Source organism: Flavobacterium sp. J49 (genome assembly GCF_011742145.1).
In the GTDB taxonomy this organism is placed as follows: Bacteria; Bacteroidota; Bacteroidia; order Flavobacteriales; family Flavobacteriaceae; genus Flavobacterium.
Genome location: NZ_JAAQQU010000099.1, coordinates 230,685 through 282,954 on the forward strand (window position 1 = coordinate 230,685; position 52,270 = coordinate 282,954).

40 protein-coding genes and 1 pseudogene (1 of these 41 running past the window's edge) are annotated in these 52,270 nt (G+C 37.7%); 30 read left to right on the plus strand and 11 right to left on the minus strand.

The annotated features are described in order from the left end of the window. The 3 genes from rocD to HA632_RS05375 form a co-directional block, all read right to left on the minus strand. On the minus strand, window positions 1-430 hold the start of the coding sequence (rocD, locus tag HA632_RS05365) for an ornithine--oxo-acid transaminase (protein ID WP_176306183.1). Its footprint begins 851 nt before the window's first position; only the first 430 of its 1,281 coding nucleotides appear in the window; it begins with the start codon at window positions 428-430; its stop codon lies off the left edge, out of view. 167 nt (window positions 431-597) lie between these two features. Continuing rightward, window positions 598-1,299: a DUF1003 domain-containing protein gene (locus HA632_RS05370; RefSeq protein WP_176306184.1), complete on the minus strand. Its 702-nt coding sequence runs from the start codon at window positions 1,297-1,299 to the stop codon at window positions 598-600. Window positions 1,300-1,344: 45 nt separating this feature from the next. Next, the gene (locus HA632_RS05375; protein WP_176306185.1) at window positions 1,345-1,890 is read right to left on the minus strand and encodes a DUF1697 domain-containing protein; all 546 of its coding nucleotides are present in this window, start codon (window positions 1,888-1,890) and stop codon (window positions 1,345-1,347) included. 76 nt (window positions 1,891-1,966) lie between these two features. On the opposite strand from HA632_RS05375, the gene rlmD reads away from it, so the two are divergent. Genes rlmD through HA632_RS05395 form a run of 4 tightly spaced genes read left to right on the plus strand, consistent with a single transcriptional unit; the run spans window position 1,967 to window position 5,059 of the window. Further along, complete coding sequence (gene rlmD, locus HA632_RS05380) at window positions 1,967-3,379, plus strand: 23S rRNA (uracil(1939)-C(5))-methyltransferase RlmD (protein ID WP_176306186.1); 1,413 nt, start codon at window positions 1,967-1,969, stop codon at window positions 3,377-3,379. 41 nt (window positions 3,380-3,420) lie between these two features. Further along, window positions 3,421-3,813 (plus strand): hypothetical protein, encoded by a 393-nt coding sequence (locus HA632_RS05385; protein ID WP_176306187.1) that lies wholly within the window; start codon window positions 3,421-3,423, stop codon window positions 3,811-3,813. A 3-nt stretch (window positions 3,814-3,816) separates the two neighbouring features. Further along, entirely contained in the window at window positions 3,817-4,320 is a 504-nt protein-coding gene (locus HA632_RS05390; RefSeq protein ID WP_176306188.1) for a DUF6452 family protein, read from the plus strand. Continuing rightward, entirely contained in the window at window positions 4,292-5,059 is a 768-nt protein-coding gene (locus HA632_RS05395; protein ID WP_176306189.1) for a DUF6048 family protein, read from the plus strand. The genes HA632_RS05390 and HA632_RS05395 overlap by 29 nt, the downstream gene beginning before the upstream one ends. Here HA632_RS05395 and HA632_RS05400 read toward each other — a convergent pair whose 3' ends face one another. Next, on the minus strand, window positions 5,060-5,290 hold the full coding sequence (locus tag HA632_RS05400) for a hypothetical protein (protein WP_176306190.1): 231 nt from the start codon (window positions 5,288-5,290) through the stop codon (window positions 5,060-5,062). A 128-nt stretch (window positions 5,291-5,418) separates the two neighbouring features. Here HA632_RS05400 and HA632_RS05405 point away from each other — a divergent pair, with 128 nt between their 5' ends. The 5 genes from HA632_RS05405 (at window position 5,419) to HA632_RS05425 (ending at window position 8,712) form a co-directional block, all read left to right on the plus strand. Next, window positions 5,419-5,631, plus strand: a complete 213-nt coding sequence (locus HA632_RS05405) for a hypothetical protein (protein WP_176306191.1) — start codon at window positions 5,419-5,421, stop codon at window positions 5,629-5,631. A 151-nt stretch (window positions 5,632-5,782) separates the two neighbouring features. Further along, window positions 5,783-6,139, plus strand: a complete 357-nt coding sequence (locus HA632_RS05410; protein WP_176306192.1) for a hypothetical protein — start codon at window positions 5,783-5,785, stop codon at window positions 6,137-6,139. A 147-nt stretch (window positions 6,140-6,286) separates the two neighbouring features. Next, complete coding sequence (locus HA632_RS05415; RefSeq protein WP_176306193.1) at window positions 6,287-7,798, plus strand: redoxin domain-containing protein; 1,512 nt, start codon at window positions 6,287-6,289, stop codon at window positions 7,796-7,798. Window positions 7,799-7,834: 36 nt separating this feature from the next. After that, the gene (locus HA632_RS05420) at window positions 7,835-8,083 is read left to right on the plus strand and encodes a hypothetical protein (protein ID WP_176306194.1); all 249 of its coding nucleotides are present in this window, start codon (window positions 7,835-7,837) and stop codon (window positions 8,081-8,083) included. A 17-nt stretch (window positions 8,084-8,100) separates the two neighbouring features. Further along, window positions 8,101-8,712: a porin family protein gene (locus tag HA632_RS05425; protein WP_176306195.1), complete on the plus strand. Its 612-nt coding sequence runs from the start codon at window positions 8,101-8,103 to the stop codon at window positions 8,710-8,712. Here the strand turns inward: HA632_RS05425 and HA632_RS05430 are convergent, their stop codons facing one another. After that, a complete protein-coding gene (locus HA632_RS05430; protein ID WP_176306196.1) occupies window positions 8,713-9,879 on the minus strand; it encodes a class I SAM-dependent RNA methyltransferase in 1,167 nt (388 codons plus the stop codon). Between the two features lie 175 nt (window positions 9,880-10,054). Here HA632_RS05430 and HA632_RS05435 point away from each other — a divergent pair, with 175 nt between their 5' ends. The 10 genes and pseudogenes from HA632_RS05435 to HA632_RS05480 all read left to right on the plus strand — a co-directional run bounded on the left by HA632_RS05435 (window position 10,055) and on the right by HA632_RS05480 (window position 17,467). Further along, the gene (locus HA632_RS05435; RefSeq protein WP_176306197.1) at window positions 10,055-10,798 is read left to right on the plus strand and encodes a bifunctional 2-polyprenyl-6-hydroxyphenol methylase/3-demethylubiquinol 3-O-methyltransferase UbiG; all 744 of its coding nucleotides are present in this window, start codon (window positions 10,055-10,057) and stop codon (window positions 10,796-10,798) included. Between the two features lie 79 nt (window positions 10,799-10,877). After that, window positions 10,878-11,546: a ZIP family metal transporter gene (locus HA632_RS05440; RefSeq protein ID WP_176306198.1), complete on the plus strand. Its 669-nt coding sequence runs from the start codon at window positions 10,878-10,880 to the stop codon at window positions 11,544-11,546. Window positions 11,547-11,593: 47 nt separating this feature from the next. Then, window positions 11,594-12,412 (plus strand): annotated as a pseudogene (murQ, locus tag HA632_RS05445) (N-acetylmuramic acid 6-phosphate etherase); the annotation flags it as partial. Between the two features lies 1 nt (window position 12,413). Continuing rightward, on the plus strand, window positions 12,414-13,100 hold the full coding sequence (locus tag HA632_RS05450) for a hypothetical protein (protein ID WP_176306200.1): 687 nt from the start codon (window positions 12,414-12,416) through the stop codon (window positions 13,098-13,100). 15 nt (window positions 13,101-13,115) lie between these two features. Next, window positions 13,116-13,583 carry a hypothetical protein gene (locus HA632_RS05455; RefSeq protein ID WP_176306201.1) on the plus strand — a complete coding sequence of 156 codons (468 nt, stop codon included), beginning with the start codon at window positions 13,116-13,118 and terminating at the stop codon, window positions 13,581-13,583. A 3-nt stretch (window positions 13,584-13,586) separates the two neighbouring features. After that, window positions 13,587-13,817, plus strand: coding sequence for a DUF6095 family protein (locus HA632_RS05460; RefSeq protein ID WP_176306202.1), 231 nt, complete (start codon window positions 13,587-13,589; stop codon window positions 13,815-13,817). Then, window positions 13,789-14,376, plus strand: coding sequence for a DUF1572 family protein (locus HA632_RS05465; protein ID WP_176306203.1), 588 nt, complete (start codon window positions 13,789-13,791; stop codon window positions 14,374-14,376). The genes HA632_RS05460 and HA632_RS05465 overlap by 29 nt, the downstream gene beginning before the upstream one ends. Window positions 14,377-14,443: 67 nt before the next feature. After that, on the plus strand, window positions 14,444-14,815 hold the full coding sequence (locus tag HA632_RS05470; protein WP_176306204.1) for a DNA topoisomerase IV: 372 nt from the start codon (window positions 14,444-14,446) through the stop codon (window positions 14,813-14,815). A gap of 33 nt (window positions 14,816-14,848) precedes the next feature. Beyond that, window positions 14,849-15,622 (plus strand): TerC family protein, encoded by a 774-nt coding sequence (locus HA632_RS05475; RefSeq protein ID WP_176306205.1) that lies wholly within the window; start codon window positions 14,849-14,851, stop codon window positions 15,620-15,622. Between the two features lie 201 nt (window positions 15,623-15,823). Beyond that, window positions 15,824-17,467, plus strand: coding sequence for a PAS domain-containing protein (locus tag HA632_RS05480; protein ID WP_176306206.1), 1,644 nt, complete (start codon window positions 15,824-15,826; stop codon window positions 17,465-17,467). 74 nt (window positions 17,468-17,541) lie between these two features. On the opposite strand, the gene HA632_RS05485 is transcribed toward HA632_RS05480, so the two are convergent. The 4 genes from HA632_RS05485 to HA632_RS05500 all read right to left on the minus strand — a co-directional run bounded on the left by HA632_RS05485 (window position 17,542) and on the right by HA632_RS05500 (window position 24,827). Next, window positions 17,542-20,265: a DNA gyrase/topoisomerase IV subunit A gene (locus HA632_RS05485; RefSeq protein WP_176306207.1), complete on the minus strand. Its 2,724-nt coding sequence runs from the start codon at window positions 20,263-20,265 to the stop codon at window positions 17,542-17,544. Window positions 20,266-20,419: 154 nt separating this feature from the next. Further along, window positions 20,420-22,273 (minus strand): DNA topoisomerase IV subunit B, encoded by a 1,854-nt coding sequence (locus HA632_RS05490; protein ID WP_176306208.1) that lies wholly within the window; start codon window positions 22,271-22,273, stop codon window positions 20,420-20,422. 209 nt (window positions 22,274-22,482) lie between these two features. After that, on the minus strand, window positions 22,483-23,577 hold the full coding sequence (ychF, locus tag HA632_RS05495; RefSeq protein ID WP_176306209.1) for a redox-regulated ATPase YchF: 1,095 nt from the start codon (window positions 23,575-23,577) through the stop codon (window positions 22,483-22,485). 83 nt (window positions 23,578-23,660) lie between these two features. Beyond that, a complete protein-coding gene (locus HA632_RS05500; protein WP_176306210.1) occupies window positions 23,661-24,827 on the minus strand; it encodes a hypothetical protein in 1,167 nt (388 codons plus the stop codon). A 158-nt stretch (window positions 24,828-24,985) separates the two neighbouring features. Between HA632_RS05500 and HA632_RS05505 the strand changes: the two genes are divergently transcribed. Then, on the plus strand, window positions 24,986-27,478 hold the full coding sequence (locus HA632_RS05505; RefSeq protein ID WP_176306211.1) for a TonB-dependent siderophore receptor: 2,493 nt from the start codon (window positions 24,986-24,988) through the stop codon (window positions 27,476-27,478). A 147-nt stretch (window positions 27,479-27,625) separates the two neighbouring features. Continuing rightward, window positions 27,626-28,165 (plus strand): hypothetical protein, encoded by a 540-nt coding sequence (locus HA632_RS05510; RefSeq protein ID WP_176306212.1) that lies wholly within the window; start codon window positions 27,626-27,628, stop codon window positions 28,163-28,165. 95 nt (window positions 28,166-28,260) lie between these two features. Here the strand turns inward: HA632_RS05510 and HA632_RS05515 are convergent, their stop codons facing one another. Beyond that, a complete protein-coding gene (locus tag HA632_RS05515) occupies window positions 28,261-28,611 on the minus strand; it encodes a 4Fe-4S dicluster domain-containing protein (RefSeq protein ID WP_176306213.1) in 351 nt (116 codons plus the stop codon). 151 nt (window positions 28,612-28,762) lie between these two features. Between HA632_RS05515 and HA632_RS05520 the strand changes: the two genes are divergently transcribed. The 5 genes from HA632_RS05520 (at window position 28,763) to HA632_RS05540 (ending at window position 33,037) form a co-directional block, all read left to right on the plus strand. After that, entirely contained in the window at window positions 28,763-29,821 is a 1,059-nt protein-coding gene (locus HA632_RS05520) for an acyl-CoA reductase (RefSeq protein WP_176306214.1), read from the plus strand. 132 nt (window positions 29,822-29,953) lie between these two features. After that, window positions 29,954-31,048: a 3-phosphoserine/phosphohydroxythreonine transaminase gene (gene serC / locus HA632_RS05525; RefSeq protein ID WP_176306215.1), complete on the plus strand. Its 1,095-nt coding sequence runs from the start codon at window positions 29,954-29,956 to the stop codon at window positions 31,046-31,048. Window positions 31,049-31,183: 135 nt separating this feature from the next. Then, complete coding sequence (locus HA632_RS05530) at window positions 31,184-32,146, plus strand: D-2-hydroxyacid dehydrogenase (RefSeq protein WP_176306216.1); 963 nt, start codon at window positions 31,184-31,186, stop codon at window positions 32,144-32,146. 111 nt (window positions 32,147-32,257) lie between these two features. Beyond that, window positions 32,258-32,689: a DUF6146 family protein gene (locus tag HA632_RS05535; protein ID WP_176306217.1), complete on the plus strand. Its 432-nt coding sequence runs from the start codon at window positions 32,258-32,260 to the stop codon at window positions 32,687-32,689. A 27-nt stretch (window positions 32,690-32,716) separates the two neighbouring features. Then, a complete protein-coding gene (locus HA632_RS05540) occupies window positions 32,717-33,037 on the plus strand; it encodes a DUF6787 family protein (RefSeq protein ID WP_176306218.1) in 321 nt (106 codons plus the stop codon). A gap of 47 nt (window positions 33,038-33,084) precedes the next feature. Here the strand turns inward: HA632_RS05540 and folE are convergent, their stop codons facing one another. Continuing rightward, complete coding sequence (folE, locus tag HA632_RS05545) at window positions 33,085-33,753, minus strand: GTP cyclohydrolase I FolE (protein ID WP_176306219.1); 669 nt, start codon at window positions 33,751-33,753, stop codon at window positions 33,085-33,087. A 151-nt stretch (window positions 33,754-33,904) separates the two neighbouring features. On the opposite strand from folE, the gene HA632_RS05550 reads away from it, so the two are divergent. The 4 genes from HA632_RS05550 to HA632_RS05565 all read left to right on the plus strand — a co-directional run. Next, window positions 33,905-34,564: an ABC transporter ATP-binding protein gene (locus tag HA632_RS05550; RefSeq protein ID WP_176306220.1), complete on the plus strand. Its 660-nt coding sequence runs from the start codon at window positions 33,905-33,907 to the stop codon at window positions 34,562-34,564. Window positions 34,565-34,568: 4 nt separating this feature from the next. Further along, window positions 34,569-36,269 (plus strand): hypothetical protein, encoded by a 1,701-nt coding sequence (locus tag HA632_RS05555; protein WP_176306221.1) that lies wholly within the window; start codon window positions 34,569-34,571, stop codon window positions 36,267-36,269. Then, a complete protein-coding gene (locus HA632_RS05560; RefSeq protein ID WP_176306222.1) occupies window positions 36,262-37,032 on the plus strand; it encodes a TIGR02757 family protein in 771 nt (256 codons plus the stop codon). Before HA632_RS05555 ends, HA632_RS05560 begins: the two co-directional genes overlap by 8 nt. A 362-nt stretch (window positions 37,033-37,394) precedes the next feature. Further along, the coding region (locus HA632_RS05565) for a BNR-repeat neuraminidase N-terminal domain-containing protein (RefSeq protein WP_176306223.1) at window positions 37,395-52,270 on the plus strand (14,876 nt) is incomplete at its 3' end.

Genomic DNA, 52,270 nt, shown 5'->3' on the forward strand with positions numbered 1-52,270 from the left:
CGTCGCAAACAATGATTTGGGCTTCATTTTCGGGAATGCCTTTTTTCTCATAAGCCCATTTTCTACAGATTTTCAAAGCGGTTTCTACGGCTTCGGCACCGGTGTTCATAGGCAACACTTTATCAAAACCAAAATATTTGGTAATGTACTCTTCGTAAACACCTAATTTATCGTTGTAAAAAGCGCGTGAAGTTAGGGTTAAAGTTTGGGCCTGTTCTATCATTGCTCCGACAATTTTCGGGTGACAATGGCCTTGGTTCACGGCTGAATAAGCCGAAAGAAAATCATAATACTTCTTCCCTTCTACGTCCCAAACATACACTCCATCACCTCTATTCAGCACTACCGGTAACGGATGGTAATTGTGGGCTCCGTATTTGTCTTCTAAGGTAATCGCATCGGCTGAAGTTAATTTTTCTAAAACTGACATTGTAATTCGAATTTTAATCTGCTCTCACTATACAGATTAATTATTAAAACGTTATTCCTTCTTTTGGAGAGAAATCATCCATATCTTCGGTAAAAGTATAAAAAGATTGTTAGATTTTTAGAAAGTTAGACTACTTAGATTTTCACCAAACAACTCCTAACTTATTACTATTTCTTAATTCTTTCCAATATATCATTCATCATTTCAATTTGTACTTTCTGTATTTCAATCAATTCTTGCTGTTGGTGCTGGATTAAATGGTCTAATTTGTCATCAATAAGTCTGATTTCTAATTCTGATTTCAGATTAATCATATAGTCTTTCTTGGCTCTCGCACGGTCTTTTTCCTCCTGACGGTTTTGGCTCATCATGATAATCGGAGCTTGTAGGGCGGCCAGACAAGAGAGAATCAAGTTTAATAAAATAAACGGATAAGGATCAAAACCTTTATTGAGTAAAATATACACGTTGGAACCAATCCAAATCAAAATAAAGATGAAAAATGAAATAATAAACGTCCAGCTTCCACCAAAATCAGCTACTTTATCGGCTATCTTTTGCCCAAAAGTTCGATTGTCTTTCTCGTATTCAACTTTGCTTACCAAAGATTTTCCATTGGATAATGATTTCAAGACATTTTGCTGCAGTTCAGACAATTCGCCTACTTCGGTTTGGAGGTATTTTGAAATGTATTTTTCTCGGTAAATGTTTAATTCACTATTCGAGATACAATCATTATGTTTAAAATCCGGATGGTCTTTTTGGATTAGGTTTAAAACCGTTTGCCTAATTTGGTGTCCGTACACCCTTTCTTTCTCCGGAAAGTCTACTCCCGAAATAGCGCTTTTAAAACTGACTTTTGAACCCATGACAATGCTTTAAATTTTACTCCTTTCCAACAAATTTAAACAATGTTAATGACCATTAAACATTTCCAACAGTTTATTTACGGTATTCCAATTGCGCGTTGTAGAAACCACATTCATACTCTTCTCTATCCATTTGTTATCGAGTCTGGTTTTGGCCGGTGAAACGTCATATTTCAAGTAAATTCTTTTACCGTCGAGTTGAATTTCATCGGGCTTGATAAAGTTTAAGTTGAGTTGGGTAATCATATTCTCCGGCAATTCTGAAGAAATAAAGGAAACGTAGAGTTTCTTTAAATCAACGCCTTCATCGTTGAGAAATAAGTTTCGGTCCAAACACGCTTGTAAATCTTCTTTACCAATGACAATCACGGGAACATCATGACCAAATTCTTTGAAAATTTCCTGCTTAATTAGGAAACCAACTTTCCCCGGACTTTCTTCTTCGGTATCTACAAACACATTCCCCGATTGGATGTAAGTAACCACATTGGTAAACCCAATGCCTTCTAGCGCTTTTTTCAGAGCGACCATGTTAATCATTTTGTGACCGGAGACATTGATGCCTCGGAGTAAAGCCAAATGGGTATGCATGTTGATAATTTTCTACTAATTTATATTTTTTTCTTAAATGTCTATTCAGTTTTGCCCAATAGTTTATTTTTGCGCTATGGGAAGAAAACAAACCAACAAAGTCATTTTTGAAAAGATTACTGTTTTAGATGCCGGTGCCAAAGGCGTATCGGTGGCCAAAGCTCCGGAAGGTCAAGTCATTTTTATACCCAATGTCGTTCCCGGCGATGTGGTAGATGTGCAAACGCTTAAAAAACGCAAAGCCTATTTTGAAGGCAAAGCCATTAAATTTCATGAATATTCTTCGGATAGAGTTGAGCCGGTTTGCCAACACTTTGGTGCTTGTGGCGGTTGCAAATGGCAGAATATGAACTATGAAAAACAGTTGTTTTATAAAAACCAAGAAGTGTTTAATAACCTGAAACGTATTGGGAAAATTGAGTTGCCTGATTTTGAACCAATATTAGGTTCGGAAAAACAATTCTTTTACAGAAACAAAATGGAGTTTGGATTCTCCGACACGCGTTGGATGACCGATGCTGAAATCCAATCCGGAGTTGAATTTGACAATAAAAATGCTTTGGGTTTTCATATTCCACGCATGTGGGACAAAATATTAGACATCGAGAAATGTCATTTACAAGAAGATCCATCCAATGCAATTCGAAACGAAATCAAGCGTTTTGCTACTGAAAATGAATTGGAATTCTTCAATGCCAGAAATCATACCGGTTTGTTGCGAACCTTGATGATTCGCACCGCTTCTACCGGAGAAATTATGGTGTTGATTCAATTCTACAAAGAAGACAAAGCGCAACGTGAATTGTTGTTGAATCACATTTTTGAAACATTCCCACAAATTACGTCGCTACAATATGTGATCAACGGCAAAGCCAATGATACTTTGTATGACCAAGACATTAAATTGTTTAAAGGCAGAGATTACATTTTGGAAGAAATGGAAGGCTTACACTTTAGTATCAATGCCAAATCGTTTTACCAGACTAATTCAGACCAAGCTTACGAATTGTACAAAATCACCCGAGAATTTGCAGGGTTAACCGGCAATGAAGTAGTTTACGATTTATACACCGGAACCGGAACTATTGCCCAATTCGTTTCTAAAAAAGCGAAAAAAGTAATTGGCGTAGAAGCCGTTCCCGAAGCTATTTTTGATGCCAAAGAAAATGCCAAACGAAATAGTATTACCAACTGTGAGTTCTTCGTTGGCGATATGAAAAACGTATTCAACGATGACTTCATTGCTCAACACGGACAACCGGATGTTATCATCACTGATCCGCCAAGAGACGGCATGCACAAAGACGTTGTAGAACAAATCCTTAAAATCGCTCCTGAAAAAGTAGTGTATGTCAGTTGTAACTCGGCTACACAAGCACGAGACTTGGCTTTGATGGATGAAACATACAAAGTAACACGCGTTCGTCCGGTAGATATGTTTCCGCAAACCCATCACGTGGAAAATGTTGTACTTTTGGAGAGAAGATAAAAGAATTACGAATTAGTAATTACGAATTACGATTTGCTGCTATGAAAAAAATACTTTTCCTGTTACTACTAACCCTTTCCTTCTCAGGTTGTGAGAATGATGACACTGATTACATTGTTGGAGAATGGAAAGTCGAAAAGGTATTAGTTGACAATACCTTCACCTCGGACGGTCTAATAGAATGCGACTTGAATACAATATATATATTTAGAAGTGATAAAAAATTTCTGATAAGTGGACCTCAAGTAACCAATGATGGATATTTATGTATGCTTTTAGGTGCTGATCAATGGCGAAAAACTGATAATGGTTATAGTATTTTAAACGATACCTATTCACGTTCTGAGATAATAAAAGTCAGCAAGGATACCATAGTCATGCAAAATATAGATGGTTATCCAACCAATTTCAAAAAAATGTTAGTTAGACAATAAAACATGAAAAAAATACTTGTCCTTTTACTACTTACCCTTTCCTTTTCCGGTTGTGAAAAAGATGATATTTGTGTAGATGAAACCACGCCGCGATTGGTTTTAGAATTTTACGATGATGCCAATCCGGTGAACACTAAAAATGTTACCAATCTGAAAATTAAAGGCGAAGGTGCCGTCAATGACTTAAACTTAGGAACTTTTAATGGTGTAAGCAAAATTTATTTGCCACTTAAAAATACCGAAGACATGACCAAGTACAGTTTGATTTTAAACAGCACCAGTACAACGGGAACAGATAACGAAGACTTTTTGCAGTTTGATTACACCCGTCAAAACGTTTATGTTTCCAGAGCTTGCGGATACAAAACAATATATGAATTGGATTCTCCCAATGGTGTTATTCGTACCGATGCCGCTACACCTGATCAATTTTGGATAAGAAACATCAACATACAAACCAATAACATTGAAACCGAAAATGAAGTACATATCAAAATTTACTTTTAGTATAGCCTTGGTATTGCTTTCGTTGACAGGCAATGCACAAGAAAAGACCACAGCTAAAAAAGACAGCATTCCGCCTAAAATGGAACGTTATGGGTTGCGTCTTGGCGTAGATTTATTCAAACTAACGCGTTCGTTTTACGAAAAAGACTATCGCGGTTTGGAACTCGTAGGTGATTACCGTTTGACACGAAAACATTATTTAGCGGCAGAAATTGGTAATGAAGACAAAACCGTTGACGACGAGCAATTGAATTTCACCACCAAAGGTACTTATCTTAAAGTGGGTTTTGATTACAACAGTTATCAGAATTGGCTCGATATGGAAAATATCATTTCGATAGGTTTGCGTTATGGAGTGAGTAGTTTTAGCCAGACTTTGAATAGTTACCAACTTTATGATCCCAACAACCAATATTTCGGAGAAGCACCAACCATTTATCCGACGAATAATGAATTCAACGGGTTATCAGCACAATGGATTGAAGTGGTGGCCGGTATGAAAGCAGAAGTGTTCAATAACGTTTTTGTGGGTTTCAGTTTCAGATTGAATCGATTGGTAACTCAAAAGCAACCCAATAACTTTGAAAACCTATACATTCCCGGATTTAATCGAACGTATAACGGTGATTTTGGGGTTGGATTTAACTACACGGTTTCCTATTTTATTCCTTTATACAAATCAACCGTAAAGGCAAAAGAAAAAGCCGATAAGAAGTCAAAAACTGCCCAAAAGAAATAGCTAAAGCTGCTTAATTCCTTTGATAAAAATCCATTTCATATAAACCTTTTCGCCTTCATGGGTCTTAACGGCTTGGAATTTTGGAGCTAAAATTGTTCCCACAATAAATGCGGTTATCGGCAACCAAAGACCTGTTAAACCCGTGTAAAGATCCAGAATAAAACGAACCAGTATAAAAATTGCGGCGAAACAAATCAGATTATAGAGTAAAGCTTTTGTTTTGTTAGTCATGTTTTTGGTTTTGTGCGTCAAAGATACTCAAATAATCAAATTCCCAAATCCGTAAAAATTAGTATTTTTATAGTAACAATTCATTTTAAGGAGAAGCAACTGATTTCCTAACTTAATCGTTATTGACTATGAAAACTATTAATCAAATCATGCAGGATATCATCCGGTTAACTACTGAAATTGAAACCAACTATCCCGAACTGTACAAGTATTTGAATGAAACACCCTTGTACTTGAGCGAAACGACTTCCAAAAAAGTACACACCACAGAACTCAAACAATACCTCGAAACTTTAAAGTCACAGTTAAGGCATCATATTGAAAATCATGTAAATAAGTAAGAATAAGCCATATTTAATCCTACTTTTCACTCATAAACCCACCAGTATTCCAATATTAGTCGGTATGTTTTTGTTAATTAACATTTGTTTTCAAACAGAATTGCTATTTTTGCGATACCCAAATTTACTTAAATTTAAAACTGCCTTAACTATGAGCAATGTTTATAACTACACTATTGACTTAAAAAATGAGAAGAAGACTACCAATACGGTTGTGCTTAAACAAGTCTCTCTCAACAATCTCGAAATTAACAAATTTGAATTTCCAAGTAATGACATTGATGTTATCATTGATGCACTTCATAAATCAAAACGAAATTTGGTTGGCCAATATGGTTATCAACCAAACCACAATGAGGAAATAAACCCGGTAATTTTAGATACTTTGGTGGAATTGTTTTTTTCAGGCATTTCCATTGCAGATTTGTCTACGCAATACAACTTGCCTGTACTTTTAATCAAAAACAATCTTGAAAGAAAAGGCATTGTCCTTTTTGATGAGTTTTAATCCTTTGAAATACAAGTCAAAATAAACCACAACAACACCCAAAATAAGGGTGTTTTTGTTTTTTAAGGAAACTTTAAAAAACGGACTGCTTTTTATTTGAAAAATACATTATTTTTGAATATCAAATAAACTACAAAGCGTTTGTCTATGAAGAAATTTCTGGCTGCATTTATTTTTTACTGCTCTTCATTTTATGCTACAGCCCAAACCGGCTATGAAATCACCATCGATTTAAAAAATTGCAATGATACTTTGGCTTACTTAACGTTTTATCGATTTGACAAAACCTTAATCAAAGACACCTGCACCACCATAAAAAACGGACGCATTGTCTTTAATGGTAAAAACAAATTGGATACCGGTATCTATTCATTGGTGAGCCAACAAAAAACCATTCTTTTCGATTTTTTTATAGATGATGACACTCAAAAACTCCAATTAAAAAGTGAAGCCGGAAGCAATATCAACAAGGAGTTAACCGCGCTCAATTCTGACCGACAAAATGAATTCTTTAATTATCTCAAATTTTTAGGCGAACAAAACAAAGCCTTTTTTGAATACAAGCAACAGCATGTTTTGACAACTAAAAACGACACCTTGGCTCTCAATAAAAAACAGTTGGAATTGGAACAAAACATCGCTAACTACGAAGAAAATTTTATTGCCAAACACCAAGGAAGTTACATTGCCTCAGTGTTAAATCTAAAAATGGAGAAAACGCTCAAAAATGTGCCCAACGCTTCAAACGGCAGACCTGACAGCACCGCTGTTTACAATTATTATAAAAGTAATTTTTGGAGAAACGTTGATTTTAAAGACGATGCCGTCATGCGCAATCCTTTTTTGTTCAGCAAATTAAAAACCTATTTTGATAAAGTTGTTATCACACATCCCGATTCGGTCAGTGTAGAAATAGACCGACTTCTGCTAAAGATGAAACCCGAAAGTTTGCTTTTCAAATTGGTTTTAGCCCATTTAACTTATACTTACGAATCCTCAAAAATAATGGGGTTTGATAAAGTTTTTGTCCATCTTTCCGATAAGTATTTCAAAACCGGAAAAGCCAACGGCATTTACGATGATGCCGATGTTGTGCAAAGAATCATCAAACGCGCTGACAAATTAAAACCTCTTTTGGTTGGCGCCAAAGCCATGGATTTGTCAATGATTCGGGCGGAGGATTTTCATAAAATGAAAGCCATGGGATTTGAAGACGCCAAAAACAGCGACGAAATGACCAAAGTCTTTTATAAAAATATAAACGAAGTCAATAAAATGTGGGTCAAGCTCAGTGAAGTCAAAGCCGATTACACCATACTGGTTTTTTGGGATGTCGATTGCGGACACTGCCAAAAAGAAATTCCGGTATTGGTAAAAGCTTATAACGAATTGATTCTGGAAAAGAAAAATGTAAAAGTTTTTAGTGTTTATATGCAACATGAAGGTGACAAATACTTGAAATACATCGCCGATAACAAATTGCCGTTTATAAATGTTTACGACGGTGCACATTACAATAATGCCATTGAAAAATATGACGTCTACTCTACTCCGGTGATTTATATTTTGGATAAAAACAAAGTCATCAAAGCCAAGCGCATTGAAGCCGAAAAAGTAAAAGGCATCATCAAAACATTAGAAACTACCCCTAATCCATAAGGCGAACTGAGTTTAGCTAAACCAAAAAATTAAGTCATGAAAAAAGAAACCGATCTTTCAACATTAACTACAGAAGAGCTTGAAAAAAGAGCTAAAAACACGAAAACAGCTTCTGTAATGTTGGCGGTAATCATTGCTATCCAATTTGGAATAGGCCTATTTTTAACGGTGAGCAAAGGTTTTAATGTCTTCACTTTTATTCCGCTGGCGTTTTTACCCATGCTGATTGTCAACTTCACCAACATTAAAAAAATCAAGGAGGAAATCGCTAAGAGGAATTCTTAAATACTAAATCTCATTTCATGAAAAAAATCACGCTGTTTGCAGCCGTATTTACTTGTTGTATTTCTTTTGGCCAAAATAAACTCGGCGCTTTTACAGGACTGAATTACTCCTATTTCACAGATACTCCGGGCGGACAAGTGTTGGCAGAAGAATCATTCGGATTACAATTGGGAATTGTTTATGAAAAGGAAATCGCCCCTAAAGTGCATTTCAGACCGAAGTTGATGTTTTCCCAACAAGGAGACAGAACCAAAACACCTGCAACAATCAACTTTGACCCTATGGTGATTGGCAACGGTTTTGAAATGGACCAAATTGATAAAAAATTGACTTATATCAATATTCCTTTAGAATTTAAATTTTGGAACAAAATCTACTTGCTTGCCGGACCACAACTAGGCTTTTTAATCAATGAAAAAGCAATGAGCAGCTTTAGTCAAGACGCTAAGTCTGATATAGACTTCGGATTCAATCTTGGCACCGGATTTACAGTAAACAAACTCTTTTTTGAAGTTGGGATTTACCAAGGTTTAACAACAATCTACAGTTATAACTATTACGCAACCGGCAGTTCAGTCAAAGCCAATAACGGTTACGCCCGATTTACCGTTGGTTATCTTTTCAAGTAGTTATTCTTCAGTGTTTTGTTGGAATTTGGTACGCTTGCTGCCTTCATACATTTCGTATTTCACCAAACGCGCTTCCAAACTTCCGTTGAAAAGTTTGATTTTACGAGAAGGTCTTAAACCAACAAACTTCAAGGCTTCCAAATTACCTGTGATAAACCAAGCATTGGTATTGGGATAGTTATTCTTCAAAGTATCGCCTAATTCGCGGTAAAAACGCTCCAATTCAATATCCAAACGTTCACCATATGGCGGATTGAAAACCATATGCAATGGTCCGGTCGTTTCTTTTTTGGTATCAAAGAAATTCGCCTGACTAATCGTTACATAATCGTCTAAATTGGCATTGATAATATTGTCTTTCGCTTTCTGAACCGCACTCGGCGCTTTGTCGTAACCAATAATATTGTGGTGGAATTCTTTGGTGCGCTTCATCAAGGCATCTATAATTTGGTCAAACAAATCATTGTCCCAATCGTTCCATTTTTCGAAAGCAAATTCCTTGCGATTGATATTCGCCGGAATATTACAGGCTATCATGGCAGCTTCTGCTAAAATCGTTCCCGAACCACACATCGGATCGAGAAAATCGGAACTTCCGTCCCAACCTGAAAGCAACAACATTCCCGCCGCCAACACTTCGTTAATCGGAGCGATATTCGTCGCGGTTCTGTAACCTCTGTGGTGCAATGAAGCTCCGGAAGTATCCAGTGCAACTGAACATTGGTCACGGTCGATGTGAATATTGATTCTTAAATCGGGAAAGTCTTTGTCAATACTTGGTCGCTGTCCGAATTTATCGCGAAATTGATCTACAATCGCGTCTTTTGCTTTTTGGGAAACAAATTGAGAGTGCTTGAAATGATCCGAATGAATGGTAGTGTCAATTACAAAAGTCTGATTGGCATTCATATACTTGCTCCAATCAATTCCCTGAATGCCTTTGTACAAACTTTGGTCGTTAAAAGCCCTGAAATGGTAAATAGGTTTTAAGATTTTTAAAGCCGTTCGCAAAGACAAATTAGCTTTGTACATAAAGCCTTTATCGCCTTTGAAACTCACGGCACGCGTACCAATTTCGACCTCTTGTGCACCTAATTGCTGTAATTCTTCAACCAATATTTCTTCAAAACCAAAAAAGGTTTTGGCTACCATTTTAAAATTCTCCATTTTCAATTATAATTTTTACCACAAAAGACACAAAAGTTAAATTCCTTTGTCTCTTTTGTTTTTCTTGTGTGCCTTTGTAGTTAAACAAGTCACAAAAGGAAATCGGAAAGGTTTTCACTTTCTTCGGCAAAAATACACTAATTTTGCGGGTGAAGAATTCATTTGAAAAGAATAAATGTCAGATACTACAAATTGTAAATCCGAAAATTGGTACGCTTCCTGGTTTGATACACCGTATTACCACATTTTATACAAAGACCGAAATTACCGTGAAGCACAAATCTTCATGGACAATCTTACCCATTATTTAAACTTACCGGAGAAAGCCAAAGTCCTTGATTTAGCTTGCGGAAAAGGCCGACATTCAATCTATCTGAACCAATTGGGTTACGATGTTATGGGTGCTGATTTATCTGAAAACAGCATCAATGAAGCCAACAAAAATGCCAATGAAACACTGCACTTTGTAGTGCATGATAAACGAGAACCTTTTGAACAGAAGTTTGATGCTATCTTTAATCTGTTTACCAGTTTTGGCTACTTTGAAAACGAAGAAGACAATTTGCAAACCTTGATTGCCATCAAAGAAAGTCTCTCGGAATATGGTTTTGCTGTAATTGATTTTATGAATGTTTACACGGTTTTAGAAAATTTAATTCCGGAAGAAACCAAAGAAGTCGATGGTATTACTTTTAACATCAAACGCTATGAAGCCAATCATTTTATCATCAAGGAAATAGATTTTGAAGCTGACGGTCAAAAATTCCACTTTGTAGAAAAAGTAAAAGCCTATACTTTAGAAGATTTTCAACGCATGATGGACCAAGCGGGGATCTATTTATTGGATACTTTTGGTGATTATAAATTGAAAAAATTCCACAAGAATACGAGCGAAAGATTAATAATGATATTTAAATAGTTTATGCGGTTATTTGGTGATTCGGTTATTTGTTTTTTACAAATCACCAAATTGACAAATCAACAAATCAACAACAAAAATGAATTACATACTTCCTTTACTTTCAGTACTTTTAGGTTATGCAATTGCATTGATTATTAAACCTAAAAAGAAGAACAATCTAAAACTGTTATTGGCCTTTAGCGGTTCGTTTTTGTTGTCAATCACTGTAATGGATTTGCTCCCGGAAGTATATGAAAGTCACAACCACAATGTGGGTGTTTTTATCATGGTGGGAATTTTGTTCCAAATTATTTTGGAATTTTTCTCCAAAGGTGCGGAACACGGACACGTTCACGGTCATGATAAAATCAAGCAAATGCCGTGGTTGTTGTTCATCAGTTTATGCATCCACGCTTTTTTAGAAGGCTTTCCCGTTGGACATCACCACGATTTGGCTTACGGAATTGCCATTCACCACTTGCCTATTGCCATTATCTTAACGACATTTTTCCTCAATGCCGAGTTGAATAAAACAGCTTTGTTTGTTTTTATGATTTCGTTTGCTTTCATGACGCCTTTAGGAACATTCGTTTCCGATTCAGCGCCGTCAATAACCCAATACTATACCGAAATCACAGCGGTTGTCATTGGAATTCTGTTCCACATCTCTTCGACAATTATATTTGAAAGCAGCGAAGGACATAAATTTAATATCGCCAAAATTTCGATGATTATTTTCGGGATATTGTTGGCTTGTTTTGTTTAAAAATTTAAACGAAACTTAGTAACTTAGCCACTCAGAACCTTAGTCAATCAAACATGTCCTTCACCAAAACCACCGAACAATCCTCACACTACGAAAGTCTCGAACAAATGTCGGTTCTCGACTTGTTAACCAACATCAACAACGAAGATAAAACCGTGCCTTTGGCTGTGGAAAAAGCTTTGCCGCAAATTGAAACTTTGGTTACCCAAATTGTAGCCAAAATGAAACTTGGCGGGAGATTGTTTTACATTGGTGCCGGAACTTCAGGAAGATTAGGTATTGTAGATGCGTCTGAATGTCCGCCAACGTTTGGTGTGCCATTCGATTTGGTCAACGGAATCATTGCCGGTGGTGACAAAGCCATTCGCAAAGCAGTTGAATTTGCTGAAGATGACAGAGACCAAGCTTGGAAAGATTTGGTTGCCGAAAATATCTCTTCAAATGACATTGTTATTGGCATCGCTGCTTCGGGAACAACGCCTTATGTGATTGGCGGTTTGGAAAAATGTCATGAGAATAATATCATCACCGGTTGTATTACTTGCAATGAAGGAAGTCCGTTAGCCTTGACTGCTCAATTTCCGGTAGTCGTTGTGGTTGGTCCCGAATTCGTAACCGGAAGTTCTCGAATGAAAGCCGGAACCGCACAGAAATTGGTTTTGAATATGATTTCTACCGCAACTATGATTCAATTGGGTCGCGTAAAAGGCAATAAAATGGTCGATATGCAATTGAGCAACGTTAAACTCGTTGACCGAGGTGTTCGCATGATTATGGGAGAAATTCCGGTAAGTTATGAAGAAGCATCAGCTTTGCTGGAAAAACACGGAAGCGTTAGAAAAGCCGTTGAAGCTTACCAAAGTTAGGATGAAAAAAGCGATCAAAATAATACTCTTTTTAATTTTTGCGACTGCAATCGGTATTTATGCCTATCGCAATTCCGTAAGGGCTTCTGTGGTTGAATACCAATCGGAATTAAATCCGGATGATTATCCTAAAACTTTAGACAGTATCAGACAAATCAGAAGCCAATTGAAAGGAAAAAGCACAGCTGAAATAGGAAAATCATTCACCAACCAACTGACGGATAAAATATTTCCCTATTGGTATGGCACCGATTGGAATTTCAATGGCACCAGTCAAAAACCCAACGAAGGTAGCATTGCTTGCGGGTATTTTGTGACCACTACTTTAAGAGACATTGGTGTTGATATCAACCGAGTAAAATTGGCACAATGCGCTTCTGAGGAAATGATTAAAAAGCTGGTTTCAGAAGACAATATTTATCGTTTTTCCAACAAAAATATCCAAGAATTTGAAAAGACTTTAAAAGAAAAAGGGAACGGCATTTACGTAGTCGGATTAGACAATCACACCGGTTTCTTATATTTATCCGATGAAGGCAACTTTTTTATCCATTCCAGCGGTGCGCGTCCGTTTAAAGTGGTTAAAGAAAAATTTATGGAATCCACATTATTGATAAAATCAAAATACCGAGTGGCGGGCAAATTGTCTTCAGACAAACAATTGCTTTCCAATTGGATCCAATTATAATCAGCTAAATCAACTATGAAAAAAAACATCACCTTAGCCCTATTGTTCGTCTCAATGCTTTCTTATTGTCAACAAATGACCATGGAAAAAGGACGATTCTATCTCGGAGGCAACCGAATTGACAGCCGAGAAGCCCGAAACTTATTTGCTACCAATGTCAAAGCTGCTGCGCTTTACAAACAAGCCAAATCAAAAGAAGCATTAGGCGGATTTTTATTGGGCTTTGGTATCGGACTGACTGTTGGCGATTTGGCCATTGGTTTGTTTTCGGATAAAGAATATCCAACGGCCATGACTTATGTTGGGGTTGGCTCAATAGTCATTTCGGTACCGGTACTTTCCGGCAGAAAAAAGCGTTATGAAGAAGCGGTTTCTATTTACAATTCAGAACACAAAGAATTAAAATTAGGTGCCACCAACACTACCGTAAATCTCAACGCTATTGCCAATCAAAATGGCATTGGCTTCCAATTAAAATTTTAAATCATGTCTGTTAAGAAACAACTTCTCGACAAAGGAATTAAATTGATGCTTTACGCCTTACCTTTGATGTTTATTGGGCCGAGTGTGATTTACAATGCCTTTATCAACAAGCAGAATGTTTGGCATTGGCTGGTTTTGGCTGTGGGACTTTTTTTAAGCGGATTGGCCGTATATTTTATGTTTAAAGGAATAAAAACCTTAACTGATGCGCTCTTCGACCATGATAGAAAATAATTATTTAGTAAGCATACAAAAGCAGTTTCTGTATTACAAAGCGATAGCAGAAAAAGCCATTGACCAACTCGAGCCGGAACAATTGTTTGCCACAGTAAATGAAGACACCAATTCGATTGCGATGATTATCCAACATCTGGCCGGCAATATGCTTTCTCGCTTTACAGAGTTCTTGACCAGCGATGGCGAAAAAGATTGGAGAAACCGTGACCGTGAATTTGAAGAAATGATTTCTAATAAAACGGAATTGATGGCTTTGTGGCAAAAAGGTTGGGATTGTTTTTTTAATGCCATTAATACTTTAACGCCTGAACAATTAGCAACCATTGTTTATATTCGAAATGAAGGACATACCGTGGTGGAAGCTATTAATCGTCAATTGGCCCATTACCCATATCACATTGGGCAAATTGTATTTTATGCCAAAATGCTAAAAAATACCGAATGGAATTCGCTCTCCATTCCTAAAAACAAATCTAACGCTTATAATGCCGACAAATTTGCGCAAGACAAAAGCATCAAGAACTTTACGGATGACGAATTGAATCGATTAAAATAAAACCCTAGCCCGGATTGCAGCTGGCTACCCTGTAGCGCGAAAAGCCGGAAATAGCTCCTGATAAAAAATGAAAAAAACAACACTACTTATACTCGCTTTAACCCTCTTTTCTTGTTCCCAAAAAGAGCGCAAGTGTCAAGATTTTAAGACCGGTACTTTTGAATTTACACAAGAGATCAACGGAAAGAAAGTCACCTCTACTTTTACCCGTACAGAAACATTGCAAATTGAAACTTTCAATGGTAAAACTGATACCGCTTCAGTTCGTTGGGTGAATGACTGCGAATTTGTGTTGCAAAAACTGCATCCCAAAACCATGAACGAAAGAAAAGCCATCAGCATGACTATTTTGGCTACTGACGAGAATAGTTATACTTTTGACTACTCTTTTGTAGGCGATGCCAAAAAACAACGCGGCACTGTAACAAAAATGAAATAATCCCGTTTAACCGATACAAACTTAATTTAACCCATGGAAGTATTTTTAAATCCCGATGCTTGGATAGCGCTTTTAACTTTAACATTTTTAGAAATTGTTCTCGGAATTGACAACATCATATTCATTTCAATCGTAACCGGAAAATTGCCCGAAGAGAAACGCAAAAAAGCCACCCAAATTGGTTTGTTCTTGGCCATGTTTATGCGTATCGGTTTATTATTCGGAATTACCCTTTTGATTGCCATGAAAAAACCGCTTTTCAGTTTTGATTGGGGTTGGTTTAGCGCTAATTTCACAGGACAAGCCTTGATTTTATTATTGGGTGGAATATTTCTGATCTATAAAAGCACTAAAGAAATACACGAAAAAGTCGACCATAAAGGCGAAGAGGAAAAAGATTTAAAAACTTCGGCCGCCAAATCATTCAGCAATGTAATTGTGCAAATACTTTTAATTGATTTGATATTCTCTGTCGATAGTATTTTAACTGCTGTAGGAATGACTAGCGGCGTTGAAGGTGCACTAATTATAATGATTACCGCTGTAGTAATTTCAGTTGGGGTAATGATGTTGTTTGCCGTTCCGGTTGGAAATTTTGTCAATGCCAATCCTTCTATTCAAGTACTGGGTTTAGCATTTTTAATCTTAATCGGATTCATGCTTATCACAGAAAGTATGCATTTATCCGAGGCTTCATTAGCCGGACAACACGTTGGAACTGTTCCGAAGGGTTATTTGTACTTTGCCATTGCCTTCTCTTTAGCAGTAGAATTTATCAACATGAAAATGCGCAAAAAAAAGCATTAACAAATATTATTCTACCGAAAAAAACTTTTAAATTTCAAACTCCTAATAATCGCTTAGGAGTTCTTTGCGTAAGAAATATCCTTAAAATACATACTTGTCTCTAATCAAATGATTTTATGATGAATATCATGCTTTTTTAACTCAATTAAAATTACTTTTACCTAAGTTGTGAGGTATGACTTTAGTAAATTGGATATAATTATGGAAAAAAAAATAAGATTATTACGCAAATTCTCCTCTTTTAAAATTGTTTTGGTTTATGCCATTGTTAGTGCCTTTTATATCTTCACTTCAGATTTTTTTTTGGAAGTCTTTGTATCTGATGCCTTTTTGATATCCAAACTGCAAACGGTAAAAGGATTGGCCTTTATCCTCATCACAGCTGTTCTACTTCACTTATTGGTCAAAAGAAATATTGAACGATTATCGACTTATTACCAGCAAATAATTCATGTAAAACAACAATCCGAGATTCGTTCCAAGCAATCTAAAGAAGAATACATTTCTTTATTTAACCACAGTCCATTACCCATGTGGATTTTTGATATTGAAACACTACAGTATTTGCATGTCAATGAAATGGCTTGTACACATTATGGTTTTTCACAAGAGGAATATTTGGCAATGACCTTAAGGGATATCCGTCCTCCGGAAGACATTCCGCAAATGGAAGCATTGCTGCATAAATCATTAGAGAACGAAAACACTTCTTTTTCAGGGGTTATGAGACATCGAAAAAAGAATGGTGACATCATACAGGTAAAAATTAAAACTTCTCATGTTACTTTTGAAGGAAAAAAAGGGATTTTGGTTTCTGCAGTAGATATCACAGCGGAAATAGAAATTCAAAACAAACTGATAGAGACCAACTCCAGGCTCCAGTTAGCTAGTGAATTGGCCAATCTGGGCTATTGGACCAATGATTTGACAAAATCAAAAATTGTTTGGACTGATGAAATCTATAAAATATTTGAAGTCGATCCACAAGACTTTGAACTAACCATGGATAATATTCAGACCTATTTTCATCCCGAGGATCGAATGTATTTTGACCCTGAGGTTTTTTACAATTTTGATGAGAAAATGATCTTTGAGAACGAACTTAGGATTACTGTTGGTTCAGGCAAGTTAAAGTGGATATTAGTTCGAATCCATCTGATCAGAGACAACGATGGCAATCCTATTCAATTAGAGGGTATTGTATTAGACATTACCAAAAGAAAAATGCACGAACAGGAGATATTGGAAAGCAATGAACGGTTTAAGACACTTACCAAAGCAACTGCTGAAGCCATTTTAGATTGGGATGTTATTAACGACAAGGTTTTTTGGGGTGAAGGTTTTAACACCATATTTGGTTATGATATAAGCAATAGCGACAATTATTTATGGGTCAAAAACATTCATCCTGATGACAGTCAAAAGATACTGGATGATTTGAATAGGGCTTTAAAAAACCCGACCAAAGAATATTTTAATGCTGAATACCGATTCTTAAAAGCAAATCATGAAATTGCTTATGTGCAGCACAAGGGTATTTTAATCAGAAATAATCAAGGTAAAGTTACCCGAATTATAGCTGCCATGATTGATTTGACAGAAGCTTTAGAAAAAATGAATAAAATTGAGTTACAAGACAAAGCGCTAAAAGATATTTCCTGGACACAATCGCATGTGGTTAGAGCGCCTCTCGCCAACTTGCTAGGTTTAATTCATTTGTTAAAAGACAATCGTGAATTAGGCGTAAACGATGATAAATTGGTCGATTATATTAGTGATTCTGCTGAAAAGTTGGATCGTATTATTCATAATATTGTCCAAAAAACTAACGAAACAAACCCATAGTTAATCCATCAAAAATACTTTTTGAAATTGACCACATATGTTTAAAAAAAATCCCGCCAAAAGACGGGATTTTTTTATTCTAAGGATAGTGTTATTTGTCCGTCGTCATCAGTTTCCGTCTGAATGTTATCAGAAACATTATCTTCGCCGGTAACTTCTACATCTTCAGGCTGAATTTCTTCCGGTTCTTCGAATGGCAATGGTTCTAGGAGATTGACTTGTTTTAATTTATCCGTTGTCAATTGGTTACCAATCGCTTTTATACCTTTTACGGCGATAAATTGTTCTAAATCGACCGTGATGGTCTCTTTTTGCACCCCTTTGACTTTGGCAAAAATTACTTCTGCCATAGGTCGCCAATCCGTTGAAACAATTTCCAATTGCGATTTCTCGTGCTCTGTGATAAAGGTTTCTTCTTTATTTTCATTTTCAACCAAGAAACGTTTAACAAAATAACGTTCTTTTTCTCCGTCATAATAAATCGCCGAAATCGGTTTCTTAGGATGCCATTTTTCCAAAACAATCATACCTTCTTCAAAATGTGTGGTCAACTCCGGAATAATGGTTTTCAACTTTCCGTTTTGATTGATAATCAGTAAGCGGTCATTAGGCCTGAATTCACCCAGTAATTCTCCTCTACCATCTACATTCAATCTTTGTACTGTATCGTCAAACCACACTTTACGCGGACGCAAAGTAGAGATGCCTTTTTCTTTGAGTTCAATTTTCTTAATCGGATATTTGGTCACGGTATTGCCTCGCGAAGCTCTTCCTTTAATGGCAATATCAGAGAAATCGACATCCCATTTGAGTTTCTTCACGCTGCCGATTTGGCGCAACAAAATCGTAACAGTTTCCGCTTCACCATTAGGATTAGCCGAAAAATACAGTACTTGCGAACCGGCTTTTTCTTGGGTCAAATCATAGAATTTATCACGGGTAATCCCGGAAACATTAAAACGCTTGATAAACGTTGAGCCGTTTTTACCGTCTCGGTACATCATATTGTAAATGGTACGCTTGTCATTTTTATCAAAAACCGCGATATGGATGATGTCTTTGCCCACGAACTTTTTATCATCAACTTTCGCCACCATCATTTTTCCGTCACGCAAGAAAACTATAACGTCATCAATATCGGAACAATCGGCTACATATTCGTCTTTCTTTAAACCGGTTCCAAAGAAACCTTCTTCTTTGTTGACATAGAGTTTGGTATTTCTCAAAACCACTTTCGTCGCTTCAATGGTATCAAAACTTCTCAACTCGGTTTGGCGTTCTCGACCTTTGCCGTATTTGTCTTTTAACTTTTGGAAGAAATCAATCGTATAGTCAATGATATGATCTAAATGATGTTTAACCTCTTCCATTTCAGCTTCCAACTTAGCAATCGCATCATCCGCTTTGTCTGAGTCGAAACGCGTGATACGAATCATCGGAATTTGCGTTAGTTTCTGCAAATCGTCATCATTGATTTCACGAACAAACGATTTTACAAACGGTTTGAAACGGTCATACATATAAACATAAAGCGATTCTCTGTCGGAGTACAATTTGAAATCGATGTACATTTCTTCACGAATGAAGATTTTTTCCAAAGTGGAAAAATGCCATTTGTTTTCTAATTCGTCTAACTGAATTTCCAATTCGCGTTTGAGCAAATCCACCGTGCGATGTGTCGAAATTTTCAACATATCCGAAACACCGATAAACAAAGGTTTGTGGTTTTCAATCACACAACCCAATGGCGCTACTGAAGTTTCACAAGCCGTAAACGCATACAGTGCATCGATAGTTTTATCCGGAGAAACACCCGGCGGAAGATGGATTAAAATCTCTACTTCGGCTGCGGTGTTGTCTTCTATTTTTTTGACTTTGATTTTCCCTTTTTCATTGGCTTTCAGTATACTGTCAATCAGAGTTGAAGTATTGGTTGAAAAAGGAATTTGGGTAATGACTAACGTTTGTTTATCGAGTTGACCAATCTTGGCACGAACTCTTACACGACCGCCACGCATACCATCATTATAATTGGACACATCCGCTATTCCGGCTGTTGGGAAATCAGGAAATAATGTAAAAGGCTTATTTTTTAAAACTTTAATCGAGCAATCAATCAGTTCGTTAAAGTTGTGAGGCAATATTTTAGTCGATAAACCAACAGCGATACCTTCGGCACCTTGAGCTAGCAATAACGGAAATTTTACCGGAAGATTAATCGGTTCGGCACGTCGACCGTCATAAGACATTCCCCATTCGGTGATTTTGGGTGAATACAACACATCGTGGCCAAACTTAGAAATGCGCGCTTCAATATAACGAGAAGCTGCCGCACTATCGCCCGTGAGGATATTTCCCCAGTTTCCTTGCATATCAATAATCAAGTCCTTCTGCCCGATTTGCACCATGGCGTCACCAATACTTGCATCTCCGTGTGGATGGTACTGCATGGTGTGTCCAACGATGTTCGCCACTTTGTTGTAACGACCATCATCCAACTCTTTCATGGAATGCATGATACGGCGTTGTACCGGTTTGAAACCATCTTCTATGGCGGGAACGGCGCGTTCCAAAATTACATAAGAAGCGTAATCGAGGAACCAATCCTTGTACATACCGGTTACTTTGGTAATGGTATCTTCGGGATTTTCATCGTTTTCATAAAAATGACTGCCGGTGGAAGGCCGAATTACGTCTTCAAAACCTTCTTCTGCAGTTTCCTCATTCGTTGATTCGTTCAACTCATCGTTGTTGTCGTCTTCGTTGGGAATGATATCGTCTTCTTCTTCGTCTTTCATATAAAAAGTTGCAAAGTTGCAAAGTTGCAGAGTTCCAAAGTTAGGCTACTACTTTACTTGTAATTTTATTTACTTTTTTAATATTAATTTAAAGCTATAGAGTTTAATAAGTACAAAAAATACTTTGCTACTTTGCAACTCTGTAACTTTGTCACTATTTCTCAACCACATCCAATTCCACTTTCAAATTATTGATAATAAAATCTTGTCGGTCCGGGGTATTTTTGCCCATGTAGAATTCGAGTAAGGTTTCAATCGATGTGGCTTTGTCTAACATCACCGGATCAAGGCGAATGTCTTGTCCGATAAAGTGTTTGAACTCATCAGGTGAAATTTCTCCCAATCCTTTGAATCGCGTGATTTCCGGTTTGGGTTTTAGCTTTTCGATGGCGTTTACCCTTTCTTCTTCGCTGTAACAATAGATGGTTTCTTTTTTGTTTCGCACACGGAATAATGGTGTTTGCAAAATGTATAAATGACCATCTTTAATCAACTCAGGGAAAAATTGCAGGAAGAATGTAATTAGCAACAAGCGAATATGCATCCCGTCTACATCGGCATCTGTTGCGATTACGATGTTATTGTAACGCAAATCGCCCATATCTTCCTCAATGTCTAAAGCGGCTTGCAATAGGTTAAACTCTTCGTTTTCATAGACAATCTTTTTGGTCATACCATACGAATTCAAAGGCTTACCGCGCAAACTAAACACCGCTTGTGTATTCACATCACGCGATTTGGTAATAGAACCCGACGCGGAATCTCCCTCGGTGATGAAAAGTGTACTTTCTAAACTTCGTGGATTTTTGGCATCGGTTAAATGCACTCGGCAATCGCGTAGTTTTTTATTGTGTAAACTCGCTTTTTTGGCTCTGTCTTTGGCTAACTTCCGAATTCCCGATAATTCTTTACGTTCTCTTTCCGCCTGAAGGATTTTGCGCAATAACAAATCGGCTACTTCAGGGTTTTTGTGCAAATAGTTATCGAGTTTGGTTTTGATAAAATCATTGACAAACGTACGCACCGACGGGCCTTTCGGGCCAATATCAGTTGAACCCAATTTGGTTTTGGTTTGCGATTCAAAAACCGGTTCTTCTACTTTTACCGAAATGGCGGAAACAATCGACTTTCGGATATCTGATGCTTCAAAGTTTTTATTGTAAAACTCTTTGATGGTTTTAACAATTGCTTCACGGAAAGCCCCCAAATGCGTTCCTCCTTGCGTGGTATTTTGTCCATTCACAAACGAATGGTATTCTTCTGAGTATTGTGATTTACTGTGTGTCAGAGCCACTTCGATATCGTCACCCAACAAATGGATGATTGGATATTGCATGTCTTCCTCTGTAATGGTTTCTTCCAATAAATCTTTTAAACCGTTATCTGAATAGAACTTTTCACCATTGTAATAAATGGTCAAACCAGTATTCAGGTAACAGTAATTTTTGAGCATTTTGATTACATACTCATTGCGGTATTTGTAATTTTTAAAAATGGCTTCATCGGCAATGAAAGCCACTTTGGTTCCTTTGCGCTTGGTAGACTCCTGAATGTCTTCTTCAATTGTTAGATTTCCGGCAGAGAACTCGGCTGCTTTTTGTTGGTTATCCCGAACCGATTCCACCCGAAAATAATTCGATAACGCATTAACCGCTTTGGTACCGACACCATTTAAACCAACAGATTTCTTGAAGGCTTTGGAATCATATTTACCACCGGTATTCATTTTGGAAACCACATCGACTACTTTTCCTAACGGAATACCACGACCATAATCGCGAACCGTAACCATTTTGTCTTTGATGGTCACTTCAATCACTTTTCCGGCTCCCATCACAAACTCATCGATACAGTTATCGATGACTTCTTTGAGTAGGATGTAAATACCATCATCGGGCGAAGAGCCGTCACCGAGCTTTCCGATGTACATACCGGGACGCATTCGGATGTGTTCTTTCCAGTCGAGTGAACGGATATTGTCTTCAGTATATTGATTTTGTTCTGACATTTTAAAAAGTAACGAATTTCAGCTAATATAGTGGAATTAGACTGAGTTTTGAAAAGTTATTTATCAAAGTTATTAAGAATGTTTTTGACAAATTTTTGAAGACAAAAAAGAACAAAGAGCAAAGAGAATAGACTGTTTTACATAAAAAAAACTGCTGAATTTCTCCAGCAGCTTATCTATATTCTCTCTTCTATTTTCTATATTCTTGCTTACACATTAAATCGGAAATGCATCACGTCGCCATCTTTTACAATGTATTCCTTACCTTCCACTCTAAGTTTTCCGGCTTCTTTTACTTTGGCTTCTGAACCGTAGTGAGCGAAATCTTCATAAGCAATCACTTCGGCACGGATAAATCCTTTTTCAAAATCGGTGTGAATTACACCGGCTGCTTTAGGTGCGGTATCGCCTATATTGATGGTCCAGGCACGAACTTCTTTAACACCGGCCGTAAAATACGTTTGTTGTTTCAATAATTTATAAGCCGCACGAATCAACACAGAGCTTCCCGGTTCGGTTAAGCCTAAATCTTCTAAGAACATTTGACGCTCTTCGTAGGTTTCCAATTCGGTGATATCGGCTTCGGTACCAACGGCCAAAACGATTACTTCAGCATTTTCATCTTTGACCAATTCGCGTACTTGGTCAACGTAAGCATTTCCGGTAGCGGCCGATTCTTCGTCTACGTTACAAACGTATAAAACCGGTTTGGTAGTGATTAATTGAAAATCTTCCATCAAAGCTTCTTCGTCGGCGTTTTGAGGCACAACGGTTCTGGCTGATTTGGCTTGTAATAAAGCTTCGCGGATTCGGTCTAAGAAAGCTTTTTCTACTTGGGCTTCTTTGTTACCGGTTTTGGCGGCGCGGTTGACTTTCTCCAAACGCTTTTCAACGGTTTCCAAGTCTTTTAACTGCAATTCGATATCGATAGTTTCTTTGTCACGAATCGGGTTTACATTGCCGTCAACGTGTACAATATTGTCATTGTCAAAACAACGCAACACGTGAATAATCGCGTTACACTCTCTGATATTGGCTAAGAATTGATTACCCAAACCCTCGCCTTTACTTGCTCCTTTCACTAATCCGGCGATATCAACGATATCTACAGTAGCCATTTGAACGCGTTCGGGTTTGACCAATTCTTCCAGTTTGTTGATTCTGGGATCAGGAACGTTTACCACTCCTATATTAGGTTCGATAGTACAAAACGGGAAGTTGGCGCTTTGGGCTTTCGCATTTGATAAACAATTAAATAAAGTTGATTTTCCAACATTGGGTAATCCTACAATTCCTGCTTTCATTTTGTTTCTTTGTTATAAAAAGTGTGCAAATATAGCGTAATAAAACCAAGTAACAAAGTGCATCAAAAGGCAAAAAAAGGAAGTTAATTTGCGCGGTCGACCAATTGCTCAATGATGGCTTGTTCTTCTTCAGTAGCGGCCAATCCCGAGACATTCCAATAGTCTGACAATATGGTGTTTTTTTTGTTGTAAAGTGTTTTGTCCTTAAAGACTTCACTCTCTTTATAACTGTAGTTTTGATTGCTGAAATTAGTGGTTACAAAGTAGTTTCGGACTTCAATATCAGTGGTTTTATTTTTATCAATGCGCTCAAAACCAATTTCTTCTTTAGAACTGACTAAATAATAGTTTTCCCCATCTAACCTGTAAATTGATTTGAATATCGACTTGTAAATATTCTTAGAACCAATGGTTTTTTTCTCCTTAACCTCGGCAATGGTTGTTGGTGAAACGGTGGTGTTCACCTCGATGATAATTTTCTTTTTCCAGTCGTAAATAATTTTAAAATCATCACGTAAACCCTTGTTATTATCCATTGGTGTTACGATGAGCACATTGTAATCCTGATTAGAAGAATAAGCTTTAATTAAAAAATCATACTTCTTTTTGGCTCCCGATTCCAATATGGGTTCTAAGTATTTAAAATTGTAATAATTCTGCATGATATCATTGAGGTTGTAACCCAAAACGTCTGAGTTAATTTGGTCAAACACCAATCCGAATGACCTATTTTGCTCCACCAAAATAGTACTCTTGAAGTTTTTATCTTTGCCGAATAATTGAAAATTCATCAAGCCATCATTATAGTAAGCATAATGACCATCCATTTTAAAAAACTCCCTAGAATAAACTTTCAATCTCGCCGGAACCGTTAATTTTTTGGTGGAATTTTCGACTATATTTTTTAGTATTTTCTGCGGATGCTGCTTGGTGACAATAATCTCATCCAAATCATTGACATTGCTTTTAAGATAAATCACATTATCCGTTTTTTGCAAAGCCGAAGAACGCACCGTGACTTTTAAATAAGAGGAATGTGTAACCTGAATATTGGAGGAACCATTAAGCATAAAAGTCACTTTGCCATCAGAATTACTCAACAAAGACTGTTTGGTCTTTAAGATATAAACCGTTACATCTTCAATTGGAAGATTCGTCTCTGAGTCTTTTAAAATCAGTGACTTTTCAACAGTTTGACCGTGAATTGAAAGACTAAAAACCAATAAAAACAGCAGGTAATATTGTTTCATTCTCAGTTAGGGTTTAAACAAATTTAGCAAAATTTTGTTCAAAATTAAAAAGACAGTAAAATGTTAGTTAATTTGTTGAAATGGTTTTATCAAATGTGTTAAAACAACACTAAAAAAATATTATATTGCATTTAATTAACACCTAACCAACCAACTTTATGAAAAAAATTACACTTTTATTATTTTCATTACAATTCGGATACCTAGCTGCACAAGACAATCCGAATACAACTCAGAAAGACTCGACGAAAGCCAACGAACTCCAAGAAATTAAGATTGTAGGTTCGAGGAATTCCAAAAGAACAGTGGTGAATTCAGCCGTTCCGATTGACATCATTGATGTAAAAAGCGTTACTACCCAAAGCGGTAAGATAGAAATCAATGAATTACTGCAATATGCCGCACCTTCATTTAACGCCAACAAACAATCGGGTTCTGATGGTGCTGACCATGTTGACCCCGCCACTTTGAGAGGAATGGGACCCGATCAAACTTTGGTTTTGATTAACGGCAAAAGAAGACACCAGTCATCATTGATTAACTTATTCGGAACTCGAGGACGCGGGAATACCGGTACGGATTTGAATGCGATTCCGGCGGCGGCCATCAAGCGAATTGAGATTCTTCGAGATGGTGCTGCAGCACAATATGGTTCTGATGCCATTGCGGGTGTCATCAATATCGTTTTGAATGACAATGTTGATGAACTCACCGGAACTATTACATATGGTATGTACAGTACCAATGCTGATGGCAATTTCCCTGCCGGAACAGCCAATACCGGCGACAATTTTCTAGACACGAATGCCGATGGAAACAAAACAGCCGACGGAAAAAGCTTTGATGGAAATTCTATCAAGCTAACGACCAACTATGGAACTAAAATTGGTGACAAAGGCGGTTTTGCCAACTTTACCGCGGAGTATTTAAATAAGGAAAAAACATTGCGCCCGGGATTTGATTTCAGACGTGGTTTTGGTGAAGCTTCGATTGAAAGCTTTAATTTCTTTGTCAATGCGGCTATTCCGGTTTCGGATAAAACCAAGTTTTATGCATTTGGTGGTAGAAATTTCAGAGATACTGATGCGTATGCCTTTACCCGAAACAATCCTTCTCCGAGAATTGTAACCGATATTTACCCGAACGGATTTACGCCGAGAATTACCTCTTTAATAATTGACAATTCGGTTTCTGCCGGATTCAGAACCCAAACTGCCAGTGGCTGGAATTTGGACATCAGTAATACTTATGGTAAAAACTTATTCCATTATTATATTAAAGGTACTTTGAACGCCTCACTGGAAGAAGCTTCACCTACAGAATTTGATGCCGGTGGTCACACTTTGAGCCAAAACACGGTTAACTTGGATTTGTCTAAAAATTATGATGGCGTTCTAAACGGATTAAACTTGGCCTTTGGTGGCGAATATAGAACCGAACAATTCACCATTTTTGCAGGAGAAGAAGGTTCCTATGCCACTTATGACGTAAACGGACAACCGATAACAGACCCATTGAATCAAACCATTCCAAATGACCCTAATACCGGAGAACCAAGACCGGGCGGTTCACAGGGTTTCCCGGGATACAGTCCGGATAATGAAGTCAACCGAAGCCGTTCCAATGTGTCGCTTTATGCTGATGGTGAATTGGATGTAAACGATAATTTCATGGTAAGTTCCGCTTTGCGTTTTGAAAATTACAGTGATTTCGGAAGTACTATTAATGGAAAATTGGCCGCGCGATTAAAAACCGGAGCAAACATTAATTTAAGAGGTTCTATTAGTTCGGGGTTCAGAGCGCCTTCATTGGCACAGATTTATTACAACCTTCGTTTCACCAATTTCTCTTCGAGCGGCGCTTCGGAAATTTTATTGTCGCCTAATAATAGTCCGGTAACTCAAGCCTTTGGAATTGGTAAATTAAATGAAGAAAAAGCCATCAACGGTTCGCTTGGTTTCACAGCTTCTTATGGTGATTTCACCGCTACCATCGATGGTTATATGGTAAATGTGACCGACAGAATTGTGTTGACCGGCTATTTCGATGCATCGGCTTTAAACATTGGTGTTGACCAAGCGCAATTTTTCGTAAATGGTGTTGACACCAAAACAACCGGTTTGGATGTGGTTATTTCATGGAAAAAGAAATTTGGAGACAATTCCTTTGCTGCTACTTTAGTGGGAAACATCAATGATATGAAAGTAGACAAAGTAAACAATGGAACTTTAGACGAACAGACATTCTTTGGAGAAAGAGAAAAAGCGTTCCTTTTGGCTTCGGCTCCGGATAATAAATTTGCTTTAAACCTGAATTACTCGCGTAAATGGTTTGATGCCGGATTGGCTTTTACCCGCTTTAGCGAAGTAAAATTGTTAGACTATCAAATGTATGAGGACGTTGCGGATTATGGCACTTTTGCCAATCAAATCAAAGCCGCTACAGATACTTACGGGGCTAAAATTGTAACCGATTTGACTTTAGGGTTCAACCTTTCCAAAAATACCAAATTGAGTGTTGGAAGTAATAACTTGTTCAACGTTTATCCTGATCAACAAGACGACTGGGTGGAAGCCGGCGGTTATTGGGATGCGGTACAAATGGGCTTTGGTGGTGCATACTATTATGCCCGAATGAACTTCAAATTCTAAACTAAATATTAATATCACAAAGGTCCTGAGTTTTAGCTCGGGACTTTTTTTTATGTGTATCTTATAACATTAAAGTAAAATAATGTAACATATAATATTGGTTTTGGGAATAGATTTGTAATGTACTAATCATTAAAATTATACATTATGAAAGTTCTACTTTTAAGCACACTTACCTTGCTGTTTACGATTAATAGTCAGGCTCAAAATACCAATGTGAAATCTGAAGTTAAAACAACCACCAAAACCATCAAGGATTCTAAAGGTGAGAAAAAAATTGTAAAAACGGAGGAGATTAAAGAAGTGCAGAAAATCAAATTGGAAGAGGCCAAAGCCAATAGCTTAAACATTCCAATGAAAGCTGACCAAGAAGTTGATGTGACTAAAAAAACCAAATTAGCTGTAGACGGCGTAACCCAATTTGTTGATGTAGACCGATCGGCATATTACACTTTTAACGGTCAAAAATACCAAGTTGCCATTGACAAAAGCGGTTATACGATGGCCATTCCTGACAATCAGGAACGCGCGGTTTTGAGAAGAACTTCCAACAACAATTATATTTATAAAAACAAGGATAAACTCTCTGTTGGTTATTTTGATGCAGAAGGAAATCTAGTCTTAGAGACTTATGATGAAAAAACAGACACAGTAGTCCTTGAAAAATTTATTGTTGTGAAGCCTTAATATATTTCATGTTTTGTTGGGAAAGCCCGGGCACTTGTGTTCGGGTTTTTGTTTTTCAGAAATAAAAAAACCTCAAAAAATTGAGGTTTAAATGATTATTCGTTGTGCAAAAATGATTGTCTGTTAAGTAAGGTTTCTTCACTTTCTACATGGTTGTCATCAGGAATACAACAATCCACAGGACAAACGGCTGCACATTGTGGTTCTTCGTGAAAACCTTTACATTCCGTACACTTGCTCGGAACTATGTAATATATATCGTCTGAAATTGGAGTTTGAGCAGCATCAGCGTCTACTTCAGTGCCGTCTGGCAAAATAATCTTGCCTTTTAATTTGGTCCCGTCTTTATAGCGCCAATCGTCAGCACCTTCGTAAATAGCAGTGTTTGGACATTCGGGTTCACAGGCACCGCAGTTGATACATTCGTCAGTTATTATGATAGCCATTTTGTTCTAGTTTGGAGTTTTGGAGTTAAGAGTTTGGAGTTTTACAAGCAAGGCGTTTTCTAATTACTCCCAACTCAATACTTCCAACTCATTACTTTTTCACTATTTTTGTGCAAAATTACAATCAAAACCATTCATAAACAAGCGACTGATGTTACAAATCGAGAAAAAAAAATGTTTTAACGAATTAGGCCGATTTTTAAGCCAATTTTCTTTGGAACAAAACAGTAAAAACGAGGCTGTTCTTCATAATGATTTGTTCTTCGATAGTTTTGTTGCTTTGATTGAATTGTCCCAATCACACAATGGATGGTTTACACCGGAACAAGTGTATCATTCGGTACAATCTTGGGCGAAAGCTTTGCAAGAAGATAATTTGAACCAATGGTTATCAAATTATGATTTCTCGAAAGTACAGCCAAAAACCGTTGGCCTTATACTCGCAGGAAATATTCCGTTGGTTGGCTTTCACGATTTTCTTTCCGTATTAATTTCAGGACATAAAGTTTTGGTAAAGACTTCTTCGAATGACCAACATTTAATTAAATTTTTGGCCCAATATTTAATCGCTGTCAACCCGGAAATAGAAAACTACATCACCTTTACCGATGGTAAATTAGAAAACTTTGATGCGGTAATCGCCACCGGAAGCAACAACACGGCTCGTTATTTTGAGTTTTATTTTAAAGACAAGCCGAGTATCATTCGCAAAAATCGAAACTCAGTAGCACTTTTAACCGGAGAGGAAACGCAGGAAGATTTGGTGCAATTAGGAGAAGACATTTTTAGATATTTTGGGTTGGGTTGCCGAAATGTTTCCAAACTATTTGTCCCGAAAGGGTACGACTTTCAGCCATTCTTTCAGGCGATTTACGAATACAAAGACGTAATCTTCTACGAAAAATATTCTAACAATTACGATTACAACAAAGCCGTTTTCTTAATGAGTAACTTTAAGTTATTGGATAACGAATTCTTAACGTTGAAAGAAGACAGCAGTTACGCCTCGCCTATTTCTTCGGTGTTTTATGAATACTATGAAAATATTGAAGACATTAAAAAGCAGTTGAAAAACGATGCGGACCAAATTCAGTGTATTGTTTCTAAAGGATTGGTTAAAAACAGTATTCCTTTTGGCAAAACCCAACAGCCTGAACTTTGGGACTATGCGGATAATTTGGATACTTTGGAGTTTTTACTACAAATCTGATTGAAAGATTCCTAATAAATGTTATAAACTAAAACGTTTTCGTTAATAAGATGGGCTTATTATTGCGGAATTCTAACCGCTTATTTTGGCACTATTTCCGAAATTTGCACTTTAATTTTTTGGAAATCCATCATGAAAAAACACAATTACAGCGCCGGACCATGTATACTTCCGCAAGAAGTTTTTGAAAAATCTGCTCAGGCAGTTTTGAATTTCAATAATTCCGGATTGTCTTTATTAGAGATTTCACACCGAAGCAAAGATTTCGTAGCCGTAATGGACGAAGTAAGAGCGTTGGTTTTAGAGCTATTAGGTTTGGAAGGCAAAGGTTACCAAGCATTGTTTTTGCAAGGTGGCGCGAGTTTAGAATTTTTGATGGTTCCATATAATTTAATGAAAGTGAATGGCAAAGCGGCTTATTTAGATACCGGAACTTGGGCCAACAACGCGATTAAGGAAGCCAAACTATTTGGTGAAACTGTAGTGGTTGCATCTTCCAAAGAGCAAAATTACAATCATATTCCAACCGACTATACGATTCCTGCGGATGCGAGTTACTTTCACTGTACGAGTAACAATACGATTTTCGGAACCCAAATGAAATCTTTTCCTAAAACCGATATCCCGGTGGTTTGTGATATGAGTTCGGACATTTTTTCCCGCACTTTAGATTTCTCTCAATTCGACTTAATTTATGCCGGAGCTCAGAAAAATATGGGCGCCGCCGGAGCAACATTGGTTGTGGTGAAAGAAGAAATATTGGGCAAATCAGGTAGAACGATTCCGAGTATTTTGGATTATGAAAAACACATTAAGGCCGAAAGTATGTACAATACACCGGCTGTTTTTGCAGTGTACACTTGTTTGTTGACTTTACAATGGTTGAAAAACCAAGGAGGCATCGCTGCAATTGAAAAAATCAATGAAGCCAAAGCCAATTTATTGTATTCAGAAATTGACCGCAACACCATGTTCAAAGGAACCGCAGCGGTGGCAGACAGAAGTTTTATGAATGCTACTTTCTTATTGGAAAATCCTGAACTTCAGGAATCGTTTGACAAGATGTGGAAAGAAGCCGGTATTTCGGGCATTACCGGACATCGTTCTGTAGGCGGTTACAGGGCTTCTATGTACAATGCCTTGCCATTAGAAAGCGTTCAAGTTTTGGTCGATGTGATGAAGGAATTTGAAAACTTATACAGTACACAATCGCAATTAGCAGAATAATAGCCCCGACCTGTCTGCCGGCAGGCAGGTTGCAGTGGAAATCCTTTTTATCTCGTTTTCAGAACGAGATGAAAAGATTGGAACGAAAAGCGGGAAACAGCTCCTAAAAAATATACAAATTACAATTGATAAAGAATGAAAGTATTAGCCAACGACGGAATTTCAAAAAGCGGTATTCTGGCTTTAGAAAAAGGTGGTTTTGAGGTAATCACCACCAAAGTAGCACAAGAGCAAGTAGCGAATTATGTCAATGCCAATAATGTTTCGGTGATTTTGGTTCGCAGTGCGACTAAAGTTAGAAAAGATATTATTGATGCTTGTCCGGGATTAAAAATCATAGGTCGCGGTGGCGTTGGAATGGACAATATTGATGTTGATTATGCCCGTAGCAAAGGGATTCATGTGATTAATACGCCGGCTTCTTCTTCGGAAAGTGTGGCCGAATTGGTATTTGCGCACCTATTTACAGGCGTTAGATTTTTGCATGATGCCAACAGAAATATGCCTTTGGAAGGCGATACCAACTTTGACGGTTTGAAAAAAGCGTATGCTAACGGTATCGAATTGCGTGGTAAAACTTTGGGGATTATTGGTTTTGGACGCATTGGTCAGGCTGTGGCCAAAATGGCTTTAGGTTTGGGGATGAAAGTAATTGCTGCCGATAAATTTGTGGACAAAGCCGAAGTAAAAGTCGATTTCTACAATGGTCAGTTCATCAATGTGGAATTTGAAACCGAACCTTTGGAAGATGTGATTAAACATTCTGATTTTATTACGCTTCACGTTCCGGCACAAGACGGTTATGTGATTGGAAAAGAAGAATTTGAATTGATGAAAGACGGCGTTGGTATTGTAAACTGTGCGCGTGGTGGTGTGATTGATGAAGTTGCTTTGGTAGAAGCTTTGGATAATGACAAAGTATTATTTGCCGGATTGGACGTTTTTGAAAAAGAACCAACTCCTGAAATACAGATTTTAATGCATACTAAGATTTCGTTGACGCCTCATATTGGTGCGGCGACTTTAGAAGCACAAGACCGCATCGGAACAGAATTGGCAGAACAAATTATTAGTTTGTTGAAAGCTGAGAAAGTTTAGAAACAAAAACTATAGATATAAGCCATACTGAAAAGTGTGGCTTTTTTATTTTAACATATTAACAGTATAATTTATAAGGTGTTTTGCGTAATTTTATGAAAAATTGAAACAATGAAAACATTAGTGTCTATTGGGTTACTACTGCTGGTTATTATTGGTTGCAACAGTTCCAAAACAATAGCTAATGCGGATAAAAATAGTATGGTCAAAGTTTCGGATACCGTTAAAATTGCCAATGACAGTTTAGAATACGAAGTGATCATTATTGATCCTGGTTTCAGTTCATGGCTAGTCGGAAGAGCCAGACCGAGAGGTTATTATGCTGAGAGTTATTTTGAAATAAAAAACCGAATGTATGTTGCAGAATGGAATCGCAGGGCGATGTTGCCAATGCAGTACAATCCGAATTTATATGAAATGCAAATCAATTACGATCCTAATATTCGCTACGGATATGAAGTCAACTATCTGATTTACAACTATTTTATTTACTTTCAGAATCGCTACAACCAACAATTGGCCGGATTTGTTCCGAAACAATAATCTCTTATCTTTGTAGAAAATCACCTTATGGCAAGTTTTAAAGAGCGTTGGAACATCAAATCAAACTGGCAAGTGTTTGTTATTTTGGTCGTTTTTGCGGTTACAGGTTCAACTTCGGCTTATCTTTCCAAACCGGTTTTGGAATTGTTCGGAATCATAAAGGATGAAGTTTCGAATTGGATTTATTACCCTTTGTACATCATTCTCATTTTCCCTATTTATCAGGTTTTGTTGGTTAGTTTCGGATTTATTTTCGGGCAGTTTACTTTCTTTTGGGCATTTGAAAAGAAGATGTTGAAAAGTATGGGATTGGGTTTTTTGGTTCCCGATAAAAAAAGCCCCGAGTAAATTAACACTCAGGACTTTTTACCAAAATACTCAACTTAACTAAAATGCTACTTCTCTTTAATCAAATTAAAGAAATCGTTTCTGTTTTCTTTTTCTTTAAAGATTCCGCCATATTGTATGGTAGATGTATAACTGCTTTCGTCTTGAATTCCGCGGCTTGATACACAAAGGTGTTTTGCTTCCATCACCACAATCACATCGTCGGTTTCCAAAATGGTTTTCAATTCGTTGAAAATTTGCATAATCAATCGCTCTTGAACTTGTGGTCTGCGAGAATAATAATCAACAATACGGTTCAACTTAGACAACCCAATCACTTTTCCGCTGGACACATAACCAATGTGTGCCTTTCCTATGATGGGTAAAAAGTGATGTTCGCAAGTGGAATTAAAACTAATGTCGGCTTCAACCAACATTTTGTCATAGTGATAAGAATTCTCAAAAACCGAAATTTTTGGCTTGTTTGCCGGATTCAAGCCCGAAAATATTTCTTGAATAAACATTTTGGCCACGCGGTGTGGTGTTCCTTTCAAACTGTCATCGGTCATATCCAAACCCATCTCCTCCATAATACTATGGAAATGTTTTTCGATGGCATCCATCTTTTGCTTATCTGATTTGATAAATGCGTCGGGACGCAACGGTGTTTCTGCAGAAGTCATTTGATGATTGTCACCTATCAGTTCAAATAATTCTTTTTCAATGGGTGTGTTCATAAGAATTAATTATTTTTTTGTTTAACAAATGTAATTAATAATTAAACAAAATAATTTAATTAACAGAACTTTATTATTTATTCAAGCATAAAAAAAAATGATATCAGCCATTAAAAGAAAATACTTTGTTACTTTGTGAAAAATTCGATTGATGATTATTGCCAAAAACATCCACAAATATTACGATAGTTTACACGTTTTAAAAGGTGTGGATTTACACATAAAAAAAGGAGAGATTGTTTCCATTGTAGGAGCGTCCGGCGCCGGTAAAACTACACTGTTACAAATTTTGGGCACATTGGATAACGCTTCTAAATCAGACAACACTTCATTGGAGATCAATAGTGAAAACATACTGAAAATGAATGATAAAGCCTTGTCTAAGTTCAGAAATTTGCACTTGGGTTTTATTTTTCAATTCCACCAACTTTTACCGGAATTTACGGCATTGGAAAATGTTTGTATTCCGGCCTATATTGCCGGGAAAGAAAAAAAGGAGACTGAAGCAGAAGCCAAACGCCTGCTCGACTATTTAGGTTTAGCCGAAAGAAGTCATCACAAGCCTAACGAACTTTCGGGTGGTGAGCAACAACGTGTAGCAGTTGCCCGAGCTTTGATAAACAAACCTGCCGTAATTTTTGCCGATGAACCTTCGGGCAACTTAGATACCGCATCGGCTGAGAATTTGCACCAATTGTTTTTTAAGCTTCGGGAAGAGTTTGGACAAACCTTTGTCATCGTTACCCACAACGAAGCGTTAGCCAACATGGCCGATAGAAAATTAGTCATGAAAGACGGCTTAATCGTTTGAAAATATGGTGCTTATTCTACTTAGTTGGCTGTATACATTCTTCACTTCCATCACTTTAGGAATAGGCTTTGCAAGGCTTTTTCAGGTCAAATCTTTAAATGTTGTCATCACATGTATTCTGGGTTTATTCGGCGTTACCCTTTTGGCCGGTTCTTGGGCAATATTTGGTCCGATATCTATAGAATTTCATGTTTTTCTATTAGGTACATCAATTGGTCTTGGGTATTATTATAAGACCAATTTAAAAGCGATAGTTGTAAATACATTTATCCAACTTTCCTCCTTTTCATTACTAACAAAAGTCCTTTTGGCCTTTAGCAGTCTTTTAATTTTGGGCCAAAGCGCCACTTTGCCCTTTATAATTGACAACGAAACCTATTACATTCAAACCATTCAATGGCTTAACGAATACGGATTTGTACCCGGCTTGGCTAATTTACACTTGTTTTTAGGACAAACCAGCGGTTGGCATATCACTCAGAGTGTTTACTCTTTTTCGTTTTTGTATGATGGCTTTAATGATTTGAATGGGTATTTATTGCTCATGGCTAATTTTTGGGCCTTTCAGAAACTTCACAGCTATTTTACCAACGGCAACCGATTGGACTTGACTTTTGGTCTTTTGCCTTTGACTTATGTTTTTCTGTTTCAATTTGTGAGCGCTCCATCACCTGACTTACCGGTTTATCTTATCGCAATGCTAGTGTTTTCAATGTATTTAAAGCCAACACAAGATGAGGCCTTAGAAAAGTTTAACCTCACAACCATCTTGGTTCTTTTTGCGATTTACATCAAAATTACCGCTGTAGTACTATTGGTTTTACCTTTTCTACTTTTAACAAAACACTTTATTCATTTCAAGAATCAACTTGTCCCGATTCGTCTTTTGGGTGGATTAGTCTTGTTTCTTTTCGCCATCAAAAATATAATGCTAACCGGTTATCCACTTTATCCGTTGCCTTTTTTTCCTTATTCTAGTGCAGATTATGTGGTGCCAATGGATATCATGTCCTATTTCTTTGGTCAAGAAATGATGCACTCCTTTTATATGGGATTTGGTACTTTTGAAAGAGCTTCGTTTTTTGACCTCATCAAGCAGTATTTTTTGCATAGTGGTATTGACAGTATAATGGGTTTGGCTACCTTATTTTTACTGATAATTTCCCCTTTTATAATTTCAAAATATTATCCGAAACAAAAGCTTCACAACATTTATTATGTGTTCATCACATTACTGATTTTGCTTGTTTTTAGTTCACCTCAGTATCGGTTTTATATTTATTTCACGATTTTTTTCGGACTGGTTTTTCTTTCCGTCCTTTTCACCCAAAAGAAACTTATCCTTGGAATACTTAGCTTGAGTTTCATAGTGGTAGGTATTTTTGTTTTTGTGCCAATATCATTCCGTGCATTGACTCACAATAAATTGTTGGAAAATAACAGCACGCTTCATTTCGAGAACATCATTTATCCACAACCCAACACTAAAGAAAAACACGATTACACCAAAATTGTCAAAGGCAATCTAGAATACCAATCGCCATCCAAAGCAAAATTATTTTGGATAACCGGAAATGGTAATTTACCTTGCGTAAACGAAGAGCAATTGGATTATTTTGAAACCCATTTTCATGTCGTTCCGCAAGTACGCGGTAAGACATTAGGAGAAGGCTTTTATGCCCAAAAAACAAAAAACCATGACTAAGACAGAACTCAAAGAGTTTCTTGACGAAAAGGTAGCTTTGTACAACAATCCGAACTTTATAGAAAGCGACCCGATTCAGATTCCGCACCAATTTACTTTAAAAGAAGATATTGAGATAGCCGGTTTTCTTACGGCAACCATTGCTTGGGGAAACCGCAAAATGATTATTAAAAATGCCCAACGAATGATGGACTTGATGGGTAATTCGCCTTATGATTTTGTAATGAGTCACCAAAACCATCATTTAGAGTCTTTAGACTCATTTGTCCACCGCACATTTAACGGTAGTGATTTTAAAATTTTTATTTCGGGATTAAGCCATATCTATACAAATCACAACGGCTTAGAAAATGCTTTTTCCAACCACAAAGAAGGCGAATTTCTGAATCTGCAAACCAATATTCATTTCTTTAAAAAGAAGTTTTTTGAATTCACGAATTTTGAAAGGTCAAAAAAACACCTTTCTGACCCATTACAAGGTTCGGCTGCCAAGCGAATAAATATGTATTTACGATGGATGGTTCGCAAGGACAATAACGGCGTAGACCTTGGTATATGGGAGACTATACCAATGTCAGCACTCTCCTGCCCGCTTGATGTTCACTCCGGAAATGTTGCGCGTAAGCTTGAATTACTCACCCGAAAACAGAACGATTTTAAGGCTGTTTCAGAGTTAGACAATGAGCTTCGAAAAATGGATAAAAACGATCCTGTCAAATATGATTTTGCACTTTTTGGCTTAGGTGTTTTTGAAGCATTTTAATCCCTAAAAAAAAATATTTTTAGAAGATTTCAACAAAATACTTGACTTATCAACAAAATTTATTGTAGTATTTTATTTGTTTATTTACTTGATTTTTATCATTTTTAAAATATTTGACCAAAAAAAGATGTCATTCATCGATAATTTAAAATTAAATTTTACCAACTGAACGCATATCAGTTACATTCGTATTTCGTATTAATCAAATTTACCACTATTTTATGCATTTAAATTACCCTAGTACAAGCAATAATTTTTCATTGTTTGTTAAGTCATTTATGACTTGTTGCAATTTTAAATCAAATTCTGATTATCCCAAAAATGCCTTTAAAAATCATGCTTATAGAGCTATATTGCTGATTATGATTTTATTAGGAGGATTTAGTGTCAAGGCACAAACAACACTGATTTCTCCTACCGGTGACGGTGGTTTTGAAACAGGAACTGACTTAACCAATAATGGTTGGACAACGGTTAATGCTGCCACCAATACTTGGCAAGTTGGAACAGCCTCAACTGCTTTTGCAGGGACAAGAGCTGCTTACATATCAAATAACGGAGGTGGTGCTTGGGCTTACACAGTCGGTACTTCCCAAACTTCTCATTTCTACCGGGAAATTACCGTTCCGGCAGGAGAAACTAACATAAACCTGTCTTTTCAATGGAAAGGAAGTGGCGAGTCAGGTTGGGATAGATTATTGGTCTATACAGCCCCAACTTCGGTAACTCCAACTGTTAATAATCCTGTTTCGAATTCTACAGCTATAACTAATGCTACTTTGGTTTATACTCAGGCAAATAATGCTCAGGCGACTTATACTTCTGCCTCTATTTCACTTCCGGCGGCATTGTCAGGAACTACTTTTAGATTGATTTTTACTTGGCAAAATGATGGTGCAGGAGGAACTTCACCTGGAGTTTCATTAGATAACATTTCATTAACCTCTGCCAGTCCAATCAATTATGTTAGTAATACTGCAAGTGGTAACTGGAGCACAGCGGCAACTTGGTCACCAAGTGGTATACCAACAGCTTCAGATAACGTTACCATAGCTGACGGACATACCATAACCATAGATGCAACTGCAACTGCAACCTGTAATAATTTAACTGTTGGACAAGGCACCAGCGGTACTTTAATTTTTAACTCAACAGCTGCCAGAACGATAACTGTTGGTGGTAATCTTAGCATCGCTTCAGGAGGAACTTTTCAAAGTGCTGCCTCAGGAAGTGTTATAACACACGCGCTCTCTATAGCCGGTAATATAACCAATAATGGAACATTAGATTTTAGTACTAATACTAATGGAGCAGCAGCCGGTATTACGTTTACAGGAGCCGCCAATCAATTGGTATCGGGAACCGGAGCAACTACCGATTTGTATAGCATAACAATGTCGAAATCAGCTTTGGCTAATTTGGTAGATTTTAATTTAAGTAATTTTTCGGTTAGAGGATTATCATCTTCTGCAACAGGTGCTTTGTTATTAAGCGGTTCCGGAACAGGAACTATAAAATTCAGCGGAACGAATACATTCAGCGGAACACTATTTTCAACTGCTGCCTATAGTATTCCTTCAACACTTGGTTTTTGGTTAAACAATCCTAATTTTGTTGTTCAAGGTCAGGCCGGTTCGTCAACATTAAGTGGTTTACTTAGAATCTCAAACGGTATTTTTACTATTGGAACAACTAACAATAGCATGGGCTTCAACAGTGGTGCCAATATAATCATAGAAGGCTCAGGTATTGTTAATTCTGTAGCTCGATTTGGAGTTGGTAGTGCAGGCAATAACATTACTTATAATCAAAGCGGCGGAACTGTTTATGTTAATACCGCAAATGGTAATTCTAGTACTACTTTAGCAAGTTTTGATGCCGGAACTTCAACATCAACTTCATTCACCATGAGTGGTGGTAGTATAGTTGTGAGAGGAGCGGCTTCTGCAACTAATGGAGAATATCGAGGTCCTGTAACTGGTGCAACAGTAAATATCACCGGTGGTACACTTCAATTAGGAACAGCTGCTGTCACTACACCTGCCATTGCAGCAACACCGGCATCCACAACATTCAGAACTTATACCGGAGTTACACCAAGTATAGTATTGAATGCCACCAACAATCCCGGAATCACTTTGGGTGGTGCAATGGAAGTACGTGGTGACCTTACCCTAAATGGTACTGGTACCTTCACTAATAACAGTAACACGTTGACCATGAGAGGTAATTCCGTTACCAATCCGGGTAACATTACTATTAGTAATGCACCATCTGTGTTCACTATCAATTCAAGTAATACGACAGCATTTTCTTTTACAAGTTCATTTGGAAATCAGTCAATTACCAACAACGGTACAATAACCGGAAACCAATTACCGTCTTTAACCATAAATAATACTTTTGCGGGTGGTACAGTTACTATTCCTGCAGGATTATCATTGATGGGTGGTTCAACATTAACCTTAACATCGGGAGTCTTGACAGTTGGCGGCGCCGGAGATATTACTTTTATACAAAGTGGAGCTGTTACACAGTCATTTGTAATGTCCAGAACCAATGGTTCATTGTCTGCTACGACAAGTTCTTTTGGAGTTGCAACACCAACGACACTTAATTATACTTACGGCACAAGTACTGCTGCTCAAACCACCGGTGCAGAATTACCAAATAGTGTTGGGACAACTACCCCTTTAACAACATTAACTATTAATAATGCTCAAGGGACAATTTTAAACAAACCGGTAAACACAAATACTTTAACATTAACTGCTGGTCAACTAACAACTACTGATACAAATTTAGTTACCGTAACCGGGACTACAACAGGAAGTGTCAGCAGAAGCTCGGGCTATGTTAACGGGCCAATAGCCAGAACATTACCTGCAAATAATACTACAGGGACATATATCTTCCCTGTTGGTAAAGGAACTTACAACCCTTTTGAATTGTTAAGCCCTAATACTACTTCAAGCACTTCATTAGCTGTAATCAAAGCGGAAGCTTTTGACGCCAATTCTAATGGAACTGCGGGAGCAAATATTGGGTCATTAAATACCAATAGATATTGGGCGGCTTCGGTGATTACAAATCCATCAAGCTTTACCAACTCATTCATCAAACTTACAGACTCTTCTGTTGCTTCAACAAGTGGTATTGCTTCAAGCTCTACTGTTAATGGAACTTATGATCTTGTAGGAGGAATTAATCCAACCATAGTGGCGGGTACCAGTATTCAATCTACAGCACCGGCAGCAACCAGCTTACCGGGATTCTTCGCTATAGGAACTAGAGCCGTTAGCATGTCGTATGTTTCAAGTACTACAACACAAGCCTCAACCGCTTTCTGTTTGGCATCTTCAACAAATCAACAGATATTGGGTGTTCAAATTGTTACAGTTGGAAATGCAAATCCATTAGTTTTATCTAATTTAAATTTCAATACGACTGGAAGTACTAATGCAAGTGATATAGCAAAAGCAAGAGTATTTTACACAGGAACTAGCAATACTTTTGCCACTACAACTCAATTTGGTGCAGATATCACTTCACCTTCCGGATCCTTTACCGTAACTGGCTCAGCATCTTTGGCAGAAGGCACAAATTATTTCTGGTTGGTATATGATGTAGCTCCTACAGCTACAGTAAACAATGTTTTAGATGCTCAATGTGTAAGTGTTGATTATGGAACCGTTCAAACACCAACGGTAACTGATCCGACAGGAACAAGAACTATCAAAGCACAATTGAATGGAACCTATTTGATTGGTGCGTCTCAATCTTCACCAAACTTTACTAGATTGACAGATGCAATTACTGAATTAAACACCTATGGGGTTAGCGGTCCGGTAGTTTTCATTTTGCAATCGGATTATTCTAGTACAACTGAAACTTTCCCGTTGGTTGTGAATGCAATCTCGGGTTCAAGTGCTGTTAATACTTTAACTATTAAACCGGCGACTACTGCAACTATTAGTGGTTCAGTGGGTTCAGGTGCGCTACTTAGACTGAACGGTGCCGATTATGTTACCATTGATGGAAGCAATAGTGGTGGAACAGACAGAAGTTTGACTATTACTAATACATCAACTAGTTCTCCAACTGCAATTTCGTTAATAAGTTTAGGAACAGGTGCAGGTGCCACTAATAATACAATTAAAAATTCTATAATAAGCACAGGAACCAAAACTTCCAGCTACGGTATTGCTTTAGGTGGTTCAACACCGGGTAACGCTGGAGATGATAATGATAATAACACTATTCAGAATAATGTAATCACATTGGCTAATATTGCAGTTTTCTCAAGTGCAAATGCAACCGGTGTGACTGACAACTTGCTAATAACTCAAAATACACTGGGTACTTTAGTTTCTGCAAGTGCATTAAATACAAATGCCATTAATCTTGTACAAGCGAATTCAGCAACCATTTCTTTGAATGAAGTTTTAGGAATAACTCAAAGTTCAAGTTTTGATGCGATTAGTTTAGGAGCAGGTGTTACCAATACAAGAATCACGAGAAACTCAATTCATGACTTGATTAATAATGGAACTAATAGGTCTTCTGGTATTGGTTTGGCCACCGGAAACGCGGCAAATATTACAATAGACAATAACGTATTTTACAACATTATTAGTAATGGTACCGGTGGTCTCGGCTTCTCTACATCAGGGATTTATACCAGTGCCGGAACAGGTTTCAATATTTATTATAACAGTATCAATATGAGCGGTGATAGAGATGCAGTGGCCACAACTAAACCATCATCTGTATCTTCGGCTATTATGATTAATAACTCCTCTGCGGCAAATCTTGATATACGCAATAACATTTTAGCTAATACTCAAACAGCTACAACTAATCAACCTAAATCATATGCTATTTATAGTACAGCAGCCAATACTGCTTTTACAAACATCAATAACAATGACTATTTTGTAAGTGGAGCGCAAGGAGTTTTAGGTTTCTTAACTTCTGACAGAACAGATTTAGCGGCTATCCAAACTGGTTTTGGCCAAAACACAAACTCTATTACCGGAAACCCTTTATTCAATTCTACAACTAGCTTAATTCCTCAAACAGGAAGCCCTGTAATTGGAACTGCTACTCCTATTGGAGGAATAACTATCGATTTAATTGGTACAACTAGAAATGCTTCAACACCTTCAATAGGTGCTTATGAACAAGCAATCGATTTAGTGGGGCCAACAATCAGCTTTACCGCACTAACCAATAATTGTGGTAGTGGTGACAGAACTTTAACTACTACCATAACTGATGCTACTGGTGTACCAACCTCTGGTGCAGGATTGCCGGTATTGTATTGGAGAATTGGCGCAGGCTCATACACTTCAAGTACAGCTACGTATGTATCAGGAAACACCTATAACTTTACATTGGGTTCTGGTTCTGCCATTAGTGATGTTATCTCCTATTATATTGTTGCTCAAGATACCGCAGGTACTCCAAATACTAGTGTCTTTCCTTCTGCTGGTGCCTCTGGATTCAGTATCAATCCACCGGCAGTTTCAACCCCACCGACAACACCAAGCAGTTATACTAATTTAAATACTTTATCAGGCACCTACACTGTTGGTTCCGGAGGTAACTATGCTACTTTAACTGCTGCAGTTGCAGCTTACAATTCATCTTGTCTGACAGGTTCGGTAACATTTAATCTTACCGACACTTCCTACAGCACAAATGAAACTTTCCCAATCGTTATAAATTCTAATGTAAGTTCTAGTGTTACCAACACCTTAACTATAAAACCGGCAACTACTGCCACTATTAGTGGTACTGTAGGCACCGGAGCCCTACTAAAATTAAACGGTGTAGATTATGTTACCATTGATGGAAGCAATAGCGGTGGAACAGATAGAAGTTTAACTTTCCTTAATACCAGCACAGCATCCTCTGGGAATGCTGTTGTGTGGATTGCAAGTGCCTCTGCTTCTGATGGAGCTACAAACAATACTATTAAAAACTGTGTTATTACAGGAAACTCAAAAACAACAACTTTTGTTGGAATATTTTCCGGTAGCGGAAGTACCATCAGCACAAGTGGATTATCTTTAGCGGCCAATAATAACAATACTATTCAAAACAACTCCATCGGAAGTTGTCAGTATGGTATATTTTCTTTCGGAGTTTCAACTTCTACCAAAAATAATGGAACTGTAATCAAACAAAATTTACTTAATGGTTCAGGTGCAGCTTCGTTGAATGTTGGTGGAATTTTTGCCCGAAATGAAAATGGTATTCTAATTACTGAAAATAAAATTGAGAACATCACCGGATCATCAGCAGTTTATGGTGTCAATCTTGGTGTTAATACATTTAACACATATTCCCCAGGAACAACTGATGAAGTTACCGGTGCTACTATTAGCAAAAATACACTTACCAGCATTACTACAAGTTCAGGAAGCTCTTGTTTTGGTATAGTGGTTTGTCCTGCAACCTCGGGAACTACTCAAATTTCGAACAACAGCATTGCTGCGATAAACGGAAATGCTTCACCAAGTGATTTTACTGCAGGTATCTATGTTGGCGGTGGAACAGGTTCTACAACTCAAGTATACTACAATAGTGTTTCAATGTCAGGAAGCGGAACAAGAACTTCACCAAGTACCGCATTAGCTATTGGTGGTTCAAATCCTATTGTTGATGTAAAAAACAATGCCTTATACAATATCTCAACAGCTTCAGGAACTTTGAGTGCTACAATTGCATCTTATGCATTTACTACTGCCAGTACAACTTTCAGTAATCTTAGCTTTAATTATAACTCTTTGTTTACTTCAGGGGCTTATTCTCGATTTGCAGGAACAGGAAGTACATCATCTCCAACTATTCAAGCTGACTTGAACGCTTTAAATACTGCTATTGGTGGCGGAGCAAATTCAATTTCAGCTAATCCATTATTTACATCTACGACTAATTTAATACCGGCACTTGGCACTACATTGTCTGGAGCCGGAACACCTTTAGCTGTTCTTGTAGATATAAATGGCATATCAAGAAATGCAACAACTCCTTTTATCGGAGCTCATGAACAATCAGTGGATTTAGTTCCTCCAACAATCACATATACTCCTTTAACCAATACTTGTACTCCGGGTGCCAGAACCATCACAGCTACCATTACTGATACGAGTGGAATTCCAACCTCAGGAGTAGGTTTACCGGTATTATATTGGAAAGCAAATAATGGTAGTTACAATGCTGTAACAGGAACAAACACATCAGGAGACTTATACGATTTTACAATAGGAACAGGCTCAGTGGCCGGTGATGTAATTTCCTACTATATTGCTGCTCAAGATAATTCTGCTAATGTCAATGTAGCGGTTTCACCTGCAACTGGTGCATCAGGGTTTACTACCAATCCACCGGCAGCAGGAACACCTCCAACAACTCCAAACACCTATACTAATAACATTACATTGTCTGGCGTATATACTGTTGGTACAGGAGGAAATTATACCACATTAACTTCAGCAATTGCCGCTTATAATTCGGCTTGTTTGAGCGGAGCTGTTACCTTTAGTTTAACTGATTCTTCTTATTCAAGTGCTGAAACATTCCCACTTAGTATCAATGTAAACACCTATGCCAATGCAACAAATACATTGACTATCAAACCAGCAACTGGTATTGTTAGTAGTATAAGTGGTTCTAATGCTACTGCTATCTTCAATTTGAATGGAGTTAAATATCTAACAATTGACGGTTCAAATACTGTTGGTGGTACAACTAAAAATTTAACCATCAGCAATACCAATACTTCCGGTACTACAATTACCTTCATTAATGAAGCTTCTAACAACAATATTAAAAATTCAATTTTAAATGGGGTTAGTACAGCAACCACTAGTGGTGTTATCTTATTAAGTACTACAACAGGTACGGACGGGAATGATAATAATACTATTCAAAACAACGATATTTCCGGGGGTGCTACCGCTACAGGTGTTGGTATCACTAATGCAGGTACTGCCACAAACAGTACTACTAAAAATTCAGGAAATATCATAAGCAACAATAATATCTTTAACTTCTCTGTCAATGGTATTAGAGAAGGTGGTGGTACTCTTGGGACTGTTTACAGTGGTAATAACATTTACGAAGTAGCCACTCAAACCACTGCTTTAATAGGAGCATTATTTAGAACCACTACTTTAGAAGGTTTCACTTTTACCGGGAACAAAATCTATGATTTAAAAACAAGTGCAACTACAAGTGTATATGGTATTCATTTAGTAAATATGCAAACCGGCTCAACAGGAACCATAACAAACAATATGATTTCACTTGACGCCACAACTCCATTAACGGTTTATGGTATATTTGACGAAGCGGGTACCGGAAGGCTTTTTGATATTTACAACAATACAATTGCTATTTCAGGTACTGTTTCAGGAGCTAGTAATTCTGCTGCCTACTATTATAGTATTGCAAGTACTACCAATTTCAAAAACAATATTTTAAGCAATACAAGAAACGGTGGAACCGGTAAACATTATGCTTTACGATCTATAGCCACTGTAACCAGTTTAACTTCTGATTATAACGATTTGTATGTAGGAGCCGGTACCGGTAATGTTTTAGCAACTAATACAACTGCTGATCAAACCTCATTAAGTGCTTGGCAAACAGCAACTTCAAAAGATACAAACTCAGCTAACGTTCTTCCAGTATTTACATCTGTAACTGATTTGCACATCGCAACTTCCAGCGTAGGTTTGGATAATTTAGGAACGCCTATTGCTACTGTTACTACAGATATTGATGGAGAAACCAGAAATCTTACTACTCCTGATTTAGGAGCTGATGAATTTACTATACCGGTTTGTATAACTGCCAATGGCGGTACAGCTACAGGCAGCGCGCAGTTCTGTACTTCAGGGACTCCAAGTATTGCCGCTAGTGGATATTCTTTCGGTTCAGGCACTACCTACCAATGGTATTCTTCTACCAATGCTGCAGATTATCCAAATGCCGGGACAGCAATTTCCGGACAAGTAAACCCTTCAGTGTTAACAACTAGTGCAATTAGTACAACCAGTTATTATTGGTTACGTGTTACCTGTGGAACAGACAGTTCAACTGCAAATTCAAATTTGGTAACCATAACAATAAATACGCCGGCTACATTTACTGCAAGTGCAGCACAATCAAGCATTTGTAGTGGTGGTTCCGGAACAACATTAACCGCTTCGGGAGGAGCTTCTTATACATGGACTTCAAACCCTTCCGGATTTACTTCGACGTCAGCTACACCGTCTGTCAATCCTTCGGTAACAACAACTTATACTGTAAATGGAATAGACACTAATGGATGTACGGCAAATCCGGGTACAGTAACAGTAACGATTGTTGAAACACCAAGTGCAGTGTCAGTATTATCAAGTGCCAGTCAGGTATGTAGTGGCAGTGCAGTTACTTTATCAGCTAATGGTGGTTTGGTTAATTCAACTAATCAAACTATCTATAGTGAAAGCTTCACAAGCGATTTGGGCACATTTACAACAGTTAATAGCTCAACAACTACTGCTCAAGATTGGACAGCAAGAGCAAACGGTTATGTTTATACTTCTACTTATACTTTTAGTGGTTCAACAGGTGGTTTTGTTTTAGCTAATTCTGATGTTGGAGGATCATTTAGTGCTTTTACAAACACTCAATTAATATCAGCATCATTTAACACAACCGGTTATACCAATTTATCATTACAATTTAATGAATATTTAAATAACCCAAATACTGCAGCTGCCGTTGAAATTTCAGATGATAATTTTGCTTCAGTTACTGTTCTGCGTAATGACATAGTAACCGATTTAGGAACCCCATCGGCATTTAATGCAACAACGATTGCAATTCCTGCACAATTCATAAACAAAACTAACGTAAAAGTCAGATTCAGATATGAAGGAAATTGGAGTTGGTTCTGGGCAGTTGATGAAGTTAAAGTTAAAGGTGATGCTTCTTTAAGTGCCCCAACTACTTGGACCGCATCAGCAGGTACTCTTTATACCTCATTATCGCCTGATGTGGCCTATGTAAACGGTTCAAATGCGACAACAGTATACGCTAAGCCAACTGCAAATACAACTTATACCGTTACTGCTAGCAATAACGGATGTACAGCAACTGGTAATACTACCGTTAACGTAACTGCTTTACCTAGTTTTACCGTGGCTCCTATTACCATTTGTAAAGGACAAACAGGAACTTTAACAGCAGTGTCTTCGGGAAGTAATTCTTACTCTTGGGCACCAGTTGGTGGCGGTGCTACTTTAACAGGTAATCCGCGAACTGTTAGTCCAACTGTTACAACTACCTACAATGTAACTGCTACCAGTAACGATACTACCCCGGCATGTCAAAATACCCAACAAGTAGTCGTTACAGTTAACGACCCAGGTACAATTGATTCAATAACACCGTCACGAACTGTAGCTCCGGATCAAGCTACTACTTTTGTAGTAACTACTACCGGGGGAACAAATTTAACTTACAGATGGCAAGTCAATAACAATGTTGACGGTTGGCAGTTCTTAACTAATGATTATGTGGATGAAAACACAGGTAATTATCTAGGTGTTAATACCGCTACATTAAGTCTTCAAAACATTACCTTAGCGTTTGATACATATCGCTACAGATGTATTGTGAAAAGTGATAATCCTTGTACTGACATGATTTCAGAAGAAGGTACATTAAACGTAACTTCAACAGGATTTATTACCCAACCTGCAAATGTTACTTTATGTGGGGATTCGAGCACTCAGTTCAGTGTCGTAACGTCAGGCGATGAACCTTATAACATACAATGGCAAATAAGTACCGACAACGGTGCAAACTTCACGGATATCGTTGATGGTTTTGATGCCTTGACAGGTCTTACCTTTACTGTTGCTCCGGTTGATGACTTGGCTGCCAAAACGCTGAATGTTTCAGGTATAACAGCAACCCATAATAACTATCAATTCAAATGTCAATTAGACTTCTTCCTAGATAGTGCAATTGCAACATTAACAGTAAATACCCCTATTTCGGTTGTAACTGATTTATCAACAGCGACTGTTAACTTGTGTAGAGTTTCTAACACCAGCAACTTAACCCTACAAACAGCCGGTTCGGTATCATCGGTAGTGTGGAAATATTCTACAGTACCAAACCCTGCCGACTGGACAGCATTGCCGTCAGTAACCAATAATACACCTGCTGGTACAACTTATACCGCTACAAACCCTACTGCGAATAATTATAATTTAGCTGTAGCGACATCCGCTACTACACCAGTTGGAAATTATTATTATAAAGCAATTATTATAGGCAGTGGTTCAGGACCTGGAAAATGTACTGATTTACAATCCAATATGGCTACTATAAGCATCCATCAACCGGTGGTTGCCGTTACTCCTAATTCTGCGACTTATTGTAGTCCGGGTACAAGCGTAACACTTACTGCAAGTGGAGCAAGTACTTACTCTTGGTCACCAAGTACGGAATTAGACACTAACACCGGCGCCACAGTATTGGCTACACCTTCAAGCAATACTACTTATACCGTAACAGGAACAGATACATTTGGATGTACTAACACTGCTACAGCTACTGTTAACTATTCTGATTCAATAACCGTTACAGCTTCAAATGCTACTGCACTATCCTGTCCGGGTTCTACTGTACAGCTTAATTCTGCGACATCAACTGTAAACTCAACGACTCAGACATTTTTGAATCCTTCAACAGATGGAGGTTTTGAATCGGGCACAACTTTCCCATTGAATGGATGGAATGTTATCAATGGAACTAATAACCAATGGAATGTTGGTACTTCTGCCGGAGTTCAAGCAGGTACAAATGCTGCGTTTGTAGGAGCTAACAATGTTGCTACTGGTATTGCTAGTGTGAATCACTTCTATCGAGATATTGTAATTCCGGCTGGATTAAATAATATTTCTTTGAGTTTTTATTTGAAAATGGCAATTACAGATGATACGTTTGATTATTTGTATGTGTATGCAACTACAACTTCACGTACACCGGTAGCTGGTACAGTGCCTTCAACGGGTTATACGCAAGTATTTTCAAATACTGCTACCGTATACAGTAACTATACATTACGAACAGTAACATTACCAAATTCTTTGGCAGGAACTACAGTACGTTTAGTGTTCACCTATAAATCAGATTCTGCAGCACCGTTCTCTGCTCCTGCAGTTGATAATATTTCAATTACAGGAACACCAGCAGTTAACTATACTTATGCTTGGACTTCTACTCCTACTGGATTTACTTCAAGTTTGCAGAATCCTACAGCTACCCCAACAGTTGCAACTACTTATAACTTAACAGTTACATCTCCTAGCGGCTGTTCGGCTACTTCATCTGTATTAGTGAATGTGTTAACTCAATCGCCAACAATTACTACGCAACCTTTGGCTTCTACAAAATGTCAAGGCCAGACTGCTACATTTACAGTAGCGGCAACTAGTGTAGTGTCGCCTATTTCTTATCAATGGAGAAAAGATGGTGTACCGTTGATTAACGGAACAGGAATATCGGGTGCTACTACTACAACTTTAACGTTAACAGGCGTTACCGCTGCAAGTGCCGGAAACTATGATGTGGTTGTAACAGTATGTAGTTCATTAAGTACAACTAGTAATGCTGTTGCTTTGGTGGTTAATTCACTGCCAACAGTAACGGTTACACCAAATAGTTCATCCTACTGTTCTCCTACCGGAACTGCGGTAACACTTACTGCCGGTGGAGCGTCTAGCTATACATGGTCTCCGTCAGCCGGATTATCAAATACTACAACGAGTATCGTCAATGCAAGTCCAACAACTTCGCAAACTTATACCGTAACCGGTACTGATGGAAATGGTTGTACAAATACAGCTACTTCAACAGTCACTGTATTCCAAAGCCCGGTTATTACTAGCTTAACAGCGACTCCATCTACGGTTTGTAGCGGTTCGGATTCACAATTATCAGCAACAACAAACTCACCTGCTTCCAATTATATTTACACCAGCAGTACCGGTCAATCATTGTTAACGATTACTTCGCCAACAACAGTAACTACTGTAACATCAGGAACTAATGATGATGGTTATATCACTGTTAATCCATCGTTTACATTCAATTACACCGGGATTAATTATACTTCTTTCAGTGTTGGAACAAACGGCTATATAGTGCTTGGTGGAAATTCATCAACTGTACCGTCAAGTCTTACTTCGATTTCAGGAAATGTAATTTATGCCTTTGGTAGAGATGGAAATCTTAATACAAACAATGGTGGTGACTTAACACATGGTCCTGCTGCCGGAGGAAAATATGTTTTCCAAATGAATAAATATGCAGGAGCAGGAAGTGGCGGAACCAGTGCTACTACCTATATAACTTACCAAATAGTGTTATGGGGAGCAAGCAGTTCACAACCTGGTAAAATAGATATCATTTACGGAACAAATGCCGGAACACCTGTATCTGCCGGAACAATTGGTATCAGAGATACCGCAGGTAGCTATTTAAATGGCGTGAACGGTTCTACATCTTCAACTACAACTGCCGCCGCATGGCCTGCTCCCGGACAAATGTACTCATTTGAAATACCGGTAACATCTTACTCATGGTCACCTAGTACTTTCCTCAACAATAGTACTATCGCTAATCCATTAGCAACCGGTGTGACTGCAACAACTCAATATGTTGTGACTGCCACAAGAAATGGATGTACGGCTAATGCTGATGTTACAGTTGTTGCAACGCCTAGACCAACGGCAACTATCAGCGGAACAACAACGCTATGTAGAAATGGCGCACCAGCACCAATAGTAACCTTTACGGGTGCTAATGGTACTGCACCATATATCTTTACTTATAAACTCAATGGCGGAAGCAATCAAACTATTTCAACTATCGGAAGCAATAGTACTGTTTCAATAACTATCCCAACCACAACAGCTGGTGTATTTAGCTATTCATTGGTAAGTGTTCAAGATAGTACTGCTGCGGCTTGTTCTCAAACACAATCGGGAACAGCAACTGTTACTGTAGTAGAAAATATTACTTACTACCGTGATGCTGATAATGACGGTTATGGAAATGCAGCTATTTCTATAATTTCTTGTAATGCTTCTGAACCGGGTTATGTAACCAACAATACTGATTGTAATGATGCTGTTGCAAGTATAAATCCTGGGGTTCCTGACATTAACTTCAATAATTTTGATGAGAATTGTAACAACAACTTGTTCGATGGTCATGCACCGGTAGTGGTAAATATAACCACCCCAAGTGGTGCTTTAGCTTTAATGACTAGTACTATTACTTGTTCGGTAGCGACCAATACAACTCCTTATTCAGGAAGTTCAGTATTGTATCGCTTTAAAGTAACCAGAACAGCTCCGACTTTGGCTGTAGAATATATCAACAGTACGACAAGAACGTTTGCTATATCTCAATTGGCCATTGCGGCACACTCCGCTACTTACGAGGTACAAGCTACGGCTATCGTAAACGGGGAAGAGCAACCTTACAATGGTAATACAGCCACTTTTACTACGCCTGCTGCACCGGTTATTCAGTTAGTTTCTCAAGTAGTTACGAACCAATGTAACCAGACTTTGGCTACGATTAACTCTTATATCTATGCCAATAACAGCACTATGTATAATAATGCACAGATTGTTGAATTTGAAGTAGAGCGATACGAAAACAATATATTGACACATACACAAGTTTACAGTACAAATGTTCCCTACTTTAAATTGAGTTCATTGTCTATACCTGTAACTTACGGAACGCTTTATAAAGTTAGAGTACGTTACGGATATAACAGCTATGGTAGCGAAATCAGATCCAATTACAGTACCCAATGTAATGTTACTACACCAAGCATGCCTTTAGCTCAAGTAGCAGCTTCACAATGTGGTCAGGAATTGGCTTCAATCAATTCTTTTGTATATGCCTCAGGTAATCTTGGAAGTGCCAATTTGTATGAATTTAGAGTTACTCGTATTCCTCACCTTGGAGATGCTCCGGTAACCGTTACTCAGGAAACCATTCAAAGAATTGTGCCTTACTTTAGATTGACCATGTTGACCAACTTATTTATTGGTTTAGGCAAAGAGTATGCTGTTGAGGTTCGTTACCGAGTAAATAGTTTCGGAACACAACAATGGTCAAATTGGAGTGAAACAGTTTGTTCTGT

What these genes read in the sequence shown, in the direction of transcription:
- HA632_RS05555 (WP_176306221.1), top strand. Translation starts at nt 34,569, where the DNA reads ATGGTGCTTATTCTACTTAGTTGGCTGTATACATTCTTCACTTCCATC.
- HA632_RS05460 (WP_176306202.1), top strand. Translation starts at nt 13,587, where the DNA reads ATGTCTGTTAAGAAACAACTTCTCGACAAAGGAATTAAATTGATGCTT.
- HA632_RS05515 (WP_176306213.1), bottom strand. Translation starts at nt 28,611, where the DNA reads ATGGCTATCATAATAACTGACGAATGTATCAACTGCGGTGCCTGTGAA.
- HA632_RS05550 (WP_176306220.1), top strand. Translation starts at nt 33,905, where the DNA reads ATGATTATTGCCAAAAACATCCACAAATATTACGATAGTTTACACGTT.
- HA632_RS05385 (WP_176306187.1), top strand. Translation starts at nt 3,421, where the DNA reads ATGAAAAAAATACTTTTCCTGTTACTACTAACCCTTTCCTTCTCAGGT.
- HA632_RS05400 (WP_176306190.1), bottom strand. Translation starts at nt 5,290, where the DNA reads ATGACTAACAAAACAAAAGCTTTACTCTATAATCTGATTTGTTTCGCC.
- HA632_RS05435 (WP_176306197.1), top strand. Translation starts at nt 10,055, where the DNA reads ATGTCAGATACTACAAATTGTAAATCCGAAAATTGGTACGCTTCCTGG.
- folE (WP_176306219.1), bottom strand. Translation starts at nt 33,753, where the DNA reads ATGAACACACCCATTGAAAAAGAATTATTTGAACTGATAGGTGACAAT.
- HA632_RS05480 (WP_176306206.1), top strand. Translation starts at nt 15,824, where the DNA reads ATGGAAAAAAAAATAAGATTATTACGCAAATTCTCCTCTTTTAAAATT.
- HA632_RS05375 (WP_176306185.1), bottom strand. Translation starts at nt 1,890, where the DNA reads ATGCATACCCATTTGGCTTTACTCCGAGGCATCAATGTCTCCGGTCAC.
- HA632_RS05540 (WP_176306218.1), top strand. Translation starts at nt 32,717, where the DNA reads ATGGCAAGTTTTAAAGAGCGTTGGAACATCAAATCAAACTGGCAAGTG.
- HA632_RS05390 (WP_176306188.1), top strand. Translation starts at nt 3,817, where the DNA reads ATGAAAAAAATACTTGTCCTTTTACTACTTACCCTTTCCTTTTCCGGT.
- HA632_RS05520 (WP_176306214.1), top strand. Translation starts at nt 28,763, where the DNA reads ATGTTACAAATCGAGAAAAAAAAATGTTTTAACGAATTAGGCCGATTT.
- HA632_RS05410 (WP_176306192.1), top strand. Translation starts at nt 5,783, where the DNA reads ATGAGCAATGTTTATAACTACACTATTGACTTAAAAAATGAGAAGAAG.
- HA632_RS05500 (WP_176306210.1), bottom strand. Translation starts at nt 24,827, where the DNA reads ATGAAACAATATTACCTGCTGTTTTTATTGGTTTTTAGTCTTTCAATT.
- HA632_RS05415 (WP_176306193.1), top strand. Translation starts at nt 6,287, where the DNA reads ATGAAGAAATTTCTGGCTGCATTTATTTTTTACTGCTCTTCATTTTAT.
- HA632_RS05430 (WP_176306196.1), bottom strand. Translation starts at nt 9,879, where the DNA reads ATGGAGAATTTTAAAATGGTAGCCAAAACCTTTTTTGGTTTTGAAGAA.
- HA632_RS05485 (WP_176306207.1), bottom strand. Translation starts at nt 20,265, where the DNA reads ATGAAAGACGAAGAAGAAGACGATATCATTCCCAACGAAGACGACAAC.
- HA632_RS05530 (WP_176306216.1), top strand. Translation starts at nt 31,184, where the DNA reads ATGAAAGTATTAGCCAACGACGGAATTTCAAAAAGCGGTATTCTGGCT.
- HA632_RS05405 (WP_176306191.1), top strand. Translation starts at nt 5,419, where the DNA reads ATGAAAACTATTAATCAAATCATGCAGGATATCATCCGGTTAACTACT.
- HA632_RS05510 (WP_176306212.1), top strand. Translation starts at nt 27,626, where the DNA reads ATGAAAGTTCTACTTTTAAGCACACTTACCTTGCTGTTTACGATTAAT.
- serC (WP_176306215.1), top strand. Translation starts at nt 29,954, where the DNA reads ATGAAAAAACACAATTACAGCGCCGGACCATGTATACTTCCGCAAGAA.
- ychF (WP_176306209.1), bottom strand. Translation starts at nt 23,577, where the DNA reads ATGAAAGCAGGAATTGTAGGATTACCCAATGTTGGAAAATCAACTTTA.
- HA632_RS05560 (WP_176306222.1), top strand. Translation starts at nt 36,262, where the DNA reads ATGACTAAGACAGAACTCAAAGAGTTTCTTGACGAAAAGGTAGCTTTG.
- HA632_RS05450 (WP_176306200.1), top strand. Translation starts at nt 12,414, where the DNA reads ATGAAAAAAGCGATCAAAATAATACTCTTTTTAATTTTTGCGACTGCA.
- HA632_RS05465 (WP_176306203.1), top strand. Translation starts at nt 13,789, where the DNA reads ATGCGCTCTTCGACCATGATAGAAAATAATTATTTAGTAAGCATACAA.
- HA632_RS05395 (WP_176306189.1), top strand. Translation starts at nt 4,292, where the DNA reads ATGAAGTACATATCAAAATTTACTTTTAGTATAGCCTTGGTATTGCTT.
- HA632_RS05490 (WP_176306208.1), bottom strand. Translation starts at nt 22,273, where the DNA reads ATGTCAGAACAAAATCAATATACTGAAGACAATATCCGTTCACTCGAC.
- HA632_RS05370 (WP_176306184.1), bottom strand. Translation starts at nt 1,299, where the DNA reads ATGGGTTCAAAAGTCAGTTTTAAAAGCGCTATTTCGGGAGTAGACTTT.
- HA632_RS05440 (WP_176306198.1), top strand. Translation starts at nt 10,878, where the DNA reads ATGAATTACATACTTCCTTTACTTTCAGTACTTTTAGGTTATGCAATT.
- HA632_RS05470 (WP_176306204.1), top strand. Translation starts at nt 14,444, where the DNA reads ATGAAAAAAACAACACTACTTATACTCGCTTTAACCCTCTTTTCTTGT.
- HA632_RS05535 (WP_176306217.1), top strand. Translation starts at nt 32,258, where the DNA reads ATGAAAACATTAGTGTCTATTGGGTTACTACTGCTGGTTATTATTGGT.
- HA632_RS05475 (WP_176306205.1), top strand. Translation starts at nt 14,849, where the DNA reads ATGGAAGTATTTTTAAATCCCGATGCTTGGATAGCGCTTTTAACTTTA.
- HA632_RS05420 (WP_176306194.1), top strand. Translation starts at nt 7,835, where the DNA reads ATGAAAAAAGAAACCGATCTTTCAACATTAACTACAGAAGAGCTTGAA.
- rlmD (WP_176306186.1), top strand. Translation starts at nt 1,967, where the DNA reads ATGGGAAGAAAACAAACCAACAAAGTCATTTTTGAAAAGATTACTGTT.
- HA632_RS05505 (WP_176306211.1), top strand. Translation starts at nt 24,986, where the DNA reads ATGAAAAAAATTACACTTTTATTATTTTCATTACAATTCGGATACCTA.
- HA632_RS05425 (WP_176306195.1), top strand. Translation starts at nt 8,101, where the DNA reads ATGAAAAAAATCACGCTGTTTGCAGCCGTATTTACTTGTTGTATTTCT.
- HA632_RS05455 (WP_176306201.1), top strand. Translation starts at nt 13,116, where the DNA reads ATGAAAAAAAACATCACCTTAGCCCTATTGTTCGTCTCAATGCTTTCT.